The organism is Vibrio sp. 10N.261.51.F12 (assembly GCF_041471725.1).
In the GTDB taxonomy this organism is placed as follows: Bacteria; Pseudomonadota; Gammaproteobacteria; order Enterobacterales; family Vibrionaceae; genus Vibrio.
On record NZ_JBFROV010000014.1, the window covers coordinates 255,615 to 313,285 of the forward strand.

At 44.7% G+C, this 57,671-nt stretch carries 54 protein-coding genes; 26 read left to right on the forward strand and 28 right to left on the reverse strand.

Annotation, left to right across the window (positions count from 1 at the left end):
• Window positions 1-65: 65 nt before the first annotated feature.
• From AB4405_RS08405 to AB4405_RS08425, 5 genes are all read left to right on the forward strand, one after another.
• Window positions 66-1,268, forward strand: coding sequence for an MFS transporter (locus AB4405_RS08405; protein ID WP_372060411.1), 1,203 nt, complete (start codon window positions 66-68; stop codon window positions 1,266-1,268).
• Between the two features lie 79 nt (window positions 1,269-1,347).
• Window positions 1,348-1,911 carry a DUF1415 domain-containing protein gene (locus AB4405_RS08410; RefSeq protein ID WP_372060412.1) on the forward strand — a complete coding sequence of 188 codons (564 nt, stop codon included), beginning with the start codon at window positions 1,348-1,350 and terminating at the stop codon, window positions 1,909-1,911.
• Between the two features lie 102 nt (window positions 1,912-2,013).
• Window positions 2,014-2,145: a hypothetical protein gene (locus AB4405_RS08415; protein WP_372060413.1), complete on the forward strand. Its 132-nt coding sequence runs from the start codon at window positions 2,014-2,016 to the stop codon at window positions 2,143-2,145.
• A 210-nt stretch (window positions 2,146-2,355) separates the two neighbouring features.
• A complete protein-coding gene (locus AB4405_RS08420) occupies window positions 2,356-2,619 on the forward strand; it encodes a hypothetical protein (protein WP_372060414.1) in 264 nt (87 codons plus the stop codon).
• A 445-nt stretch (window positions 2,620-3,064) separates the two neighbouring features.
• Window positions 3,065-3,637 carry a nucleoside triphosphate pyrophosphohydrolase family protein gene (locus tag AB4405_RS08425; protein WP_102470575.1) on the forward strand — a complete coding sequence of 191 codons (573 nt, stop codon included), beginning with the start codon at window positions 3,065-3,067 and terminating at the stop codon, window positions 3,635-3,637.
• Between the two features lie 88 nt (window positions 3,638-3,725).
• Here the strand turns inward: AB4405_RS08425 and btuD are convergent, their stop codons facing one another.
• The 9 genes from btuD to AB4405_RS08470 all read right to left on the reverse strand — a co-directional run bounded on the left by btuD (window position 3,726) and on the right by AB4405_RS08470 (window position 12,083).
• A complete protein-coding gene (btuD, locus tag AB4405_RS08430) occupies window positions 3,726-4,484 on the reverse strand; it encodes a vitamin B12 ABC transporter ATP-binding protein BtuD (RefSeq protein ID WP_372060415.1) in 759 nt (252 codons plus the stop codon).
• On the reverse strand, window positions 4,468-5,466 hold the full coding sequence (btuC, locus tag AB4405_RS08435; protein WP_372060690.1) for a vitamin B12 ABC transporter permease BtuC: 999 nt from the start codon (window positions 5,464-5,466) through the stop codon (window positions 4,468-4,470). The genes btuD and btuC overlap by 17 nt, the downstream gene beginning before the upstream one ends.
• A 45-nt stretch (window positions 5,467-5,511) precedes the next feature.
• The gene (locus AB4405_RS08440) at window positions 5,512-6,540 is read right to left on the reverse strand and encodes a succinylglutamate desuccinylase (RefSeq protein WP_102470573.1); all 1,029 of its coding nucleotides are present in this window, start codon (window positions 6,538-6,540) and stop codon (window positions 5,512-5,514) included.
• A 198-nt stretch (window positions 6,541-6,738) separates the two neighbouring features.
• Window positions 6,739-8,538 carry a M3 family oligoendopeptidase gene (locus AB4405_RS08445; RefSeq protein WP_372060416.1) on the reverse strand — a complete coding sequence of 600 codons (1,800 nt, stop codon included), beginning with the start codon at window positions 8,536-8,538 and terminating at the stop codon, window positions 6,739-6,741.
• On the reverse strand, window positions 8,531-9,148 hold the full coding sequence (locus AB4405_RS08450) for a histidine phosphatase family protein (RefSeq protein ID WP_372060417.1): 618 nt from the start codon (window positions 9,146-9,148) through the stop codon (window positions 8,531-8,533). The genes AB4405_RS08445 and AB4405_RS08450 overlap by 8 nt, the downstream gene beginning before the upstream one ends.
• A 67-nt stretch (window positions 9,149-9,215) precedes the next feature.
• Complete coding sequence (cobU, locus tag AB4405_RS08455; RefSeq protein WP_372060418.1) at window positions 9,216-9,758, reverse strand: bifunctional adenosylcobinamide kinase/adenosylcobinamide-phosphate guanylyltransferase; 543 nt, start codon at window positions 9,756-9,758, stop codon at window positions 9,216-9,218.
• An 11-nt stretch (window positions 9,759-9,769) separates the two neighbouring features.
• Window positions 9,770-10,558, reverse strand: coding sequence for an adenosylcobinamide-GDP ribazoletransferase (locus AB4405_RS08460; RefSeq protein WP_372060419.1), 789 nt, complete (start codon window positions 10,556-10,558; stop codon window positions 9,770-9,772).
• Entirely contained in the window at window positions 10,555-11,583 is a 1,029-nt protein-coding gene (cobT, locus tag AB4405_RS08465) for a nicotinate-nucleotide--dimethylbenzimidazole phosphoribosyltransferase (protein WP_372060420.1), read from the reverse strand. The genes AB4405_RS08460 and cobT overlap by 4 nt, the downstream gene beginning before the upstream one ends.
• Window positions 11,584-11,798: 215 nt before the next feature.
• Window positions 11,799-12,083: a hypothetical protein gene (locus AB4405_RS08470; protein WP_372060421.1), complete on the reverse strand. Its 285-nt coding sequence runs from the start codon at window positions 12,081-12,083 to the stop codon at window positions 11,799-11,801.
• 377 nt (window positions 12,084-12,460) lie between these two features.
• Between AB4405_RS08470 and AB4405_RS08475 the strand changes: the two genes are divergently transcribed.
• The 9 genes from AB4405_RS08475 to AB4405_RS08515 all read left to right on the forward strand — a co-directional run bounded on the left by AB4405_RS08475 (window position 12,461) and on the right by AB4405_RS08515 (window position 22,690).
• A complete protein-coding gene (locus AB4405_RS08475) occupies window positions 12,461-13,345 on the forward strand; it encodes an RNA polymerase sigma factor RpoD/SigA (RefSeq protein ID WP_372060422.1) in 885 nt (294 codons plus the stop codon).
• A gap of 123 nt (window positions 13,346-13,468) precedes the next feature.
• Window positions 13,469-14,152, forward strand: coding sequence for an oxidoreductase (locus AB4405_RS08480; protein ID WP_372060423.1), 684 nt, complete (start codon window positions 13,469-13,471; stop codon window positions 14,150-14,152).
• A 159-nt stretch (window positions 14,153-14,311) separates the two neighbouring features.
• Entirely contained in the window at window positions 14,312-15,682 is a 1,371-nt protein-coding gene (locus AB4405_RS08485) for an L-cystine transporter (protein WP_372060424.1), read from the forward strand.
• Between the two features lie 248 nt (window positions 15,683-15,930).
• Entirely contained in the window at window positions 15,931-18,129 is a 2,199-nt protein-coding gene (locus AB4405_RS08490; RefSeq protein WP_372060425.1) for an FUSC family protein, read from the forward strand.
• A 10-nt stretch (window positions 18,130-18,139) separates the two neighbouring features.
• Window positions 18,140-19,753 carry an efflux transporter outer membrane subunit gene (locus AB4405_RS08495; protein ID WP_372060426.1) on the forward strand — a complete coding sequence of 538 codons (1,614 nt, stop codon included), beginning with the start codon at window positions 18,140-18,142 and terminating at the stop codon, window positions 19,751-19,753.
• Window positions 19,753-19,956, forward strand: a complete 204-nt coding sequence (locus tag AB4405_RS08500) for a DUF1656 domain-containing protein (protein WP_102470561.1) — start codon at window positions 19,753-19,755, stop codon at window positions 19,954-19,956. Before AB4405_RS08495 ends, AB4405_RS08500 begins: the two co-directional genes overlap by 1 nt.
• Before the next feature lie 5 nt (window positions 19,957-19,961).
• Window positions 19,962-20,858, forward strand: coding sequence for an efflux RND transporter periplasmic adaptor subunit (locus AB4405_RS08505; protein WP_372060427.1), 897 nt, complete (start codon window positions 19,962-19,964; stop codon window positions 20,856-20,858).
• Between the two features lie 6 nt (window positions 20,859-20,864).
• On the forward strand, window positions 20,865-21,551 hold the full coding sequence (locus tag AB4405_RS08510; RefSeq protein ID WP_372060428.1) for a potassium channel family protein: 687 nt from the start codon (window positions 20,865-20,867) through the stop codon (window positions 21,549-21,551).
• Window positions 21,552-21,553: 2 nt separating this feature from the next.
• Window positions 21,554-22,690, forward strand: coding sequence for an AI-2E family transporter (locus AB4405_RS08515; RefSeq protein WP_372060429.1), 1,137 nt, complete (start codon window positions 21,554-21,556; stop codon window positions 22,688-22,690).
• Window positions 22,691-22,790: 100 nt separating this feature from the next.
• Here the strand turns inward: AB4405_RS08515 and AB4405_RS08520 are convergent, their stop codons facing one another.
• From AB4405_RS08520 to AB4405_RS08565, 10 genes are all read right to left on the reverse strand, one after another.
• Complete coding sequence (locus AB4405_RS08520; RefSeq protein WP_372060430.1) at window positions 22,791-23,405, reverse strand: LysE family translocator; 615 nt, start codon at window positions 23,403-23,405, stop codon at window positions 22,791-22,793.
• Window positions 23,406-23,513: 108 nt separating this feature from the next.
• A complete protein-coding gene (locus AB4405_RS08525) occupies window positions 23,514-24,428 on the reverse strand; it encodes a LysR family transcriptional regulator (RefSeq protein ID WP_372060431.1) in 915 nt (304 codons plus the stop codon).
• Window positions 24,429-24,671: 243 nt separating this feature from the next.
• Window positions 24,672-25,154 (reverse strand): response regulator, encoded by a 483-nt coding sequence (locus AB4405_RS08530; protein ID WP_372060432.1) that lies wholly within the window; start codon window positions 25,152-25,154, stop codon window positions 24,672-24,674.
• On the reverse strand, window positions 25,141-26,466 hold the full coding sequence (locus tag AB4405_RS08535; RefSeq protein WP_372060433.1) for an ATP-binding protein: 1,326 nt from the start codon (window positions 26,464-26,466) through the stop codon (window positions 25,141-25,143). The genes AB4405_RS08530 and AB4405_RS08535 overlap by 14 nt, the downstream gene beginning before the upstream one ends.
• Before the next feature lie 5 nt (window positions 26,467-26,471).
• Complete coding sequence (locus tag AB4405_RS08540; protein WP_372060434.1) at window positions 26,472-27,890, reverse strand: DASS family sodium-coupled anion symporter; 1,419 nt, start codon at window positions 27,888-27,890, stop codon at window positions 26,472-26,474.
• A 300-nt stretch (window positions 27,891-28,190) separates the two neighbouring features.
• Window positions 28,191-28,664 carry a DUF2947 domain-containing protein gene (locus AB4405_RS08545; protein ID WP_102470552.1) on the reverse strand — a complete coding sequence of 158 codons (474 nt, stop codon included), beginning with the start codon at window positions 28,662-28,664 and terminating at the stop codon, window positions 28,191-28,193.
• Between the two features lie 8 nt (window positions 28,665-28,672).
• Window positions 28,673-29,260: an HD domain-containing protein gene (locus AB4405_RS08550; RefSeq protein WP_372060435.1), complete on the reverse strand. Its 588-nt coding sequence runs from the start codon at window positions 29,258-29,260 to the stop codon at window positions 28,673-28,675.
• Window positions 29,260-29,838 carry a ribosomal protein S5-alanine N-acetyltransferase gene (gene rimJ / locus AB4405_RS08555; RefSeq protein ID WP_372060436.1) on the reverse strand — a complete coding sequence of 193 codons (579 nt, stop codon included), beginning with the start codon at window positions 29,836-29,838 and terminating at the stop codon, window positions 29,260-29,262. Before rimJ ends, AB4405_RS08550 begins: the two co-directional genes overlap by 1 nt.
• 127 nt (window positions 29,839-29,965) lie before the next feature.
• Window positions 29,966-31,507, reverse strand: coding sequence for a transcriptional regulator TyrR (tyrR, locus tag AB4405_RS08560; protein ID WP_372060437.1), 1,542 nt, complete (start codon window positions 31,505-31,507; stop codon window positions 29,966-29,968).
• Window positions 31,508-31,622: 115 nt separating this feature from the next.
• Window positions 31,623-31,958 carry an STAS domain-containing protein gene (locus tag AB4405_RS08565; RefSeq protein ID WP_372060438.1) on the reverse strand — a complete coding sequence of 112 codons (336 nt, stop codon included), beginning with the start codon at window positions 31,956-31,958 and terminating at the stop codon, window positions 31,623-31,625.
• Between the two features lie 239 nt (window positions 31,959-32,197).
• On the opposite strand from AB4405_RS08565, the gene AB4405_RS08570 reads away from it, so the two are divergent.
• Complete coding sequence (locus AB4405_RS08570; RefSeq protein ID WP_372060439.1) at window positions 32,198-33,067, forward strand: DMT family transporter; 870 nt, start codon at window positions 32,198-32,200, stop codon at window positions 33,065-33,067.
• Between the two features lie 393 nt (window positions 33,068-33,460).
• Entirely contained in the window at window positions 33,461-35,173 is a 1,713-nt protein-coding gene (locus AB4405_RS08575; protein ID WP_372060440.1) for an alkaline phosphatase family protein, read from the forward strand.
• A gap of 116 nt (window positions 35,174-35,289) precedes the next feature.
• Here the strand turns inward: AB4405_RS08575 and glpD are convergent, their stop codons facing one another.
• Window positions 35,290-36,819, reverse strand: a complete 1,530-nt coding sequence (glpD, locus tag AB4405_RS08580; protein WP_372060441.1) for a glycerol-3-phosphate dehydrogenase — start codon at window positions 36,817-36,819, stop codon at window positions 35,290-35,292.
• A gap of 330 nt (window positions 36,820-37,149) precedes the next feature.
• Between glpD and glpK the strand changes: the two genes are divergently transcribed.
• Window positions 37,150-38,643 carry a glycerol kinase GlpK gene (gene glpK, locus AB4405_RS08585; RefSeq protein ID WP_372060442.1) on the forward strand — a complete coding sequence of 498 codons (1,494 nt, stop codon included), beginning with the start codon at window positions 37,150-37,152 and terminating at the stop codon, window positions 38,641-38,643.
• A gap of 388 nt (window positions 38,644-39,031) precedes the next feature.
• Here glpK and AB4405_RS08590 read toward each other — a convergent pair whose 3' ends face one another.
• Entirely contained in the window at window positions 39,032-40,864 is a 1,833-nt protein-coding gene (locus tag AB4405_RS08590; protein WP_372060443.1) for an ABC transporter ATP-binding protein, read from the reverse strand.
• Window positions 40,865-41,126: 262 nt separating this feature from the next.
• Here AB4405_RS08590 and AB4405_RS08595 point away from each other — a divergent pair, with 262 nt between their 5' ends.
• The 4 genes from AB4405_RS08595 (at window position 41,127) to AB4405_RS08610 (ending at window position 47,155) form a co-directional block, all read left to right on the forward strand.
• Entirely contained in the window at window positions 41,127-41,912 is a 786-nt protein-coding gene (locus tag AB4405_RS08595) for an ABC transporter ATP-binding protein (protein WP_372060444.1), read from the forward strand.
• Complete coding sequence (locus AB4405_RS08600) at window positions 41,903-42,865, forward strand: ABC transporter substrate-binding protein (RefSeq protein WP_372060445.1); 963 nt, start codon at window positions 41,903-41,905, stop codon at window positions 42,863-42,865. The genes AB4405_RS08595 and AB4405_RS08600 overlap by 10 nt, the downstream gene beginning before the upstream one ends.
• Entirely contained in the window at window positions 42,865-44,838 is a 1,974-nt protein-coding gene (gene fhuB / locus AB4405_RS08605) for a Fe(3+)-hydroxamate ABC transporter permease FhuB (protein WP_372060446.1), read from the forward strand. Before AB4405_RS08600 ends, fhuB begins: the two co-directional genes overlap by 1 nt.
• A 229-nt stretch (window positions 44,839-45,067) precedes the next feature.
• The gene (locus AB4405_RS08610) at window positions 45,068-47,155 is read left to right on the forward strand and encodes a TonB-dependent siderophore receptor (protein ID WP_102470540.1); all 2,088 of its coding nucleotides are present in this window, start codon (window positions 45,068-45,070) and stop codon (window positions 47,153-47,155) included.
• A 79-nt stretch (window positions 47,156-47,234) separates the two neighbouring features.
• Here AB4405_RS08610 and AB4405_RS08615 read toward each other — a convergent pair whose 3' ends face one another.
• From AB4405_RS08615 to AB4405_RS08630, 4 genes are all read right to left on the reverse strand, one after another.
• Window positions 47,235-47,999 carry a DeoR/GlpR family transcriptional regulator gene (locus AB4405_RS08615; protein WP_372060447.1) on the reverse strand — a complete coding sequence of 255 codons (765 nt, stop codon included), beginning with the start codon at window positions 47,997-47,999 and terminating at the stop codon, window positions 47,235-47,237.
• Window positions 48,000-48,044: 45 nt separating this feature from the next.
• Window positions 48,045-48,698 (reverse strand): HAD family hydrolase, encoded by a 654-nt coding sequence (locus AB4405_RS08620; protein WP_372060448.1) that lies wholly within the window; start codon window positions 48,696-48,698, stop codon window positions 48,045-48,047.
• 325 nt (window positions 48,699-49,023) lie between these two features.
• Complete coding sequence (locus AB4405_RS08625; RefSeq protein ID WP_102470537.1) at window positions 49,024-49,941, reverse strand: pseudouridine-5'-phosphate glycosidase; 918 nt, start codon at window positions 49,939-49,941, stop codon at window positions 49,024-49,026.
• The gene (locus AB4405_RS08630; RefSeq protein ID WP_372060449.1) at window positions 49,935-51,026 is read right to left on the reverse strand and encodes a PfkB family carbohydrate kinase; all 1,092 of its coding nucleotides are present in this window, start codon (window positions 51,024-51,026) and stop codon (window positions 49,935-49,937) included. Before AB4405_RS08630 ends, AB4405_RS08625 begins: the two co-directional genes overlap by 7 nt.
• Before the next feature lie 231 nt (window positions 51,027-51,257).
• Between AB4405_RS08630 and AB4405_RS08635 the strand changes: the two genes are divergently transcribed.
• From AB4405_RS08635 to AB4405_RS08655, 5 genes are all read left to right on the forward strand, one after another.
• On the forward strand, window positions 51,258-52,400 hold the full coding sequence (locus AB4405_RS08635; RefSeq protein ID WP_102470535.1) for an HD-GYP domain-containing protein: 1,143 nt from the start codon (window positions 51,258-51,260) through the stop codon (window positions 52,398-52,400).
• Window positions 52,401-52,574: 174 nt separating this feature from the next.
• The gene (locus tag AB4405_RS08640; RefSeq protein ID WP_372060450.1) at window positions 52,575-53,714 is read left to right on the forward strand and encodes an acyl-CoA desaturase; all 1,140 of its coding nucleotides are present in this window, start codon (window positions 52,575-52,577) and stop codon (window positions 53,712-53,714) included.
• A gap of 220 nt (window positions 53,715-53,934) precedes the next feature.
• Window positions 53,935-54,303 carry a hypothetical protein gene (locus tag AB4405_RS08645; protein ID WP_372060451.1) on the forward strand — a complete coding sequence of 123 codons (369 nt, stop codon included), beginning with the start codon at window positions 53,935-53,937 and terminating at the stop codon, window positions 54,301-54,303.
• A 27-nt stretch (window positions 54,304-54,330) separates the two neighbouring features.
• Window positions 54,331-54,936, forward strand: a complete 606-nt coding sequence (locus tag AB4405_RS08650; RefSeq protein WP_372060452.1) for a hypothetical protein — start codon at window positions 54,331-54,333, stop codon at window positions 54,934-54,936.
• 1 nt (window position 54,937) lies between these two features.
• Window positions 54,938-55,186: a hypothetical protein gene (locus AB4405_RS08655; RefSeq protein ID WP_372060453.1), complete on the forward strand. Its 249-nt coding sequence runs from the start codon at window positions 54,938-54,940 to the stop codon at window positions 55,184-55,186.
• 55 nt (window positions 55,187-55,241) lie between these two features.
• Here AB4405_RS08655 and AB4405_RS08660 read toward each other — a convergent pair whose 3' ends face one another.
• The 3 genes from AB4405_RS08660 to AB4405_RS08670 all read right to left on the reverse strand — a co-directional run bounded on the left by AB4405_RS08660 (window position 55,242) and on the right by AB4405_RS08670 (window position 57,654).
• Window positions 55,242-56,189, reverse strand: coding sequence for a diguanylate cyclase (locus AB4405_RS08660; RefSeq protein ID WP_372060691.1), 948 nt, complete (start codon window positions 56,187-56,189; stop codon window positions 55,242-55,244).
• Window positions 56,190-56,194: 5 nt separating this feature from the next.
• The gene (locus AB4405_RS08665) at window positions 56,195-57,157 is read right to left on the reverse strand and encodes a response regulator (RefSeq protein ID WP_372060454.1); all 963 of its coding nucleotides are present in this window, start codon (window positions 57,155-57,157) and stop codon (window positions 56,195-56,197) included.
• A 248-nt stretch (window positions 57,158-57,405) separates the two neighbouring features.
• Window positions 57,406-57,654, reverse strand: coding sequence for a DUF1289 domain-containing protein (locus AB4405_RS08670; RefSeq protein ID WP_102470531.1), 249 nt, complete (start codon window positions 57,652-57,654; stop codon window positions 57,406-57,408).
• Window positions 57,655-57,671: the final 17 nt, after the last annotated feature.

Consider the following 57,671-nt stretch of genomic DNA (forward strand, 5'->3'; position numbering starts at 1 on the left):
TTATCTGGACACAAACAGCACCGGCAACGACATAACGAATTCGAACAGGATAAGAGAGGCAAACTGTGATTGAGCGGCACTCAACGGAATATAACCGAGTCACGTGGGGCTTATCCTTAGGTTCCTTTTTAGTATTCTGTAACTTGTACCTGTTCCAACCTATTCTTCCTCAATTGGCGCAGCATTTTTCCGTATCAGAAACACAAATCAACTGGGTGTTTGCCGCCTCTACACTTGCGTTGTCCGTCTGCCTTGTTCCGTGGGCAATCAGCTCAGAAAGTATGGGCCGTCGATTTGTAATGTTAACCGGTCTATTGATGGTCCCTATCATTGGTGGGTTAATGCTGCTAACTGAAAGTCTATTATCTTTGGTAATACTGCGCGCTATGATGGGGTTCGCACTTGCCGCCTTCGCCTCGGTTGCGGTTGCCTATATGGTAGAAGAGCTTTCTAGTGAAGCTTTTGGTACCGCCATTGGTGGCTATATTGCTGCCAATTCTTTAGGTGGTATTGCGGGACGAATCGCTGGGGGGGTATTAACCGACCTATTTAACTGGCAAACAGCCGTCATTGTCATCTCTATTTTTACCTTCATTTGCGTATTGATTGTCGCTTGGTTACTGCCCCCTCAACAACACTTCAAACCAACGAAAGGATTGTTTTATCATCATAATCGGGCACTCGTTAGCCATTTATCAAACACCAAAATTTGGCTAGCAATGCTCATCGGCGGGGTCAACTTTTCGCTTTTCGTTAATCTTTACTCTGTGATGGGATTTCGCTTGGTGAGCCACCCACATAATTTGCCTATCGCGATAGCCTCATTAATATTTCTTTGTTATCTCTCCGGAACCATTTCGTCCAAGTGGAGTGGTCTATGGCGTCGCCATTTCTCACCCTTATTTGGCATGGCATTTGGTGCAACGATCAGTTTATGTGGAATGTTAGTGGCGATTATTGACACCATACCCGCTATGATTATTGGCTTATTGATGATTAGCGGTGGCGCATTCTTTACTCATACACTCGCTTACGCGTGGGTCAGCCAAAAAGCCACTACGGCAAAAGCCACGGCCACCGCCCTATATTTGGTGCATTACTATATCGGCGGCAGTTTAGGTGGTTTCTTTTTACTGTACTGCTGGCAGCACAATCAATGGTTAGGCGTCGTCGAAGGCGGCTCAGTGTTATACCTGATTCTATTCGGTCTTTGTTGGAAACTTAAATTGGTCAGTGACCGACCTCAAGTACCTCTTCATTCTGCTTAACGAAAATTATTTGGCTAGTATTAGCGAAAGATCGTCAGCGATCATATAATCGGGTTAATCATTATATCGGTAGAGTGTTATGTCGTTACGTAAAGAAGTCGTCCTCATAGAAGAACAAGTTCAGCAATGGCTAAAAGACGTGGTGATTGGGCTGAATCTATGCCCATTTGCTGCAAAGCCTGAGCGCAACAAACAAATCAAGACGTTTGTGAGCTTGGCCGACAAAGAAGAAGGTTTATTGGAAGATATACTTGGAGAGCTAATGCTGCTTGAGCAGACTGAGCCACAGGATCTTGAGACGACGCTGGTCGTCGTGCCCAATATGTTAGATGACTTCATGGACTACAACTTTTTCATTGATTGGGTAGAAGCGCTCATTAAACAGAATGGTTGGGATGGCATTTATCAAGTTGCCACGTTCCATCCCAATTATTGTTTTGGAGGCGCGGCACCAGAGGATGATGAAAACCTAACCAATCGTTCTCCTTACCCCATTTTCCACCTGATTCGTGAAGCTAGCATGGAAAGAGTGCTTAAACACTACCCAGAGCCTGATGCCATCCCAGACAATAATATCGAGCGAGTAAGCCGTCTTGACGAAGTCGAGCGTAAAAAGCTTTTCCCTTATTTATTCGCTAGTTAGAACATAAACGCGAAGACAGTAAAGTTACATTTCAATAATAGCCATTTCACTGGTTTTCGGTGAGTGATAGTTTCTAGATAATGACCTTTGGAGACTATCACCATGAAAGCTTGGATTAAATTTATTCCGCTTGTATTACTTGTTACATACGTCATCACTTACGATGTGATGGATTCAACACAACACAACACACAGCTCGTTAATGCAACTCAACAAATGACCACTTCGGAATAGCGGCCTTCACTACCCTTAATCTAAACCAACGTTTCTAACTGAGCCTTAGTCTTAATCGCAACTTAGTCTTAATCGCAACCTTTAACAGGCGACAAAGGTGATGATTAACGTCTTACAAATGTACACAAAAATCATTATTCCATATAGTGATCGGTAAACTATTTACTGCTAACATCCCTATCAACAACAGCACGTTACACTGAGGTAATTATGGGAATGTCTCTTGCCGTCTTCATCAAAAATGATGACAGCGGGATCGAGCTCGCTCGTTTTAATCAAGCAACCAAATCGGAATTATTGGAACAATGGCATGCCATCCCTAGTGCGAAAGATGTCACCAGCCATTTTCTGGTACTGCTTAGCGAGCAAGAGCATATTAACGCCAAGTTTATTGAAGATAGGCATTTAACCCAACTGCTTCACCTTTGGGGAACCTTTGATAATTTTTACCAAGAGTTGCCTGAATTTGAATAATGCCCACGACCTGTAAATGGCGTCGGTCAAATAGTGTCTCAGGCACCATTTCAAAGAATCAAAGGTAAAAAGCCACCTCTTTCGAGATGGCTTTTTGTGACGATTCGGGACCCTAATTCCAAAACGTCGTTTCCAAAAAGTACGTGTACCTTTTGAAACTGGTTACCTAATTCACCTGTCATTGAGGTGAACTAAGCCAAACCGTAAACAACCGAGCATATTCACTCTATTGTTATAATTCAAAGTTAAGTATATGAATTGCTTATTCGTTGCGCAATATTGTTTTCATCACATTAGCGCATAACAATATCACAGCCAGTAATTTATTTCACTTAGTGAAATAAATTACTGGCTCGCGAAAGTTCCTCTGTGCCTAACTTCAGCTAGCTATCAACAACGCCCTTTGATAGGATCATTTTCATTGTAATCTAACGAAAAAGAACCGATGAACTTAACTAAACTTACCCAAGAAATATTTGACCATTTATATCAAGATATCACGGAGTTTCGTACCACATTTGATCTTCCAGTGAATGCGCCGTCTTCGTTAGATGATGCGGCCGATATGTTACATAGCTCGCTAGCCATTGAAGAGATGACGGAGCTGGCGGAAGCCGATTCAAAAATCGAGCAAGCCGACGCTATTATTGATTCGGTTTACGTCTTGATGGGAAGATTGGTTCACCTTGGCAATGACAAGGTTGAGGCGAACGTTGCGATTAGTTATTTAATCGAACTTCTGCTGCATGTCGCTGCCAACCGCAACATAGACTTTATCAAGTGCTGGGACGAGATTCACTCAAGCAATATGAGTAAAGTGTGCCGCAGTGAAGCTGAATATGCAGAAACAGAAGCACACTACGCCAAGCAAGGTATTACGTTGATGTCTGTGCAAAAAGGCGCGTATGTCATTGCTAAATGTGCCGAAGATTTTATCTCAGAAGCGAAAACAATTCGTAAAGGTAAGGTTTTAAAGTCGGTGTATTATCGCCCTGCTGACTTAGCACCCATTGTTTAAGTAACTACTGCATGCATAGTTAATAAATTTGCCGTTTAAAGGGCCTTATTTGGCCCTTTACTGTCACTCATTTTTATTATTTCAACAACTACTCATCAAACAGCAAGTATTCTCGACCGTGTATCGTGACGCGCTGCGCTTGAGTGGAATAGACTTGGCCAACATTACTCGCAGTCAATACTTCGTCACTACTACCCTGTTGTACCAATACACCATTGTTCAACATCACCACATGATCGGCACGCCTTAAAGTAACGTTAAGATCATGATTCGCCACCACGACAGCCGTCCCTTGCTCCATGATCCGCGCGATCATTTCATGTAAGTACTTTTCTTGCCCTACATCTAATGGCGCTGAAGGTTCATCGAGAACAAGCAGTTTGGCGAAAGGGTTAATCGGTTTCCAGATTTGTAAGCAACATGCGGCCAGTCTGACTCGTTGCCACTCCCCTCCGGAAAGATGATGGACAGTTCGAGTGAGCATCGACGTCAAATTCAGCAATGCCGTTATTTCTGACACCGCGTGATTCACTTGCGTATTTTGCCCGTCGCAACAACTAGGAATGGACAGAGACAGATATTGGTAAACCGGCATATTAAAAGCCGGGCGTGACGACTGGTTTAGATACGCCCTCAACAGTGACAAATCCGCTAGCGACAACGACGACACCGCTTTGTCATCAATCGTGACCTGTCCCTCAGCCTCTAAGATACCCGTCAACGCAGACAAGAAGGTACTTTTCCCACTACCATTTGGCCCAATAATATGCGTCAGCTTCCCTTCCGGAATCGAAACGGATAACGGCAGTAAGCGAGTGCCCACGGATAAATTATGAACCTGTATCATGACTTTTTACCAACATCCAAATAAATACAGGCGCCCCTATGGTCGTTGTCATAACGCCCACGGGCAGTTCTGCAGAATCGAGCACGATACGAGCCAGTATGTCAGAAACCACCAACAAGGCAGCGCCTGACACCGCAGATAACGGCAATAAGTATTTGTTTTCAGTACCGAAAGCTAGGCGGAGAAGATGAGGGATCACTAGACCAACAAAACTGATCACGCCCCCCAAAGCAACCGATCCGCCCACCAGCAGTGATACAGCCAGGATTAATTGCCAACGGATACGATGTACATCCACACCAAGTTGTTGAGCGTGCACCTCGCCCACCATTAATTTGTCAAGAATGGAACCTTTGCTGCACAACCAGATCGCAACCGGGATCATAATCAGTGTCAGGCTGTGTTGATACCAACTCACACCGCCAACACTGCCCATCAACCAATACATCAGCTGACGAATACTAAGATCGTCACTAAAATAAAATGCCCAAGTAACCACAGCGCTCGATAGAATCCCCAGCGCTACGCCCACCAACAATAGCCGGGTCGTCGTTAAACGCATCGCGCGAGCCATGCCAACGAGTAGTAAGGTAAAACACAAGGCACCGCCGACACCAGCCAACATAAATGCAACAGGGGTTGCGGCGACCGGCAATACAAACAGAACCAACACCATACCTAGGCTTGCGCCCCCGGAAATCCCGAGGACACCCGGCTCTGCAAGTACGTTCCCGAGCAGCACTTGAAGTGCCGCTCCAGACAACGCAAGTGCTGCACCAATCGCGGCGGCGGCAAGCAAGCGCGGTAACCTGAGATCGTAAAGCAACCTAGATTCAAGCTTTGTTTGTGGCGAGAATGGATTAATAAGTATTTCACCTACAGAAAGGTGAAGAAAAGCGCAACCTATTAAGACGATGCTCATCGCTGCAATAAGCGTACGCCAACGTCTTTGGTTTTGATTCAGTAACTGATTGAATTTCATATGAGGGAGAATAACAGTGGCGTTAAAATACGCCACTGTTTTTTGCTAATCGTAGACCAGTTGGTCATCCTCGTAGCGAATGGCTACTTTTACCACCATGAGTGCAGCACGCTGGCCGACCTCGACTCGACGGTTTGGAAAAACAATCGCCTCATGATCATTTTTTGCCATTAATGGCTTATCGCCATCATGCCCAAACACTTCGCCATGTTTGAATTCGGTGAAATTCTCTACCTGCTCATCAAACAAAAAATCGAAGTCTTCTTGCTGACGCACGATGGTTCGTGAGACTCGATACATGACTGGAGGTTTTGCGATATGCTCCGCGACTTCTGAAGACAGCAAGTCTCTTGTTGCGATGTCAAATGCTAACAGCTTTTCTAGATTATTCTCGCCAATCTTTGCGACACGGCCAAGCTCCATTGTCAGCGCTTGTGCTGCAAAATTCTCAGCCGAATACCAACTGAAGGTGCTTGAGGGCGCATTCGATAATAGCGTCGCATCAATGTGCGCGCTGGCGACATAATCAAATAAAGCCTTGCTGCGAACCGGGTGGCGTGTTTTAGGGCTCACCACAAATGAGTAATGGGCAGAAGCTCGAATCGCACAGTGTAGGTCTAAATGCCAACGTTGAGACTCAGGCGTGTCTTGATAAAACGCACTCACCTGTGACTTTAAATGTTTAGCAATCGCCACTTCACGGTTCATTGGATGCGAACGCTCGTCAAACAAACGATTTAAGTTTTCATCGATGTAGCGGATATGCTTATTCGTCGACTCTGGATGAGCAATGATAAAAAGACAACGAGCATTTAATTTAAGAAAACCCGACTCGATATCTTCCACCATTTTGTCTACCAGTTCCATCGGCGCTGTTTCATCGCCATGAATACCGCAAGAAATAATGATGTGCTTGCTGTGTTTATTTATCGTACTAGGTGTTACTTCCAATATTCCACGATGAGTAAGATCCATTTTTGCACCGGAATCGGTCACCATGGATTTAGCTTGAAACTCAACATGGGTTTCGAGCGTATCTTTAAGAAATGATTGGCGAAAAAACGATTTCGTCATGCGCTGCTCCCTATCTAACAGCGGTATGGTAATGAATCATTACGCAAATTTATAGGGAGCGGATCGCGTTTATAGAAGTAAATCATGTTTGAAAACAAGATTTACTTCTATTTGATGACAAATCATCCACACCACTCACCATTTATTGAACTTTGTTTCCCATTTTCACGCGAAATGTTACTTTGCATCAAAGCAGATTCACCGTGATACTTCGTTCAATAATGCTTCAAATTCATCTACTTTTTGTTCCAATCTCGCCATACTTTCTTGCCAGAACGTCGATTGAGTTAAGTCACTCCCCATATGTTTAGACACCACCTGTTCCGCCACATAAGACCCTGTATCACGCAGTAGCGCGACATAATCAGGGTAGAATGTCTCCCCTTTAGCTGGACGCTGTGCATAGACGCCTAAACTAAACAGGTAACCAAACAGATACGGGTAGTTGTAAAAACTCAATTCCGAGATGCTGAAGTGAAGTTTGCTTGCCCAAAAGTAAGGATCTTGCCCCTCCATTGAGTCTCCATACCAAGCCTGCCATGTCTCAGACATCAATTGGCATAGTTGGTCGGAATCGAGCTCTGCTTCTTCTCGAGCTTGATAAAAAGCCTTTTCAAATTCATACCGGACGGGAATATTGATGGTGAGCGCATACGCCGACGATAATTCTTCCCAGAGCATTTCGAGTTTCTGTTCCGGTGTGCTGGCATGGCTTAATAGGTAATCACGCACTATATTTTCAGCGAAGATCGAGGCGGTCTCTGCCAGTGTCATCGGATATCGAGTACGACAAAGTGGTAGGTCTCTCATTACCCAGTTATGAAAAGCATGGCCGAGCTCATGAGCCAAAGTGAGTAAATCTGAACGACTGCCACCCCAGGTCATGAAGACAAGTGGTGTCCTCGTGGCCGCGAGTTTTGTACAGTACGCGCCTAATCGGCGATTTTCTGATGGTTCCGCGTCTATCCAGCCGTTATCGACCATCGTTTGAACAAACTCGGCCATAGCAGGGTCTACGGTTAAAAAGGCAGATTTAATGACCTCAATGCCTTCAGAAAATGAGTAGACCTGTGGCTCGCTATCATTAAGCGACGGCATGGCCGCTAAATGATTCCATGGCGTCATCTTATCACTACCATGTACCCGAGCCATTAATCGGCCAGCGCGTTGTCCTATGTGTTGATTTGATTTCGCTACCGACATCATTGCATCAAGGGTTTCTCGTTGAATACGATTCTCCCTCAAGCTGGAATCTAAGAAATGTTCGTCTTGCTGAGCCGACCGTTTCTTCGCTTCATTCAAGCGCCATCCCGCTAGGGCATTCAAAATTGCGGCAAACGAGGTAGCGTTTTGTTTCATCGCCGTTTGAATGCCTTCCCAAGCCGCCTGTTGTTTTGAAAATTCGCTGCCGTATAAAAGACTAGCAGCCTGTGAAAAGCCAACTGTTTCAGGACCTTGTTCGGTGATCATTGTGATCTGCAAAGCACCAGTAACATTATCGTACAGGCGCCCCCATGCATCTCTTCCATCGACTTGCATTGCAGAAAGTAATTGCTCTTCTGGAATGCTCAATTGCGTCTGCGCTTTGCGTTGAAGCAATTCTATCTGGAAACCTTGTCCTGCCACACTTGGGTCTTCGTGCTCAAGTACCTGTTCGATAAAATCAGTGTTCGCTAGTGCCAACGTATTTTCATACGGCGTAAACGCTTGATCTAACTGCGAGCTAAGTTGCGCAATTCGACCAATCAATTGTTTCGCTTGCGTATTTGAAGCATTGGTGGACGCGTAACAAGTTGCAAGTGTGTTTACTGTCGCAAGAAGTGTGCTGGCTGCCGACTTAGTTTGAATAGCATTTTGCATGGCTGTCACTTGCGCACGCTCGTCTTGATGACGGTTAAGCAGTTCTATCGTACGTTGGATTAATTCAATGTCCTGCTCAACTTTTGAATCAGAAAGATCACGATAAGCAATGGTCAGATCCCAAATAGGTTTATTCATCAGTCGGTCCTTTTATTGACGCGCCAATCGTTTTAACGAGAATATGTTCTGGCATGTCTGGGTTAATTTGAATATGAGTCAGTGAGCCATTTTGAATTGACAAGGTCGAATACCATTTTGCATTCGTCCAATCGATAGCAAGAAGATGCGCAAGTATCATCCGTATGACACCGCCATGGGTGACCACTAAGGTATCGACGCTTTGTGCGGCCAACACTTTCCAATATTGAACAATACGGGCATGGAAGTCAGTCAGGGATTCGGCGTTAGGCAGTCTATGCTGCGAAGGCGATGACCAAAAAGGCTCAACCGCTAACCATTCCTGTTCTGTCATCGACTTAAATGGAACGCCGTCTATATCTCCAAAGTGCATCTCACGCATCACAGGATGAATGGTTAAGGGGCAATGATGTAAATGAGCATATTGTTCGGCGAGCTTTTGACAGCGAATAAGTGGAGAGGTCTGTACCTCTTTAATGCCCGTTAATGCGGATTGCAATTGCGTCAGTAGCTGGCGATTCTCTGTCACGGAAACTGGAATATCAGTATGTCCGTAGAGTGCAGCATCCCCATTAACTTTCCCATGCCTAAGCAGATAGATATTAATCATCAATTCTTTCACTTAATGGTTCACGACTTACGGACCTAACAACAATACCCAAGCAATGAGCGAAGCGTTAATCAGCCCCTGATTTCAAGACTAAAGGTAAACCAGCGGCAACAAAGACCACCCGTTGCGAAACAGCGGCAATGATTTGATTCATTCTTCCCGCATTGTCAACAAACAAGCGTGTTACCTCCCCCATAGGCACCACCCCCATGCCCACTTCATTAGAGACAAGGATGACGTGTGCGGAACACTGTTGCAACGCAAACGCTAGGGCCTCAATCTCTTCTTGAAGGCTTTGATTTGAGCACGCCTTCCCTTGATAATAAATCACGTTGTTGAGCCACAGTGTTAGGCAGTCGATCAATACAACGTCGTCCTCATCAAACCTCAATAATTGCAGGGCTAAACTGGTTGGGCATTCCCACTCCTTCCAACCCTCACCGCGTTGTGCTTGATGGTGCTCAATTCGACTCACCATTTCATCATCAAGTGCTTCAGAGGTTGCCACGTAATGCATCGATTTCTCAGGTGTGGTGAGTTCATGTACTCGATTCTCAGCAAATCGAGACTTTCCTGAACGCGCTCCACCTAAAACAAGCTCTATTGGCATTATCAGTACGCCTATTGTCCAATTAGAATCAGAAGTGCTAGGTAAATCAACAGTTCCATAATTTGCTGAGCAGCCCCTAAGCAATCTCCGGTATAGCCACCGATTCGACTCAGAAGCCAACGTTTAAATGTGATATGGAATGCGATAGCAATAACGATCAGCCAAAATGTAAACTCCAGACTGATAAAACACGCAGGCAATAACCCACAAACCGACAAAAAAATCAGCTCGCTAGGGTGTTGTGTATTCGCAAGGGGCTTACTTTTGCTGCCTTCGGGGTCCGATACATAGGGCATTGTCGAGATGAATGACGCCGCAACCGCTCGGCTTGTGGTGTAGCCAACAATCCAAACCGCAAATAACGATACCACGCTGCTCAATTCAACTAATGCCACATACTTCAGCAATAGGCCCATCATTAATGTCGCTGCGCCATAAGTACCCAAACGACTGTCTTTCATGATGACGAGCCGCTTTTCTAGTGTCATTCCACCACCAATGCCGTCTGCCATATCGGCTAACCCATCTTCGTGGAAAGCACCCGTTAAGAGTAAACTCACAATCATTGTCGCCACAATGGCGACAGAGGTTGGCAACACCGCATTGAACGCGGAGAATACTACGGCACAAATCAAACCAAGCAGCAGTCCGACTAAGGCGAAATATCGCCCCGCTCGGTTCATTCGCTCACTTGAGTATGGCGTAGCAGCGGGGATAGGCAGGCGCGAAAAAAAACTCAAGGCCAAACAAAAAAGCTGCCATTGATAGCGCAGCCAACTCGACTTGTGTTCGTCACTCACACCGTGACTCCAGCGCTCTCGAAGCTCGCCATATGGTTATAAAACTCAACGGCGCACGCAACCAGTGGATACGCCAAAGCAGCGCCTGTACCTTCGCCTAATCTCAATGATAAATCTAATAGCGGGCGAGCTTGTAAGCGCTCAAGAACAAGCTTATGGGCACCCTCGTCAGAACGATGCGCAAAAATCATATAATCACGAGTTTCAGGTGCAATTTTTGTGGCAACGTAAGCCGCAACCGACACAATAAACCCATCGACTAAAACGGGTACTTTATTCTCTGCGGCACTGATAAAAGCACCAACCATATGGACAATTTCAAACCCGCCGACTTCACTGAGTACTTCCATCACGGATTTATCGGCGCATCGTTCGAGACCAAGTTGCACTAAATCACGCTTTCTTGCCAGTTGCGTCAACGTAATGCCAGTACCAAAACCAACACTTTGTTCAACGGGAACATGAGCAAGACTAGAAAACAACGCCGAGGCTGAACTGGTATTGCCTATACCCATTTCACCAAATATTAACAGCTCACATCCTGTTTCCACTTTACGTGTCACCAATTCACTGCCACTTGTTAAGCCCTGGGCTACCTGTTCCATAGACATCGCGGCTTGAGTTGAGAAATCGTGTGTTCCGGCGCCAACCCTGCTTCGTATGAGCACATTTGACGTTGTCTCTACCGCCTCTAGAATTCCGCAGTCAACCACGTTGAAATCCAACTGATTAGTACGGCAAAAACAATTAATTGCTGCACCACCTGCTAAAAAGTTCAGCACCATTTGGTGGGTCACTGAGCTGGGTGCAATACTCACACCTTGGTCGGCGATTCCGTGATCACCGGCGAACACAATAACAGAAGGAGAGTGGATAGTTATTCGTTCTATTAGCTTACCTATTCGATTACTTTGGATTTGAGCTAACTGAAATGCAAGCCCTTCTAGCGCCCCTAGCGCTCCAAGTGGCTTTGTTTTTTGATCAATACGATGTTGAATCTGGGCGTCGAATTTTTTATCTAGCATAAGTCCATTCTCATATAACGATTTGATTGGAGAGTGTTCGATTATCCATCTATTGCTTAAACAAAAATCGTCGTAGTGGTTTTCGTTCAGTGTACTGGTAAGTAGTAGGTAAACCAAGGAAATTGAAACGTTTTTCATTACCAAAAAGTCCTCGACTCGCGAGGACTTTTATGAATAACGAGCCGTTAGACACACGGCAAAACGTAGTGGTGCTATCAGTGTTTTTGCTGGAGTTCGCTAAACAACAGCGCCAAGCTGTCTTCTGATACTTTCGACGAGTCAACATGGCACGATTGGCATCCATCCAAAGCTCGTGAACATTGTTGCTTCATCATCACTTGGTCAAGGTTTCGAATACCCTGCTTGCTATCGATTTCAATAGACTTAAATATGTGGCAACGCTCAGTGTTCGGGGAATCAACCAAACCAACGATGGATACACCTTGCGATTTTGCGAGCGTCAATAGTTCTTCAAGCTTCTGTTGTAATTGTTTGTTCATTTTTTTGTCTACCCTAAACTGCGGCGATAAGTGTGCTCATTTCGACTAAAGTCTAATGCACTGTTTTGATGTCACAACCTTGTCTTCGCAAAATCGTATCTCTGTCAAACTTTCTGTTTGAATCTGCCAGCTGCAATAATGTTAACATTTATAAAGCCACACCATACGAATGTAAACATATTGATGCAAAAATCAATAACATGCTCACTAGTATGAAACATAAAATTCATTGCACAAATAGCATGTTTTAACAAATTAACAATTGTAATTTGTTTTAACTTTATTGTAACGTAAGGGTATGGCGTACAGCGAATGCGCCAATAAGGCGATATAAATATCCAATCAGTATAATTACAAGCAGTAGGAAGGGATTATCTATGGGTGCAGTTCAAGCTAAGGATAGCAGTTCAAAATCAAGAAATGATGATGCTCACAATATCGGCACTACTTATTTCAAAGAAGTCTCCAATCATCACTTACTGACGGCCGAAGACGAACGTCATATAGCACGTAAAGCTCGTGCAGGCGATGCGCAGGCTCGACAAAGCCTAATCAATTCCAATCTACGTTTGGTTATTCGTACCGCCAAACGTTATATGGGAAGAGGTGTTGATTTCTATGATCTCATCAATGAAGGGAACATTGGCCTGATCCAGGCTGTCGATAAATTTGACCCTGAGCTAGGCTTTCGCTTTTCGACCTATGCGGTATGGTGGATTCAGCAATCTATTGATCGCGCGATCATGAATCAAGGTAGAACCATTAGAGTCCCGGTCCACGTTACTAAACAAATACGAGAGTGCAGCAAAGCGGAACGAGAACTGCGGAAAGAAGGGAAGCACGAACCTACATCTGCAGACATCGCCACTCGGACTGGTCGCTCTCCTGAAGATGTGAGTAAGCTTTTAAAACTCACTGAGCAATCATTATCTCTCGACAATGGTTGGGATGATGATAGTGATAGCAAAGATCACTTGCAAACCATTGACGACGATGACGTCTTTGAGCTGCCAGAGCGTGAAATTGTAAGTCAAAACCTTAATAAAGCCCTGCTTCAGTTAGTGGATAGCTTACCCGAGAAACAGCGCGTTATTCTTTATCATCGTTTTGGTTTACTTGATGACACTCCGAAAACACTGGAAGAAGTGGGGATGATTGTCGGCGTCACTCGTGAGCGTGTTCGTCAGATTCAAAAAGGGGCGATGGATGTGTTAAAAGAGAAACTTCACCGACAAAATCTTACAAAAGAAGAAGTGGTCTAGTAAACACTTGCGACTCGTCGTAATGCAATTGTCTGATTGAATTGGATTAACTTAACGACAATCACAACACATAAGTAAAATGTTATCTATAGTCCTTCATAGTTTATCTTGAGGGACTTTTTTATGACGCAACATTTTAATGTCATGATTGCAGGCGCTTCTGGCTTAGTGGGAAGTAAACTTCTTGCTCTGTTAGAACAAACACAACATGTACAATCCATTACCGCATTATGCCGCTCACCTATCAACAGTGAATCAGATAAAACAAAGGTCATTCTAGATGGTGCATTAAGAATCACAGATTCGGACCAACTGCAGTGCACTCCCACCCTTGGCTTTATTTGTTTGGGCACCACGCTTAAACAAGCAGGTAGCAAAGCCGCATTAGAAAAAATCGACTATGAGCTCGTCTGTGATGTTGCGCAAACGATGAAAATGGTGGGGGTAACCCACATAGCGGTTGTATCCAGTTTAGGGGCATCGGCACGTTCGCTATCCCACTATTTAAAGTGCAAGGGTCGTGTCGAGGCACGTATTTGTGGGATGGATTTCCAACGAGTTGTATTTGCCCAACCAGGTCCACTTGCAGGAAGAGAAGCAAACCTCCGACCAGATGAGAAATTTGTTCAAACTCTGTTCAAGGTCATCAACCCAATAATGAGAGGACCATTACGTAAATTCACCCCCATCCCGGCAGAGTCTGTTGCCAAGGCGATGCTTTATAGTCTGATAAACCAAGAAAGTACAAAATGCGTCGCGTATGATTCTGCAAAAATGCGAGACATGCTCGCCGATTATAATCACTGAACGTAATAACGAGTCTTACATATAACTTATAGCACTAACTAATGACATTTATTTATTGTTAACGATTACACGAGATCGGTAACTTAGCGAACTCATATCCTGAAACCCTAGTTAAATAAGGGTTTTATAAAAGCTAGAATATAAATAAAGGACGCTTATATGTCAGTTGCTGTTATCGCATCACTCGCGGTATTTGTGGGCATACTCTTTTTCTTGTACGGACAACAACAAAAAGAAAACACTCTCTCCCGCTTAGTATTATTTGGTTTGGTGCTTGGCAGTGCGTTTGGACTTGCGCTGCAACTTGTTTTCGGTGAAGGCAGTGTCGCTATCGCAACCACGCTTGAATGGGTGAGCATTGTCGGCAGCGGCTATGTCGGCTTATTAAAAATGGTCATCATGCCCCTTGTACTCGTGTCAATGATTGCTGCTGTGGTCAAGCTCGAGAAAGGTGGTTCACTGGGCCAAATCAGTGGATTAACCATATCGGTACTGCTTGCGACAACCGCTATTTCAGCGATTATAGGCATTGCTGTCACACAGGCCTTTGGCTTGAGTGCAGAAGGCCTTGTTGAAGGCTCACGTGAAACGGCTCGAATTGCCGTACTCGAAAACCGAATTGATCGCGTCACGGACCTTAGCATTCCTCAAATGCTCATCAGCTTTATTCCAACCAATCCATTTGCTGATTTGACTGGCTCGCGTTCAACATCCATTATCGCTGTTGTCATTTTTGGTGTACTTACCGGTATCGCCGCACGTAAAGTGATGGTCGAAAAAGCGGAGCTTGAATCACCAATTCGTAACTTTGTCGAAGCGACGCAGTCAGTCGTAATGCGATTGGTCAAGATGATCATGGCACTGACGCCTTATGGTATCGCCGCTCTCATGGCAAAAGTGGTTGCAACATCAAGCGCTGGTGACATCCTAAGCCTCCTTGGATTCATTGTTGCTTCTTACGTTGCCATCTTCTTAATGTTTGTTGTGCACGGACTTCTTGTTTCTCTCGTTGGTGTGAATCCAAAGGAATATTTCCAAAAAATTTGGCCCGTACTTACCTTCGCGTTTTCCTCTCGTAGCTCAGCGGCCACTATTCCACTTAATGTTGAGGCACAAGTCACCAAGCTTAATGTTCCACCAGCGATCGCTAACTTATCAGCGTCATTTGGTGCGACGATTGGTCAAAATGGCTGTGCGGGTATTTATCCGGCCATGTTAGCCGTAATGGTAGCGCCAACTGTTGGTATAGACCCGATGGACATTAACTTCATCTTGTCGCTTATTGGTATTATCACCATCAGTTCATTTGGTATCGCAGGCGTTGGTGGCGGTGCTACATTCGCAGCTTTGATTGTTCTTCCTGCGATGGGGCTTCCAGTCACCATTGCTGCGCTGTTGATTTCTATCGAACCACTTATCGATATGGCTCGTACGGCACTCAATGTATCTGGCGCAATGACAGCCGGCACAATAACTAGCCGCTTGCTCAAGCGAAAAGAAGCAAAAGCACTGAAACAAGCGAACGCTTAACTTTATGCGCCTTCCACTAAAGCGATGCTCATGCATCGCTTTTTTTCGTTAAAAACCTCTCATAAAAAGCACTATTCGTAATAATTTTCAAATACCTAGCTAATTAGTGTCTATAATTTTCGTATTGTTAGAACAATAGTCAACGAATAACGAAATCGTGGTTATCTACCCTTGTATTTTGGTTAACCCTTTAACTCGTAAGGCCGTCATTAGCGCTGCCGATACGCTAGTCATTTGTATTATGGACGATGAATAACAACACTAAGTTTGCGACAAAAGTCGCCGTCAGTTTAACGTTAGCGTACCTTATTCCTTTTGGACTTGGGTGGCCTCAGGCATCAACAGCAGCCACTACCGTTATGCTCATCGCCTCTGTTGGCGGGCAAAGAGAATCTCTTGAGAAAGGGACACTTCGTGTTTTAGGAACCGTTGTGGGCGCGGTAATCGGGCTGCTCCTTGTCGGGTTATTCGCACAAGAACGCCTGTTATACATGCTGAGCGTATCTGTCATTGTCTCCTTCATCTTTTATTTTCGTAATGCCTACCAAAAAGATCCAACGCTGTTCATGCTCACGGGCGTCATGACCCTGATGACCTCCAATGGTGGAGATGCCACAGGAGCCTTTATCTATGGCGTTGACCGTGCTTACATGACCATTTTCGGCGTAGTGGTCTACACGCTAGTTGGCACATATCTATTCCCGAATAAAATTGAACAAAACCTTCGCGAAATGACCCAAACAACACTACAAACTCAAAGGGATTTGTTTGAATCTGTCGTGACATTATTGAACATCCACATTCACTCGGAAGTTGCACAACCCAACCACGATGACAACGTCAAACCCTCTACCGAGACCAAAGAACTAAAAACACGCATTGATAAGCAAATAGCCACATTATTTAAGGCGCAAAACGAGCTAGAACTTCGTTTTGCCAATGTGAGCAAGGAATGCAGCGAGGTTTCCGCTCACCTTCGCGAATGGAAACTTGTCTTGCACTACACGCAAAATGTCACGCAGCTCTTAGTGAGTACCGCTCACGGTCACTTTCATCATGGTAATAGCCAAGCAATGATGCGAGATTATGAGGCGTTTATTGATGATATCGACGCATTGTTTCAACGTTGTCATGACGAATGGCACATCACCGATTCTTCATACCGAGCGAGCGAGAACAAAATTGAAATTGATGCAGAGGTACTAGGCGAAGCTGAGCATCTCAGCAAAGCCACGGCATTAACCCTCGCTTTTGTCATGAATCGTCTTCAATCTCAGTTATCCAGGCTCGCTGAAACCATCAGCTGTATTGATTCAATGACCAAACAGGTCTCTTTCACTGAAAAACTTAAGCCACCGCCAAGCACGTTCGTTTGGTGGGACGCTGAGAATTTTAAAACCGCCATTAAAGTATTCATCACGTACTGGGTATCGAGTGCGATATGGATCTTCATCAATCCTCCCGGCGGATATAGCTTCGTTATTTTTTCCACTATTTTTATGTCACTGCTTTCGTTTATGCCAGTGCACCCAAAACTGTTGGGCGCATTATTTACCTTTGGTTTTGTCTTCTCAGTGCCTGCCTACATTTTTGTTCTTCCTCAGCTAGAACTAGGCGTTGAATTAGCATTGTTTCTCTTTATCTATACTTTTATTGGCTTTTACTTATTTAAAGGCCCTATTACGATTTTTTTCATGTTGGGGCTATTCACGTTAGGCATCAATAATCAAATGACCTACCATTTCGGCATTATTATGACCATTATGATGCTGTTTTATTTAATCGTTATCATGATTGTTTTTTCACACTACTTTCCTTTTTCCTCAAAAGCCGAGCACCTATTTCTTACCGTTCGCGAGCGTATGTTTCGCCATCAATATCATCTAATTGGTCGTATTCAATCTCCGACTCCTTCTTGGTTAGATAGGCTGCTCATCCCATTACACGCAAAAACAATGAATATTGCCGCAAAAAAACAAACTTTATGGGCCAGTAAAATCGATGTCCGATACTTCTCGGAGAATACCACTTTGTCACTCAATCACTACGCTTCTGCATGCCAGACCTTAGTCAATCACACCAACAACCTTTTAATGGCTCAATCAAATCTGAAAAATAACCCATTGATTACTAAGCTTAGACAGGAGCATCACGATACCGTGATACCAAAACTAATTAGGCTGCACAACACGCAGGCCGAATCAACACCCAGTGAACAAACTAAGCGACACCGTGTATTTTCTTCGCTCCACCACGAATACAGTAAAACAGAACAAGCTATTGAATCATTTTTTCAAGGATTGGATTTGGACAACTATAGCCAAGACGACATCGCAAGCTTTTACGTGTTTCTTAATTTGAAGCGCAACGTGTTTGAATCTCTGATTCAGGTGAACAACGCAAGTCAATCACTTGCGTTTGCTAACCTAAAACAGCGCCGCTTTTAGGGATAGAACAATGACCAGCTTTAATTACCGCTCACCTTTGATTCTATTCGCTACCGGCATTTTATCGGCATGCACAACGGTTGGTCCTGATTTTCAGCTCGAAAACGAATCGACGCCCCTGCCGAGTCATTGGACATCCGAGCAAACAAAACAAGACAGCCTCTCCACCGCCATTTGGTGGCAACAGTTTCAGGACCCAACGCTGAATAGCCTGGTCGCACAAGCCTCTCAGCAAAACCTTGACGTAGAAGCGGCTGGGCTGCGCATATTGCAAGCTCGCTCAGTACTCGGTATTGCCGATGGATTTCGTTATCCGCAAGTGCAAGCGGTGTCCGGAAACCTTGCGTATGCCTATCAAAACACTCATTCATTCAATAACGCGGCGCTCACCTTCGACACGGGTTGGGAGATGGACGTGTGGGGAAAATACGCACGGGGGATCGAATCGGCACAAGCAAGCTATTACGCGTCAATCGCCTCTTACAACGACATACTCGTTACCATTACCTCAGAGGTTGCGCGCAATTATATTAACTACCGTACCTTTCAAGAGCGTGTATTGCTTTCGCAACGCAATATTGAGATACAACAGCGCGTCGTAAACATCACTCGTGTTCAGTTTGAGTCAGGCAATGTAACCGAACTCGATGTGCAACAAGCACAAAACCAATTATTTACCACGATGGCCGCATTACCAAGCCTTAAGGTCGCCATGCTACAAGCCAGAAACGCGCTCGCTGTTTTACTTGGAACCTTACCAGAAGACGTCATCCCACTACTACACACTGGTATTGAAGAAAAAATTGCGCTTTACGAGCAACAATTTCAGGCCAGCGGTCGAAAAGTATCGGCCCGCGAGAGTGATGCGTTTTCAATCGTTCCGTCTGCCCCTGAATTAACACCTGATATCGACGCCAACTTGGTGCTTAGACGACCTGATTTACAAGTCGCCGAACTTCAAGCTCATGCTCAAAGTGCTCAGATTGGTGTCGCCGAAGCGGCCCTCTACCCTAGCTTTTCATTATTTGGTTCGATAGGCATTAACAGCACAACCCCAACTGGCAGTAGCTTTAGCTTTAGTGATTCACTGACCCTTATCGCAGGTCCAAGTTTTAGTTGGAACATCTTCCAATACGGACGGATCAAAAACAACGTTCGCTTTGAGGATGCACGCTTCCAAGAAACCATCACCAACTACAACAAAAAAGTACTGCTCGCCGTTCAAGAAGTGACTAACGCACTGGAAGCCTATGAACTATACCAAGAGCAGCAAGCCTTGCGACTCCAATCGGTTGATTCTTCGATTCGAGCCTTTAACATTTCTATGACTCAATATGAAAATGGGCAGATCTCATTCGAGCGATTGTTAAGTTCATTAGAAAAAATGACACGAAGCGAAGACAGTTACGCGCAGATAAAAGGCAATGTTTCAAATCAGGTCGTTGCGTTGTACAAAGCGCTTGGTGGGGGTTGGCAAGTTCGTTCAGGTAAGGCGTTTGTCGCCCCTAATTTAGTTGAAAAAATGAAACAACGTACTGACTGGAGTGATCAATTGTCTGAAGAAGCAATCACAATGCCTTCCATAAGCAGTGACAAGCAGGCAACACCACAGGAGCAACCCTAATGCCCCATGAACTCGCTTGGGGGGATATCTACTTCTCCCCACTCCTATTAGTGTTGGTTATTGCACTCTGTGCAACTTGGATCACAGTGATTATTTTGAATAAGACAAAACTGGCGCGTTTTGTTGTCTTCCCATCGCTGACATTTTTAGCCTTACTCGTGGTGTATGTCGTTGCTATTGATAGCTTTTATTTAAGGTTCTAGGTCATATGAAAAAACTAATTGTCGTAATAATTAACCTTGTTGTAATCGGTGTTGCGGTTTGGTTTGGCTATCACAAATATCAAGAATACTTTCATAATCCATGGACACGAGACGGACAGGTTCGAGCTAACGTTATCAAAGTCGCGCCACGAGTATCTGGACCAATCATTCACGTGGCAGTAAAAGACAATCAAATGGTGTCTCAAAATGACCTGTTGTTTGAGATTGACCCAGAACCCTACATAGTGACACTGTCACAAGCTGAGATCGCCTTAGAGCGAGCAATTGTCAGTGCCAAGGGTAAAAAAATTGAATATGACCGACTGCTTGATATTCGCAAGAAAGACAAAGGTGCCGTTTCGCACAAAGACTTAACGCGCCGAGAGATTGCTTATGAGGAATCGCTGTTACAAATCAAGGCGTCTAAAGAGAACATTCGTTCTGCGGCACTCAATCTTAGCTACACCAAAGTCTATGCAAGCGTAGATGGTCTCATTTCCAATTTGGATATTCGCGACGGTACTCAAGCGGTGGCCAATCAACCCCTTATCGCTCTTATCGATCAAAACAGTTTTTGGGTGTTTGGCTTTTTCAGAGAAAACCAACTTAGTCGTATCAAGCCTGGCAGCGAAGCAAAGGTCACGTTAATGTCTCACCCCGATCAGCCGATTCCTGCCACCGTAGATTCTATCGGCTGGGGAATTGCGCCGACTGACGGGACCGTCGGCTATAACCTACTACCTAACGTAAACCCTGTATTTCAGTGGATTCGTCTTGCGCAGCGCATCCCCGTTCGAATAACGCTACATGAACTACCGGAAGGCGTCGCACTGCGGTTTGGATTAAGTGCTTCGGTGATGGTGACGCAACACGAAGACGATAAAAGCGAACCAATGGAATAAGGCGTAATGATGAAATGGAAAGCTGGGCAACAGATTAAGAAAATCGATGACAACAATAATTTTTTCTACCTGACACTATCATTGGTGGCGTTACTGGTCAGTGCGTCACTTGCAGAAGTAGTCGGTCGTGGCATCATTGAGCATATTCTCCAAGCCTTTATCATTTGGACGTTTATTGTCTGCTTAGCCAGTTTAAGGTTTGATCGTAAATGGTTCCACCTTCTATCATTATTGATGGGGGTATGGATTGTGGTTCTTGTTGTTAAAAGTGTATTTGAAATACCAGAAATGGATGTGGCGATGTTAGCGCTAACGTTTACTTTTTTCTTTACCACATTCCAAAGCACTGCCAAGCAGGTATTATTCAAGGGAGAGGTGAATACCAATAAAGTTATCGGCTCTGTCGCATTATTTCTTCTACTCGGCCTAATGTGGGCTATCGTTTATTTATTGATTCTAGAATTTTCACCGGCTGCATTTACCGGCATGGAAAGAATATCTTGGGGAGAAAACTTTTCCAATGCAGCCTATTTTAGTTTTATTACGTTAACAACCTTGGGCTATGGCGACATCAGTCCAGTCACACCGTTAGCAAAGGTTATCGTATATTTGGAGGCTATCACGGGCGTATTTTATATGGCCATTGTGGTATCAAGTTTAGTTAGTGCCAATATCGAGCACAGGGAACATTAAAGATGGATAAACAAATAGAACAACGTCACAGCAAGGTTTTTATCAACAACATGGTGGAATCTGCCATTCGTATTGGATTGTTAATTCTGTTGATTAACTTTACCTATGGCATCATTAAACCTTTCATCATTCCAGTACTGTGGGGAGCCATCATCGCAGTGGCATTGTTGCCCTTGACGAAAAAGCTAGAACGAACCTACGGGGGCAAACGAGGACTAGCCGCCACGACCGTTACCCTGATAGGAATCAGCGTATTGGTTATTCCTTTTGCCTTAGTATCCGGGTCGCTCTATGAAGGCGTTGCCCATTCAACGGAAATCATTCAAAGTGGCAATATAAAAATACCCGGCCCGACCGACAGAATCGCAGAGATACCCGTAATCGGTGACAAGCTTTACACTGTTTGGAATCTATTTGCGACAAATCTGGAAAAAGGTATCCAGCAGTTCCTTCCTGAGATTAAAAGCTTTTTAGGTACTATCGCTTCTATTTTAGGTGGCGCACTCACCAGCTTAATCATGTTCATCATTTCTTTAGCTATTGCGGGTGGGTTTATGGCGCACGCAGAAAAAATCTCCGGTGCTCTTGAAACTGTTGCAGTCAGGGCGGTCGGGAAAAAAGCTGAACAATGGGCCAACTTAATGGCCGCAACCATTCGAAGTGTCTTACTCGGCGTAGTCGGTGTCGCATTCATTCAAGCCGTTATTATTGGCGCCGCAATGTTCGTGTTTAAGGTGCCTGCCGCTGGTTTACTTACGTTAGCCACGCTGATTCTATGTATCGCACAGCTCCCTGCTTTGCTTATTGTTGCTCCGGTTATTTTTTACGTCTATTCAACCGGAGATGGCACAAGTACGACCCTATTTACTATCTGGGCATTAGCAGGCGGATTATCTGATAACTTCCTCAAGCCTATGCTAATGGGTCGCGGTGTCGACGTCCCTATGCCGGTCATTTTGATCGGGGCAATCGGCGGCATGTTGTTTGCCGGTATCATTGGTTTGTTCTTAGGTGCGATTATCCTAGCGATTTGGTATGAACTGTTTTTGTTCTGGTTAAACTATGAAAGCGAAACCGAAGAAGCGACAACTGAAGTCATAGCGAATAAAAGTGAGACTGTACCCGATAAACCACAGTAAATAATTAGCTTTTGATCCACAAAAAGACCGCGCTAACATTCATCTGTTAGCGCGGTCTTTTTCTAAACCGTAATAAACATTGCCGTAACTGTCCGCACAATCAAAGCGTTACCACTACTCTAATGGCCAGCAGTATTAGGATAACGCCAGACAACCTATCGATTAGCACCGCTTTTGTGCGGATATGCTCAACAACCCGAGCACTCGACAACACTAGCGTAATCAATGTGTACCACAAACCATCAACAATAAGTGGTGTCGCTACAATGATGAGCTGGTTGCTTAATACATTACCCAAAGCAACAAACTGACTAAATAAGGCGATGAAGAACAAAGCGATCTTAGGGTTTAAAATCGAAATTAAAAAACCCTCTCGAGCTGACTGCAGAAGTGTCGTTCGCTCTCCAGATTCTAGCTTTGCGGCCACTCCGCCCTTTGAACGTAACGCATTCACACCCAAGTACGCTAAATACGCTGCCCCAGCTAAACTGATCGCCTTAAACAACATTGGACTTTGTTGTAAAACGACAGATAAGCCAACCAAGCTAATAATCGCGTAAATACCAATACCACACGCATGTGCCCACGCAGTGACGATGCCATTGAGACGTCCACCTGCTAATGAGTGTTTAGCCACGATGGCTAAACTAGGGCCAGGCGACATTGCCCCTAACAAACATACGGTAAAAAGTGATAGCCAAACGGTTAATGTCATTGAAGTTTCTCCCTATTTGAGCTTAATCTTGCAACAGACAGGGTATGAAGGGAAATCAAATATAATCATTCGGCTCATGATTTGAAATCATGATGAATATCGATGTGGTTATCGAATGGAATATTCAGATAAACGCAGCGCGGCTCGCATCTCTTCCCTTACCCATTTATGAGCAGGATCGTTATCGTACTTAGGATGCCACATTAGCCAGTATTGATGTGTTTGAGTAGTAAACGGTAGTGGTTTATAAACCAGTGGCCAATGCTTAGCGAGATTGACCGCGATATGTTCAGGCACCACCATCAAGTGTTCACTGGAGACTAATCTATTCACGGCAGCAGAGAAAAACGGAACTTTTAATGTGACATGCCTAGCGTAACCTTGCGCCTTCAACGCCAATTCTGTATCGGAATCTTTATCGCCGCCTCCTGTCACTTTTATATGAGAGAAGTGAGTTAACTCTGAGACTGTAACCTCATCCTTTTTCGCCAATGGGTGGGCCGTTTTCATTAAACAAACGGAGGAATCAGAGCCAATGTGCATACTCGATACCCCTACTGGTTTCTCAGGGTACATAGACGACGCGATATGGATGCCTGTTTCATGAAGTTTGTCGAGGAGTTCAGGTTGCCACAGGCGATATGCCATATCTAACTGTGGCGCTAAATCGCTAAGGTGCGCGGCGATATCAGGCAATACGTACTGGGCCACATAATCGCTCGATGCCAGGACCAGTTCTCCCTGCCAATCTTTGGGATCAAACGGCTTGTCATCTAATAGGTGCTCAAATTCTGATAGCAATGAATCCAGTTTTTCTTTCAACACAATGGCTCTTGGTGTTGCAATTAACTGGTTTCCTTGGCGGACTAATAATGGATCGCCACACAACTCACGTAGCTGAGCAAGTTGTCGACTTACCGCTGACTGAGTAATATGTAACCTTTTTGCCGTTCGACTGACGTGGCATTCTTCAATTAAGACATGCAAGGATCGTAGTAAATTTAGGTTAATATTATTGAGCACACAATCCTCGACTGGCTTGAGTTAGCACTAGACATTGGGACGCCAGTATTTCACAAATCAAGGCGAGTAACGAGTGTGCGCTCACTTTAACGTTAACCATCATTCATTTCGGTGCTCGGATACGAATCTACTCACTAACATACGCTATTGGGCGGCGGGCTTTTAAACCCGTGTACAGTGGCAGGTCGTAGACACCTGAAGCGCCTAGGCACAAGTAGCAAAGCTGGCTATCTTTACTTAGGATTAGAACGACGAGCTAAGTCGCTTCAAGACTTCTTTTTGATCAAGTTCCTCATGATAAGGTTGATATTCAAGTCCACTATCAAAAATAAATTGAGTCACTAGCGTCCGTACACACTCCGTCAGTATGTCTGCATTCCAAGGCTTTTCAAAATAGTTGCTTATCCCGGCAGTATTAATGGCGGTAATGGTATCTGAATGGGTTGCCTGTCCCGTCAACAATACTTTTTTTGTCCACTTAAATCGGCTATCGTTAGAAAGCGTAGTGAGCAGCTCAACCCCGGTCATTCCAGGCATTACGTGGTCCGAGATGATTACCGCAACACGTTCACCATCTGCGTCCAAGTCATCCAATAAATCCAGCACCTCAGCACCAGATTCACAATCTTCGATATTAAGCCAATGAGACAAGCGCTCAAGGTCCTGAACCACAGCGCTCAACACTTCTCGCTGGTCATCCACACAAATAATATTAAGCTTCTCCATTTGCTTCTCCTACTGGTAGTTTCACTCGGAAAATAGTTTGTTCTTGGCTACTTTTCACCACGACCGTACCACCATTTTCACTCACTATACGTTTAACAATCGACAGCCCAAGTCCTAAGCCAAAGCTGAGGCCCCCTTTCTTGGTGGTAAAATTAGGCTGAAATATTTTACGTCGAATAGACTCATCAATTTCCGGACCATTATTAGAAATAGTGACCAAAATGCGCTGATTTACCCATCGTGTTTGAATTTCTATTTCTGGTTTAGGGGTAGCGCACATCGCATCACAAGCATTTTTAATGATGTTGCTCCAGATCTGTACATATTCTGTCGAAGCCCCTTTGATAAGAGGCAGTGTTGCCGGACGAAGACGCACTGAAACAAGGCGCAGGTCACTTTGTAATAGTGACAATGCCTTGTTTACCGTGTCATTGATATCAATCAACTCGTCTTGTTCGTTATCCGTTCGCCCCAGTTGTTTGACCGACTTCACGATACCGACGGTATGCCTCGCCGCCAATCTAAGGTCATGAAGGTCTCGCCCAAGCTCCCAATATTTAATAGCTTGCTTTGGTTCCTTGAGCCAAGTTTGAGGTACATCTGCGGAGCCCAGAGCCTTGGAAAGACGCTTCGCTACCGTGCGGTCCAATTTGTACTTGGACTCGATCGTCTTGGCTATTTTTCGTGCATCACTTGAAGATGTGGACTGGCCTTGCATCAGACCAATATCAAAATACTGGCTTGAATCAGGGTGTGCCTCTTCAAGCAATTGAACTAGCTCGCTCTGCAAACGCTCAGTTTTGCTGCTTACCACCCCGATTGCATTATTAAGCTCATGCGCAATACCTGCAGCAAGCTGACCAAGCGTGGTCATCTGTTCAGCAGTATGCAGCCGTTGCAGTACTTTTTCTTTAGCCAAGGCCTCTTGCGTTGCTCGGCGCTGACGACGAGAAAGCTCATTAACAATGACTGGCATAAATTGCGAGTTAAGTGGACCTAATGTTTCTGGGCTTATTGCTGCTGTATGCCGGTCTACCCATGCCAGTTTCACGTCGGTTCTCGCTTTAACCGTCGAAGAGGCAGTCCATGTACCCGAGAAAAAGCTGTGCACACCAATAAAAGCACCTTGTGACGCAGTAAACAGCTTTGTCAGATTGCCATCTTCTTCTCGCTCAAAGAACCCTTCTAGCTCGCCGCTTTGCACGTAGTACAGCCGGTCATTCAATCCATTTTGGCGCAACACAATATCGCCCGTTTTTAGACTGATTTGCCTTTTGGGATTCGAGAAATAATGTTCAATCAGTTCATTCATATCCGTTATCCGATATGACCAACAGCGTGCAGTAACCACACCAAAACAAAGCTCAGTAACACACCTACCACCCCTAAGATGACGCCAACCTTGGCCATCTGATTACTCTGCACGTTACCCGTTGCGTGAGCGAGAGCGTTTGGCGGCGTACTAATTGGTAATGACATCCCTAAGGATGCAGCGAAGGTCACAACAAGAATAAGTGTAATCTCACCGCCCAGTGGGGCAAGCGAAGCCATTGAAGCACCCAGTGCTGCCATGATTGGCATGAGTAGGTTCGCTGTGGCGGTATGGGACATAAAGTTGGCCATCACAAGACACAGCATCGCCGCACCGAATAGCACCACATAAGGCGAATAGGCGTCAAACGGGATGCTATGCACCACCAGTTTTGCCAATCCTGTTTTGTCGAGCGCAAGTCCAAGTGCAATACCACCAGAAACCAACCATAAGACATCCCAAGAGATTCGTTTGAGATCCTCTTTATTGATGATGCCCGTTAGCGAGAATACAGCAACAGGGATCAGTGCGACGGTGTAAGAGTTCATGCCATGCGCAGACCCCATTAGCCACAAAATAATGGTGCCAGCGAATGTGACATAAACCATGATCGCTTTGGGTGTTTTTAAGAATTTCCCCTTAATGGCTAGCTCGATTTTTTTCTGCTCTGCCCCATACAGCCAGTTAATCAATACCCATGCTAATGCCATCATCACCACGACAAACGGAACGCCAAAGGCCATCCACTCACCAAAGCTAATGTAATTCTCACCCACCAAATATTTAAGTGCGATGGCGTTAGGTGGCGTGCCTATCGGGGTACCAATACCACCGATATTTGCCGCGACAGGTATGCACAATGCAAACGCAATACGCCCCGGGTCTTTGGGCCCAAATAAGGCAATCACTGGCGTCAAAATAGACAACATCATCGCCGTAGTCGCGGTATTAGACATGAACATTGAGAAAATGCCCGTGATGAGCATCAACCCCAACATCACGTACTTGGGATCACTCCCAAACGGTTTCAATAGTACTCTGGCCAAGTTGACATCTAGTCGATATTTCGTCGCGGCCATCGCAAGAAAAAAACCACCCAGAAATAGCATAATGATAGGACTGGCGAACGTCGCCATGATTTCTTCATACTTCAGAAGCGTACCAAAATGCGTCTGTCCTTCTGAAGCACGAAACCAGTACATGCCTTTGTTGGACAGCATGAGTAACTCCAACACAATAATCACAACTGAGGTAGCGTAAATCGGTATCGGCTCGAAGACCCAACAAAGTGCCGCTAACAAAAAAATAGCAATCACACGTTGTTGAATAATGGTCAATCCTTCGAAGGGGAACGCAGAAAGGGGTAAAAGCAATACGATCAGAGGAATTAAGATCGGAATAATATATTTGAGATAGTGGCGCATAACATGGCTCGTCCTGAGAGTTATATGACAAAAATGGTGTCCGGCCACTAGTATCACGTTGTTATGCAAATATTTACTTAGCGTAAGATCAAAGACTTGAGCATTAAAATGAGTTTCTTCGTAGGAATGTGAATGCCATCTACTCTGGATACAAAAAAGCCTGCATCGCTGCAGGCTTAATATTGATGCTACGTCTCGACAGCATAGTGTTGAGCGGTAGCATCGAACTGGACTATAAAATCACGATGGACGATGAGATCACACAGAGCTCTAGTATCGAGCTCAACTCCAACATCAAATTTAGCTACGGTGACCCAGTTTCACGGTGCCTTTGGTCGAAAACCACAACGCTTCTGAGCGACGACGTCCCAATAAAATCGGGCCATCATCGTAGAACAAAAAATTCTTCCAATACTTTTTGAATATCGACCATTTTGTTTCAATCACATTGTATTTTTCGTAACAAAAATAGACAGTAACGTCATCTTGCCAGTCTATAAACTCAGCGACGGCTTCTGGTAACGCATTGTCATCGGCTTCCCATGCTTTCATCCAATCAACATTATCTTGCCAATTACTGTCCTTCGTTGGCCAGTCTTGAGAGGACATGCGTTCGGCATCCGGACTTTGTCCACTCACATTTTCTTTCCAAAACTGCGCTGAACGTGCTTGGGTCATCGGTTTGATGAGAGGCCAATCACTTTCCGGCACTGGCATCGATTGATGAGTGAAAATCCATTTTCTTTGGTATTCATCCAAAGTCGTGTACGACATTCAGTCTCCTAATGTTTTAACCAGCCGTTCTCTACGGCTTCTTCTATAAGCGATTGTGCTTTATCCCACAGCACTTGTGAACCTTTTTCTATTTTTTGGTTCACCTTCATGACTTGCGCTTTGGTTACCTCGTTTTCCAGCCAACTTTGTCCTTGGTTGTGATAATTGAGTAACATCGGAATAAGACGATCGAGCGCTTTCGCAAACTGAGCTTCGGCGCTTTCTGCTGCTTCAAACTCTTGCCAGAGGGAAAACAACTCATCACCTTGGTCGCTCGGCAACATCCCAAATAATCGTTCAGCCGCAGCCCACTCTTTTTGTTCTTGCTCTAATAGAGCAACATCATCATAGACAAAGGTGTCACCGGCATCAATCTCGACTAAGTCGTGCAGCAATAACATTTTGACGACGACGTTAATATCAACAGGTTCATTTGCGTGCTCTTCTAGCAACAAAGCCATCATCGCAACGTGCCAGCTATGCTCTGCACTATTTTCAAATCGCCCTCCTGCACTTTTAATACGCGTACGACGTAACACGTTTTTGAGTTGGTCGAGCTCCATCAACAACGCCAGTTGCTTCTCCAAACGTACCATTAGCGCGATCTCCAATTGGGATTAATTAATGCCGTTTGGATATGGTCCTGCCAGCGGTCATCAATTAATAAATAGTCTTTGGCATACCCTTCTTTTTTAAACCCCATCGCATCAAGCACAGCGGCGCTTTTCATATTATGAGGCATGTAACTTGCGGAGATACGGTGCATATTTTGGACATCAAACATATAAGGAAGCACCATCGACAGCGCCCCTCTCATATAACCTTGCCCTTGAGCATCTTCGGCCAATGAATAACCTAGATTACACGAATGCAGTGGGAATCTAACGAGATTACTCAACGACACTGTACCTTTCATTTCTTTTGTATCTGTATCGAAAATAAGGCAATAGTACGCAAGACCTAAGCGGTGCAATTCATCCAACTTAACGAGCTTCGCCGCCCACGTATCTGCTTGATAAAATGCCTCGTCTCGCTTTGGTTCCCAAGGCTTTAAAAAAGCTTTGTTTTTTTGAAAATATTCGGAGATCGTGTAGGCGTCTGAGGGTGTTGAAGTGCGTACTAATACATTCTCGTTGCGGCGATACAAAGCAATGGCCGAACTCTTATCTTCCATCGTAATTCCTTGAAGTTTTCTTCCTTTAAGGCAGAAGTGGCGGTTGATAGGTACCACCACTACATCCCTGATAACGCGTGTCGACTTACGATCCTGAAGGCAAATCTATTTGGTAAATCATCGAGTCTTAGTTTTTTCGAATGTTATAATCACGCAACTTATTGGCAATAGAGGTGTGAGAGACGTTCAAACGCTTCGCCAATTTTCGGCTCGATGGAAAAGACTGATACAGTTTTTCTAAGATACGGGACTCATACTCTTTCATCATATCGTCCAACGACCCATCAAGATTTAGGCTAACGCCACTCGAGGCGACCGATTCCAATTTGGGAAGTTGAAAGTCTTCAATTTTTAATTCCGTACCACTAAATTGCGTCAAAGCACGCAGCACCGTATTGTCGAGCTGCCTCATGTTGCCAGGCCATGGGTAATTACCCAACTCTTTAACCAATACCTCATTGCATTCTGGTTTTACTATCCCAAGCTTTTGGCTGTGCTTAGCAATAAAGAGCTCCATCAGGGGCGCAATATCGCTTGCTCGTTCACGCAACGGGGGAATACTCAGTGTTAAGACATTCAAGCGATAATACAAATCTTCCCTGAAAGCACCTTGTTCAGCAAGGTCTGCTAAATTATGCCGTGTAGACGCAATAATACGCACGTCGACATGCACTTCATGCTCCTCTCCTACTCGCCTGAAGGTACCATCTTGCAAGAATCGCAGTAGTTTGATCTGCAAGTGCGGGCTCATTTCTCCGATTTCATCAAGTAAAACGGTACCGCCGTTCGCTTGTTCAAAAATGCCTTTATGACCATGCTCATGGTTAAAAGACCCGGGCGCATGCCCAAACAATTCTGTCTCTGCAACATCATCAGGCATTGAGGCACAGCTGAGTACTAAAAACGGATATGACGCTCGATTGGAGCGGCTATGACAAGCCTTCGCGAGCATTTCTTTACCGGTACCAGTATCACCTTCAATTAATAATGGTTGGTCAAGCATCGACAGTTTCTTTGCCTGGCTAAGCAGGGCTTTATGTCGATTAGATACCCCGACAAAGTGTTCAAACCCGAGTATATTGCTGTCTAATAGTGAGTCTGAGATCCTAACGGCGTTACTTGGCTGAATACTCATTACCGCACTGGCCAAAACCGTTTCATTTGATTCCCCTGTAATATAGACAGGCAAAATCTCCATGACATAATCCATCCCATCAACGACAATCGACTCTTTCTGGCGACAAATCTCTCCCTCAATCCATTTGGTAAATTGAAAGCTAGGGAGTAGATGAGAGATATGCTGGGCGATGGCTTCGTCTTCACTTTTGCCAAGCAGCTTAAGTGCCGCGTGATTGGCCATATCAACGGCGCCTTTCAAATTAATAGAAAGCACAGGATAAGGCAGGTTAGTGACCAGCGACACCAACTCAGTGTTGTGTCTTTCGCTCGGCATAAACTGGATTTTACGAACATCTTTGACCCCTGAAATTCGACGAATTTCAGCCATTAAGTCTCGAAAAGTATCAAAATCTATATCTGGACAATTGAGATAAATAATCCCCGAGGTGTCAATTTCAATCCCACGTAAATCAATACTTCTGGACGCTAGTATGTCCAATAATTCACGAGTCAATCCGAGCCTATCTTCACAAAAGACTTCTAAGCGCACTGGGTGTTCCTACTAAAGTGTCACGAAAAGTTGACAGCCAGTTTGTATGACAACCAGGGTCTCGTCAACAAAAACAACGATATACTCAAACAACACGACTCTTTTTTGTTCAAATCTAACTGTTCATCTTAATCAGTGCTTGATCAATATTAGGATAAACACGAACCAGTTGGTCGACTTTAGTAATTTTGATCAATTGAAGGACCGGAGGGTTGTCGCTGACTATAGCCAATTCACTGAAATAATGTGTTTTGTGTAATGCCATGAGCGTCCCAAGCGCGCTACTATCCATAAAGACAACATTGGTTAAATCAATGAGTAGCTTTGTAGTAATGGTCTGTTCAAGTTGATTGAGGTATTGACGAAAATGAGGAATCATTCTGGCATCAAATCGATTCGCTTGTACTTCTATTACCGTTAGTGATTCATTGCTATACAGCAAAAATGCCATTCCTTATGCTCCTATCGCGCCCTTTGACCTTCATTGGTAGAGTATAACCACTAACAAACAAATGCACACTGTTGCATTTGTTTTTGATACATACTGCATATCAAAAGTGTACGGGTATCATAACCGACACCTAATGGAAACAAGCCTCTTAATATTCAAATATTTAGTGTCGAAGCAAATTATGATGGAGTCTATTCAATAATTAGCGCAAAATAAAAGAAAACTCAGACTCCCCCATTATGACACACCGTTTTCGCGCCGAATTTATCTTGATATTTACCACTCTTTTAGCCGGTGCTGGGTGGGTATTCTCTAAAGAAGCCATTCAGGGCCTACCACCGTTTGGGTTTATTGGTTTTAGATTCTTATTCGCGTCGCTCATTCTTTTTCCTTTTTGCCTAAAAGTACTACGAGCAACCAATCGCAAAGACTGCTTAAACGCCATGGGAGTGGGCGGGGCTTTGGCCTTTTCCATTTTCTGTTGGATTCACGCTATTTCTATCAGCGATACGCTTGGAGAAGGCGCATTTATCATGAGTCTCTCTATGTTATTCGTACCATTGGTAGCATGGGGATTATTCGGTAGTAAACCAGCGCGTGCATTTTGGCTGTCACTGCCCATCGCTATCATTGGCTTATTTCTTCTTTCTTGGAATGGGGGATGGCATGTACAAGCGAGCCAGTTCTGGTTTTTAACGGCCGCCGTTAGCCTCGCCGTGCACTTCAATCTAAATAGTAAATACTCGGCGCGATTGTCTCCAATGCTACTGACGACACTACAACTATTTTCGGCGGGGTGTTTGGGTATCATCTTATCTTTTTTCGTGGAAACATGGCCAGAAACGGTATCGACGGGAACATGGACATGGTTTGGACTGAGTGTTTTATTGGCCACCAGCTTGCGCTATTTAATGCAAACGACCGGCCAGAAATTTGCGCAGCCAACCAATGCTGCATTATTGATGTTACTGGAACCTATCTGGACACTTATCCTCAGCATTATCATTTACGCCGAGCCCATGCCGTTCAATAAGATTTTAGGGTGCACTGTTTTACTCAGCTCTCTGATTTTTTATCGCATAAACTCAATGAAGACTGCCGCACCGTAATCTTGCTAACGCGGCATATTCATCTGGCTATGTGCCGCTTAGCCATCGCCTATTACACGCTCTAACCTTTGCAACCTCTCACCGCCTTCACATCTTATATCGATACGTTGTTCTTTTTCTGCTGCGTTGCATTTCGTTTACCCCTTTCACAGTAGGATCTATCCCCACATTAGCCTTGTAATACTTCCAATAGAATAGTGCATATTCCGAAAAAGAAAGTGACCCTCGCTAAAATGGAACATACCTTAACTCACTGACAATTCATGAGAGACGATAAAGATTACTCAATCTCTGTCATTAAAACTCATCTACACTCTTTCGTATAGTGACGGCACCATTTCAACATTAGGCTATAAAAATCCTGATGAAAACCATCCGGTTAAAGGAATAAATATGAATACCAATCGACGTTTGTTATCGCTCGCAAAAAAGACGGTTATCGTCGCGACGACTTCGCTTATTAGTACCACTTTGTATGCCACTCCCACGCCTAAACTAGTCGTGCAAATTACCGTTGATGGGCTGCGTGCCGATTTGCTAGAGCGTTTTAAAGATAACTTTGGTGACGGTGGATTCCGTTACTTGATGGATGAAGGCGTTTACTACACCAACGCCAATTATCAGCACGCAAACACTGAGACGATTGTTGGCCACGTATCGCTTGCGACAGGTGCTCCCCCTTCTGTCCACGGTATGGTGGGAAATGTCTGGTTTGATCGCTCACTCAGCCGCTTGGTTTACAACGTTGAAGACCCAAACTATGCCATGCTAGCCAAAGGTGTAGGTGTCAACAAAGCGACTGAAATAGACCCAACGCAAAAAACGGCCAAAGGAGACGGACGCTCGCCTGAGCCCATTCTGTCTACCACATTTGGTGACGAGCTCATTATATCAAATAACGGCGAATCTCAAGTTTACTCCGTGTCAGTGAAGGATCGTGGTGCTATCTCTCTCGCTGGCCATGCAGGAAAAGCTTTTTGGTTTTCCAAAGCGCAATCTGAGTTCGTGACCAGTAACTATTATTATGATGAAACGCCTCAATGGGTCACCAAATGGAACCGTCAGTCACTCGCGGCTCAATACTCAGGTAAAAAGTGGCAGTTATCCTTGGATAAAGACGCCTATTCCATCATAGAAGGTAATCCAGATCATAAGGTCGATCTCGCGGGCTTTCAAAGGACCTTCCCTCACCCTTATGGCCCCGCGTCATTCAAATATTATTCGACCATGCTAACCGTCAGCCCGGCTGGCGATGAAATCACCGCCAACTTTGCTAAAACATTACTTAATGAAAAACAACTTGGACAAGGCAAAGCCACCGACTTCTTGGCCGTTAGCTTCTCCTCTAACGACTACGTCATTCATTTATATGGCCCATCAAGCCTGGAAGCCGAAGACAACCTAATACGCCTAGATCGTACTTTGGCTGATATGTTCAAAACCATCGACACGTCCATTGGCTTAGATAACACACTGATAGTGCTATCGGCTGATCACGGCGTGCCAGAAGCGTCACCTACGGTGAACCAGCTAGGTCTAAGGCAACCCTTTTATTTTCAAAAAGACGCGTTGTGGCAGTCCGGACTTGAAGCAAGGTTAACCGAAGAATTTGGACTCACTAAAGACGTGATTAAGCTTTATGCTCAGCCTTATGTGTATTTAGACCATGAGTTGATTGCTGACAAAAAGCTAGATCTTGCCCGAGTACAAAAAGCCGTCGCCGAGGAGATCAGTAAGATTAAAGGGATATCCAGCGCCGTAACCAGTGACGATATTGCAAATAACCGTGTCGCGGATACACGTGTTAATCAATTAATCAGGAACAATTACCATCCCGAGCGTTCAGGCGATGTCTACTTGGTTTTCGCACCCCGAACTTACATCAATGATATGGACGGCCTGACGATTGCGTCTACCCATGGCTCACCATGGCGATTTGATACCCATGTACCGGTTATCTTTGCTGGAAACCAATTGCAAGCACAAACCGTCAATCGATCTATTACACCGTATGATGTGGCCCCTACTCTGTCGAGTTATTTAGGTATTAACGCGCCTTCCGGAGCCACGGGGGAGGCGTTAATTGAAGTCGTAGACAAGAACTAGAAGTCTTTACCGTTTCGTCAATACATCGTTGATACAACAAAAATGCCGCTCAGATTCAGAGCGGCATTTTTACGAATTTATATCGTCATCCCATTATTTGTTGGTACGTTTACCTTCTAGCTAACCGATTTCAGTGACGTCTCGCGCTGCTTAAGCGTTGCTGCATTGAGATAATCTGCTAGTATCGCCATTTGTGTTTCATCCAGTTCCAGCCAAAGCTTACTTCGACGCCACAACACATCTTCCGCGGTGACGGCCCATTCGGCGTTCATCAAATAGTCCACTTCGACCTGATACAAACCTGCGCCAAAATCTTGCCCCAAGTCTTCAGTCGATTGCTTGTTCTCGAGCAGGCTGTAGACCTTAGTTCCGTATGCTTGAATCCATCGCTTTGCTACGCTAGCTTGCAGCCAAGAGTAATCATTAAGTACTTCACTTAGCAAACTCTCTCGATTTGAGAAATTTCCACCGGGCAGTGCTGCAGTGCGTGTCCATTCTGGTCCCATCTGTGGGAAAAATGGGGCAAGCTTATCGACAGCGGCTTGACCTAGCTTACGATAAGTGGTCAGTTTTCCACCAAAAATCGACAATAGCGGTGCATCATTGAGTTGGTCATCCAACTCAATCGTGTAGTCACGAGTCACCGCTTGCGGGTCGTCAGATTCGTCATCACACAAAGGTCTAACGCCCGACCACGTCGTTATAACATCAGCGGGTGAAATACTCTTTATAAAATGTTGATTGACAACATCACACAAATAGTCAATTTCGTCATCATCAATACTCACTTCACTCGGGTTACCTTGGTACTCGACATCCGTTGTGCCTACCAACGAATAATTGTCCATATAAGGAATAACAAACACAATGCGCTGGTCTTCATTTTGTAAGATGAACGCATTGTTTCCGTCATGCATACGCGGTACAACAATATGGCTGCCTTTTACCAATCGAATCCCACGTGGAGATGTCATCTCAAGCTGGCTATCAAAAAAACGATCAACCCAAGGACCCGCTGCATTCACCAGTGCCTTACTGCGTACTGAAGTGACCTCTCCGGATAGGGTATTCTCAACATCAATCAGCCATTCATCCGAATTTCTTTGCGCCTTAATGCATTTCGCTCTGGTGTGGATATCGGCCCCTTTTTCCTTGGCCAACTTGGCGTTGCTCACGACAAGGCGCGCATCATCAACGGCGCAATCTGAGTATTCAAACCCTACCTTCATTTCGGGTTTAAGTGGGCTGTGTTGATCAACAAACTTCACCCCATGACTCCCTGCTAACGACACACGTTTACCCAAAGTATCATAGAGAAATAACCCGGCTCGAATCATCCACGCCGGGCGTAAATGGGGACGATGTGGCAATTGAAAGCGCATTGGGGATACGAGATGCGGTGCGTTTTTCAATAACACTTCTCTCTCGGCTAACGCTTCTGAGACCAAACGAAACTCATAATGCTCCAAATAACGCAGACCACCATGTATTAACTTACTGCTTGCCGATGAGGTTGCTGATGCTAAATCATTCATTTCATAGAGTGCGACCTTTAACCCACGACCCGCGGCATCAGCAGCGACTGCAACCCCGTTGATTCCACCACCAATAACCACTAAATCGTACGTTTTTTCCGAGACGCTCATATTTCCTTACCCTATTATTCAGTCGCAAACCGCGCGTTAATGTTCGTTTTAGTTACTATAATATTCGCAAACGAAAAGATCGAGTAATTTGTGCACTTTTATTGGTGTTAATTTTTTGTTGCCATTTACGAGAATTCATTAATACTTAGGAGGTAAAGCCAATGTTTTGAGAGTTTGATACAAGTAAGTCATCGATAGATCTAATAACATACACAACATAAATCACCCATATGGTCGAATACGAACATTGCCGGGTAACATAACTAGAAATTTAGCTGAACACGATGCTCATCAGTTTAGTTACAGAGATAAACTAAGAACGGAAACGGAATGAACAACCACAAAAAAGTCGTCGTCGCTTTAGACCAAGGAACCACCAGCTCACGTGCCATTATTTTCGACCACGATGCGAATACGGTTTGCTCTGCACAAAGAGAGTTTACGCAAATTTATCCAAACCCCGGCTGGGTAGAGCATGACCCAATGGAAATATGGGCAACCCAACGCTCATCGTTAACCGAGGTACTCGCTCAAGCCGATATAGCCAATGAAGACGTCGCCGCTATTGGTATTACCAATCAGCGCGAAACCACGATTGTTTGGGATAAAGAAAGCGGCCAACCTATTTACAACGCTATCGTCTGGCAATGTCGACGCACCGCGAGTTTTTGTGACCAATTAAAACAAGAAGGCCATGAACCTTATATTCAGAAAACCACTGGGCTAGTTGTCGACGCTTATTTTTCCGGTTCGAAGATCGCTTGGATCCTTGACAATGTGGAAGGTGCGCGAGAAAAAGCAGACAATGGTGAGCTACTTTTTGGTACCGTCGACACCTGGCTCATTTGGAAGCTTACTCACGGTAAGTCGCACGTCACTGATGTAAGCAATGCGTCGCGTACTATGCTATTTAACATCCATACTCTTGAGTGGGATGAAGCCCTTCTTAAGCTCTTTAATATTCCAAAAACTATGTTACCAGACGTGAAATCAAGCAGTGAAGTGTATGGTTATGCGCATATTGGTGGTGGTTCTGAAGATATCCCAATTAGTGGCATCGCTGGCGATCAACAGGCTGCCTTGTTTGGCCAACAATGCTTTAAAAAAGGAATGGTCAAGAATACCTACGGTACCGGATGCTTCCTATTAATGAATACCGGCGATAAGCCCATCACTTCGAAGCATGGTTTACTGACCACTATTGGGTACCAGATCGACGGCAAGGTAACCTATGCCTTGGAAGGAAGTGTCTTCATGGGAGGTGCTACGATTCAATGGCTACGTGATGAACTGGGCCTCATTCGTGACGCTCAGGATACCCAATACTTCGCCGAAAAAGTAGATGATTCAAATGGTGTGTATTTGGTTCCAGCCTTCGTTGGGCTTGGCGCGCCATACTGGGACCCACACGCAAGAGGCACGTTAACGGGGCTTACTCGTGGCACCAACCGTAACCATATTATTCGTGCCGCACTAGAGTCGATTGCCTATCAAAGCCGCGATGTGTTGTTAGCTATGGAAGAGGATTCCGGCATCAAATTAGCACAGATCCGAGTCGACGGTGGGGCTGTAGCCAACGATTTCTTGATGCAATTCCAAGCCGATATTATGGGTACGAAGGTAGTAAGGCCTTTAGTTCGCGAATCAACCGCACTCGGCGCAGCAATGTTAGCGGGTCTCGCCAGTGGTTTTTGGCAAAACCAAGATGAACTCGCCGATAAAAAAGAAATTGAGCGTGTCTTTCGGCCAAACATGAAGAGAGAACAGCGAGAAGATTGGTATAGCGGATGGTTAGAGGCAATCAGACGAACACAAACGTCGTAACGGCAAAACGACACATGCAGAAAGTAACAAAGTTTACGCATTGAAAAATAAGCGGTTATATCAGTTGTAAATAATCCGTGATATTACAAAAAACACGGACGAAAATGCAAACAAAAAAGCCTTGCTGCGTAAAGCAGCAAGGCAACATCAATACGATGTATAAAGTTGGATTTTCATTTAGCTGAAAGTGGACTACCAGCTAAATAAGCGCTAATTAGAGCACATCAGAGAAGCGTTAAAAATCAGATATTATTATCAATAAGTGTAAACTCTTATTGATTTTATGAATAATTGTTTCCAAACATTTGCACAGTTCAACAATTAACCATTCTCGCTTTTCCTTCTTCAACTTAGAAAAGTTGTCCTAACAGGGCTCTCACATCATGAACTAAAAGGACTCACCCAAAAACCCGCCAGTTTGATGAGACCAAAGTTGGGCATAAACACCGTTTAATGCCAGCAGCTCTTGATGGGTTCCTTGCTCCACGATATCGCCCTTATCCATAACGATAAGACGATCCATTGCCGCAATAGTTGACAGCCTGTGAGCAATAGCGATGACGGTTTTACCGTCCATCAATGACGTAAGGTTTTCTTGAATTGCCGACTCTACCTCTGAATCAAGCGCTGATGTAGCTTCGTCCATCACCAAAATCGGGGCATTTTTTAATAATACTCGCGCAATGGCAATTCGCTGACGCTGACCACCTGATAATTTCACCCCTCGCTCTCCAACCTCGACGTCATAACCTGTATTGCCACTTTCATCGACCAGTTCCTGAATAAACTCATGGGCATGAGCCTGCCTTGCCGCTAGTATCATTGCTTGTTCAGATGCGTCCGGATCGCCATAAAGTATATTTTCTCTAATCGAACGATGCAGCAACGATGTATCTTGGGTTATCATTCCAATCTTATGTCGCAACGATTCTTGTTGTACGGAGGATATGTTCTGACCATCAATGATAATCGCGCCGCTGTTTAAGTCATAGAAGCGAAGCAGTAGATTGACCAACGTTGATTTGCCTGCTCCAGACCGTCCCACTACCCCAACCTTTTCACCAGGCTTGAGCGTCAGATTTAACCCCTCAATGACAGGCTTTCCATCGCTATAGCGAAAGTTAATGTTTTGAAACTCAATTTCACCGGAAGTCACCACCAAAGGTGCGGCATTGGGGCAATCTTGAACCTCAATATCATTTGCGATGGTATTCATCCCATCGCTTGCCGTACCTATCTGTTCAAATAGCGAACTGACCTCCCACATGATCCATTTCGACATCCCCTGCACACGTAAAGCAATACTAACGGCAATCGCAATGACACCCACACTGACTAAATCATCTAACCATAGCGTTATCGATAATAACGTAATCGAGAATAGCAACATGTAGTTAATTGCATCGACGCTAAATAGCAATTTGGTGATCATACGCATTTGGTTATAGACAGCTTGCAACAGCTGTTTCATGCTATTTTTAGCGTAGTTCACTTCGTTCTTTGAATGAGCAAACAATTTTACTGTCGTGATGTTCGTATAGCTATCGACGATTCGTCCCGTCATCACCGACTGAGCATCCGCCTGAGTCGCTGCAATGGTTTTAAGCTTTGGAATAAAAAACAACTGGATACACACATACAATACTAACCACACCAAAATAGGTACCATCAATACCTTATCAGCACCACCCATCATCAAGATCATGGACACAAAATACACCGAGATGTAGACCATGACATCGATGAGTTTCATCACCGTTTCTCGCACAGCTATTGCGCTCTGCATCATTTTTGTCGCGACGCGACCTGAAAAATCACGCTGGAAAAAGCCAATGCTTTGCTTAAGCAAATATCGGTGCATCTGCCAACGTACTGCCATGGGGTAATTTCCCAAAAGGCTTTGGTGCATGATCATTGAGTGACAAAAAGACAACAACGGCATAACGACGACGATCAACGCCGCCATACCAAGCAATGTCATTCCTTGCTCTTGCCAAAACATATCTTTATTTTGTTGCCCAAGTATATCGACCAAAGAGCCTAAATACTTCAGCAACGTCACTTCAGCTATCGCGACACTGGCACTCAAAATAGCCAGCATAATTAAGGGGGTTTCGAACCCTTTGGTGTAGTATTTACAAAAACCAAGCAAGTCGCCTGGGGGCTTTTCACCCCCCTCTTTAGGGAATGGTTGGGTAAATGACTCAAAACGACGAAACATAAATGCCCTCAAATAACGGCTTTTCTGATAGGTAACCATTGCAAAAACGACTAATAATAATTATCATTTGCAGAATTAGAAGGGCGGGATTGTAACAGATGTTTGATTTCGTGAAAGACCCTTTGGGGATTAATCTTTCTAGTATCAAGGATATCAATCTCAATGTGCATACCTTGATTTAAACCACTACCTATTCACTATTAAACGGATGTCGATAACTCAGTTAGTTTACACATCCGCCCCTAGCAACTAAGACCCATACATGTATAACCTTTCAGATATTGCAATGATCAGAGGTGGCAGAACCATACTCTCGATAGATTCATTGACCATTCCCACTTCCGAATTGACGGTTGTCTTAGGTCACAATGGTTCTGGTAAATCCACCTTAGTCAGCTTACTTGCCGGGCAACAAGGCCCAGATAAAGGCGTTGTCACGTTAAACGGAGAGCCCCTGACCAAGCGTTCCTCACGTTCACTAGCAAAAGAAGTGGCATTTTTGCCGCAAAAACTACCCACCTCGGCAGGTCTTACTGTACGGGAGTTAGTTCGACTTGGTCGCTATCCATGGCGTGGCGCTTTTGCCCGCTGGACCCCTGAAGATGAGGCAATCATTGAAGACGCGATATCAAAAACCGGTATGCAAGACTATCGCAATACATTAGCTGACTCCTTGTCTGGTGGAGAGCGTCAGCGAGGTTGGGTCTCGATGTTACTGGCCCAAAGATCACCGATTCTAATCCTCGATGAGCCCACCTCTGCCCTTGATGTTCATCACCAATATCAACTCATGGCTTTGCTAGCCGAGCTCAATCGAACACAATCGGTAGGCATTATTGTTATCTTACACGATATTAATTTGGCCCTTCGCTACGCGACACATATCGTAGCACTCAAGCAAGGTCAAATTGCCTTTGATGGCCCAGTAGAAGTTATGCTTGATGAAGACCGACTCTCAGAACTTTATCATTCTCCGATTAAGCTTATCGACCACCCTCATCCGTCACAAGACACCCGCATAAATAAGGTAGCCGTAGTATGCGCATAACACCGCACTTATCTTTTCTTTGTCGCATGCTATTAATAGGTAGCGTATTCCTATCCCCCCTCAGTTTCGCAACGGCCGATCTAGAAAATTTGGCAACCAGTAATAACGCAGTCACCATTCAAGATGCTCGAGGGCCGATTACGTTTGAATCCATTCCTCAGCGTGTCGTTGTGCTCAACTGGGACCTATTAGAACAAGTCATTGAGCTCGATATTACACCTGTCGGCGCGCCAAACCTTCCCGGTTACCGTGACTGGGTAGTACACCCAGCGGCACCTTCAAGCATTGTTGATATCGGTAGCCGAGCCGAACCCAACATGGAACAGATTGCCATATTAAAACCTGATGTGATCATCGCAGCATCGCCACAAAAAGACCTCATCGATTCCCTAAGTCAAATTGCCCCTGTGGTGTATTTACCCAATTTTGATGGTCATAAAAACGACGCCCAACAAGCGATTGATAACTTTAACACCCTGGCGGTTTTACTAGGAAAAACGGCGCTAGCAGCGAAGAAACTTACTCAGATGGAGCAAGCATTCACCACGCTCAAAGATAAACTAGCAACCGCCTATCCGGAGCTTCCTAAGGTATTACCCATCCGGTTTTCCAACCCAACTTCTGTGTTTATGTTCACTGAAAACTCCACAACGGAATACGTACTCAACAAATTGGGTCTAGAAAATCCACTTCCTAAACCTGCCGCGCCGTGGGGAATCACACAACAACGATTCCAAGCTTTGCAACATGTTACCGATGGCTACGTGTTATATATCCTGCCCTTTCCTCAAGAAGAAAAACTGAAGAGTAGTGTATTATGGAAAGCGATGCCGTTTGTTCGTAAGGGACACGTTAACGCCATGGAGCCGGTATGGAGCTACGGTGGTGCGATGTCACTCTTGTACACCGCAAACGCAGTAACCGATAGTCTGCTACAAGTGGCACCTCAATAATGATTCGAGCCCATTCTTTAGTCTATCTGTGTGTCCTGCTCTGCCTCTGCATCATGAGTCTACAAATAGATTCTTCGTTATCATTCTCCCAGCAATGGCAGTTGAGCTTCAACATCGATTCGGCCGAAAGCTTTGCCGATTTCAATTATGCCTACGCTCAGCTTCCGAGAATGCTTCTGACACTGCTGGTGGGTGGTATGCTCGGTTTAGTTGGTAGCTTGATGCAACAACTGACTCAAAACCCACTTACCTCGCCATTGACACTCGGCACCTCATCGGGTGCCTGGTTAGCATTGATCATCGTAAGTGTCTGGTTTAACGACTGGATAGCCGACTACACTGCTATCGCTGCGATGTTTGGTGCCATTTGTGCTTTTGTTCTTATTGTCGCCATTACTGGGGTCTCTAATATGATGGGGCTTCCGCTTGTGGTATCAGGCATGGTAGTGAACATTCTATTAGGCGCTATCGCCACCGCAATAATCCTTCTCAATGAACAATATGCTCAGAATGTGTTTATGTGGGGTGCTGGCGATCTTGCACAAAATGGCTGGGACTGGTTTGATTGGCTTTGGCCACGCCTCATCCCTGCTCTAATCATTTTACTGTTTGCTCCTCGAATTCTGACATTACTTCGTTTGGGCAATGACGGCGCGGCGGCTCGTGGTCTCAACACTATCCCAGCATTTATTTTCATGATGGTTGTCGGGATTTGGCTTGTATCTGCGTCTATCACTGCCGTTGGCGTGATTGGTTTTATTGGTCTACTCACGCCGAATATTGCACGAAGCTTGGGCGCAAGAACTCCGCGAGAAGAGCTCATTCATAGCCTTTATCTTGGCGCGGCGTTACTGCTTGTCACAGATATGATCTCTATGTCTCTGACCAGCGTATTTGGTGAAGTCATCCCTAGCGGTGTGACTACCGCCGCCATTGGTGCTCCCGCTCTAGTTTGGTTTAGTCGCAGGCAGATGAAAGCTCAAGATAGGATGACTATCAGTATTGGCTCCTATCGTTCACAAATGTCTAAACCATACCTCGGTTTCTTTATAATGGCCGCAATCACCGGTGTCTTATTGACTGTGTGTGTTCAACTCAGCAATGAGGCTTGGTATTGGGGAGTGCCGAGCGAATATCAATGGCACTTGCGCTGGCCTCGCCTAGTGACCTCACTGTTTTCTGGTATTGGTCTTGCTATCGCAGGTACCTTATTACAGAGACTTATTTACAACCCGCTTGCTAGCCCTGACATATTAGGGGTGTCCTCCGGTGCAACATTCGCACTGGTGTTCTCTAGCTTATTTTTAAGTCAATCAGTGCTAGGGGCACAATGGGGCGTGGCGCTATTTGGCAGTCTATCCGTGTTGATCGTGCTATTGCTACTCGGTAAGAAGCATCAATTTGCGCCATCGAGCCTCATATTGACGGGTATCGCCATTACCGCTTTACTCGAAGCAATGGTGCAATTTTGCCTCGCTCGTGGCACGACGGATAGCTATGAAATATTATTATGGTTGTCCGGTTCAACCTATCGTGTCACCGACACTCAAGCATCATCGCTAGCGTTAGGTGTCATAGTATTGAGCATTATCTCTGTTAGCTTATCGCGCTGGCTCAGCTTAATTTCTATCGGACGAGATTTTACTAAAGGACGCGGGTTATCGGTTAACGGTGCATCACTGGTTTTATTGAGTATTGTTGCATTGATGTGCGCCTTAGTGACCTCAACCATGGGCCCAGTTTCGTTTGTTGGCTTAGTCGCTCCGCATATGGCAATGCTTATCGGTGCACAAAAACCTCATCAGCAGCTGTTCGTCAGTTGTTTAATAGGTGGCACACTCATGATCTGGGCCGATTGGATAGGCCAAGTTGCACTGTTTCCGACTCAGATCGCAGCAGGGACGTTGGTGGCGATTCTTGGCGGTAGCTACTTCCTTATCTTAATGCTCGTCAGTCGAATCAAGCGTTCTTAACTCAAATCTATGAGAGAGGGAGTGTGACTCCCTCTTACTCCCTGTTACTCTCTTTTTCATCTAACCCTCAATAAAATACTCAACTCATTGATTATAAAAACTATTCACCAGCACTAGCCCAGCGCAAGCGATCATTCGTGAAATCTATGTTTTCACTTCCATATTATAAAAATATCATTAGAATGCGTACGCAAATAACTATTATTATCATTATCAGTGGTGTTTTTATATGAGCTCTCTACATTCTATTTCGCGCGCGGTGAGATCCGCATTGATGATCGGAACCCTTCCCGCCCTTTCCGCGATATCCATTCAGGCACATGCACAAGAAGATGCAGCCCAAATGGATACGATTACCGTTACCGCACAAGCACTAAAAACTGATGCGCCAGCTCAAGAGGTTCCGCGCTCGGTCTCCATCATTTCAGAGCAAGACTTACAAGCTAAAGCCCCACAAAAACTTGATGAAGCACTCCGTTATACACCTGGCGTCACGTCACAGCCCTATGGTGCCGATAACGATACGGATTGGTTTAAAGTGCGTGGTTTTGATGCTGCGACATACTTGGATGGCAACCGACTATTTAGAGACGGATACTACACATGGTTAGTTGAACCCTATGGCCTACAGCAAGTTGAAGTGGTGAAAGGGCCCGCCGCTATATTATACGGAGAAGCGCCTCCAGGTGGCGTCGTCAATGCAGTTCAAAAGAAACCAACGTTCACACCACAAGGTGAAGTGCGCTTGGAAGTTGGTAATAAAGATCATCAATCGATTGCATTTGATGTCTCCGATCACGCCAATGAACAAGGCACTGTGCGTTATCGTTTAGTTGGCATGATGAAAAGCCGTGATGGTGAGCTTAACGATACAGAAAACGAGCGCTTCTATCTTGCGCCAAGTGTCGAGATCGATATCTCAGAGCGCACGATGCTTACTTTAATGGGGACTTATCTTAAAGATGATGGCACACCGACTAACGGCTTCTTCCCTGCAGCAGGTAGCTTATTGCCTTCCGACAATGGTAAAATTGATCCATCGACCAACCTAGGTGAACCGGGTTACGATACCTATCAGCGCGAGCAATTTTCCGTTGGTTATCGTCTAGAGCATGACTACAATAGTGTTTGGTCACTGGCTCAAAACTTAAATTTCGGTCAAAACGACCTGCTCCTCCGCAGTGTTTATGCCTTTCCAAACTCTGATCCAAGCGCCACTGAGCTTGCGCGCGGTGTCGTATTTCGTGACGGTACTAACCAAAGTATTACCTTTGATAACAATGCGGTCGGAAATTGGTACAGCGATAACGCCGAGCATACGCTGCTGCTTGGGCTAGACCTACAGCACCATAATACTAAAGGTGAAGAACAAGACAATTATGCCTTTGATTCCATTAATCCTTGGGATCCAGAATATGGCAACTATACCCCTTTAGATTCGGCGGACAACATCGATCGAGAAATAAACAAGTCCCAGGCGAGCTTATACTCTCAATATCAAATCACTTTAGATTCACAGTGGATCGCGCTAGTTGGTGCACGTTACGATTGGGTAAACACTGAAAACACCAGTCAAAAAGCCAATCAAAACGAGTCACGCAATGATGGTCAACTATCGTTTAACACTGGGTTAATGTACCTTGCATCCAACGGTCTTTCACCTTACGCCAATTACTCTCAATCCTTTGAGGTATTGAGCACAATTGATCCATCAACTGGCAAACTGTACAAACCACTAGAGGGTGAACAATTTGAGGTTGGGGTTAAATACGAACCACAATTTTTTGATGGTTACATGAATCTAGCGTTGTTCGATATTACTCAGACCAATGCCTTAGTTACCAACCCTGCTACCTGGGCTCAGACCCAAACCGGTGAAGTGACCTCAAAGGGCGCTGAATTTGAAATGGTTGGAAAGGTAACGGATGCATTAAAAGTCACGGCTGGCTACACCTATACCGATGCTCAAACTGACGACACCAACGATCAAGGCACGATGCAAGCCCCATTGATTCCAAAACACGCAGCATCAGCATGGGTAAACTATGATGCCTCTTTCGCCGGTATTTATGGCTTAAATGTTGGAACAGGAGTCCGTTACATTGGTGAGTCTAAAGACAACCCAAAAAGCAGCGACCTAACCGTGCCTAGTGCAACGCTTTGGGATGCGGTAGTTTCTTACGATATCAACACACAATGGCAAGCACAGCTCAATGTAAATAATATTTTAGATAAAGAATACGTGTCAGGTTGTGATTATTATTGCTATTACGGTGAGTCTCGAACGGCGGTACTAAGCGCGAATTACCGCTGGTAAATACAACGAGCGAATACAGCTATTAACCTTTTTAAGGTCACTATTTTTAAAGCCCTCGAATTGAAATGAGGGCTTTTTATTACGGCAAGCAAACGATAAGATCTACGTCGCTCTGATCCATAATGTCAATTAACTCTTGTGGCGGCTTCTCATCAGTATAAAACGCATCGACTTGAGAAATGTGCCCAAGGTTTACCATTGCACCACGGTTAAACTTAGTACTATCCGCTGCCAGCAGTGTTTGACCTGAACACTCCATAATCGCTTGCGCTATTCGCACCTCAGAAAAATCAAAATCTAATAAACTACCATCTTCATGGATACCAGAGATCCCAAGGATGCCAAAATCTAAACGAAACTGCTCAATAAACTCCTTCGCTGCCTCACCGATAATTCCGCCATCTTTGTTTCGAATCTGACCACCCGCAACGATAACGGTGAAGTCATCCTTGGCGCGAAGAATATTGGCTACATTAAGGTTATTGGTGACGACTTTGAGGTCTTTATGACTCAATAAAGCAATGGCGACGGCTTCCGTCGTGGTGCCGATGTCGATAAATAGCGACGAGCCGTTAGGGATGCGCCTTACAAGTGCGTTCGCGATACGTGTTTTCTCTTCCTGGTAGTGCACTTTTCTCGTTGAATAGGCTTCGTTTTCAGTGCTTGAATGAAGCGATGCACCACCGTGATGACGTGTCACTAACCCTTGCTTGGCTAAGTCATTCAGATCGCGACGGATAGTCTGAGGACTAACCTTAAACTGCTCTACAAATTCTTCGGTATTAACAAAACCACTTTGTGTCAGCATCGCAAGAATTTCACGATGACGCTGCGTTTGCTTCAAAATATCACTCCGCTTTGTATCCAAGATCTACAAGTATAACAGGAATCATCGCTTTGATAATTCCTGATAGACGGAGAATAGAGAGTCATGGGTAATGGGGCTTAGTTGGCGAACCTCGTCACAAGGCGTAACTAAATCAAGGATTTGATACGTATTCATAGCAGCGGCCATCGCAGATTTCACGCCGTTGTTGGAATCCTCAAAGGCCAAACAAAACTCAGGTATGACGCCTAGCCGTTTGGCTGCCAACAGATAGATTTCTGGGTCTGGTTTACCATTAGTCACCTCGCACCCTGTTGTTATGTTGGCGAAATACTTGTCTAAACCCGCCAGTTTCAATTTAACTTCAGCCACCTCTCGCTGGGTTGACGTCGCGACCGCCATGGGGATATTTTTAGACGCCAACCAATCAAGTAACTCAATAGCGCCCTTTTTAATCGGGATCGCTTTATGGAGTACAACGGCATCGTAATTTTTTCGCCACTCTTGATGTATCAATTCGTAATCAATCACATCTTTGTAGCCTTCCGTTAGTCGAGTTCGAATCGTCTTGGCATTGCAACCAATGATAGACAGGTAAAGCTCTTCAAAAAACGGCACGCCTAGCGTCTGGCAGGCTTCATTGAATACTTGTTTACACACATTTTCGGTATCGAGTAACAAACCATCCATGTCAAAGATCGCAGCTTTAAAAGTCATACAGGTCACTTAGTTAATTAAAAACACGTTAGTATAGAGGCGATAGCATTCTGCCTGAACTGACCTGTTAATGCTATATTCTGATGGCGCGGGACCATATCGAGTCCCCCGTAGAGCTGCGAGAAATTGCAGGATTGATTGATGTTTAAGGCGCAAAGTCGACGTTATTATCAATCATGGTAACGGTAAGGTGATACGTGAAACTATAAATGGCGGGATGATATTATCGATGATAGGCGTCGAAAAACAAAAAGACCAACCCCTTAAAAAAGACGTTGGTCGATCTAAAGTACCAAATTTTCATATCCCAAGCGTATCGACGAGATTAATTCTCGCAATAGGCCTTAGCGATAGCCGCACCCAACTTGGCATTGTTGAGCACTAACTGAATGTTGGAGTCTAAGCTATTTCCACCCGTAAGTTCACAGACTCGGGCTAATAAAAACGGCGTTGACTCCTTACCCGATATACCTTGCTCTTCGGCTTCCGCTAACGCCTGCTCTATCACCGAGTTGATACGTTCAACGGGCATAGCAAACTGCTCTGGAATGGGGTTGGCGACAACGGCACCGCCCGTCAGGTCCATTTCCCACTTTACTTTCAATGCCAGAGCGATCTCTTGCGCACTATCAAGTCGGTAATCAATGCCATGTTCACTTTCTCGGGTGTAAAACGCTGGCAAGCTACTTGTTTGGTAACCAATAATTGGCACACCTTGTGTTTCCAAATATTCACGTGTTAGCGCCAAATCCAGTATTGATTTTGCCCCAGCACAAACCACCGCGACATTCGTGTTCGCAAGCTCTTGTAGGTCAGCAGAAATATCAAACGTTTCTTGTGCTCCACGATGAACACCGCCGATGCCTCCCGTTGCGAAGACTTTAATACCCGCCATTTCAGCTAGAATCATCGTCGCAGCAACCGTTGTGGCACCATCTTTTTTGCTTGCTACCATGAATGGGATATCACGACGGCTCACTTTGGTCACCGATGTCCCAGCTTTTCCTAGATGAGTAATCTCCGCTTCACTTAACCCGACTTTTAAACGACCTTCGATAATGGCGATGGTGGCAGGTATTGCGCCCGCGTCTCGAATCGTTTTTTCAACAATCAGTGCGGTTTCTACATTTCTCGGGTACGGCATACCATGTGAGATGATGGTCGATTCTAACGCCACAACAGGTTGGTTAGTGGCTAATGCTTGTGCTACTTCAGGTAAAATATCGAGGTATTGGTCTAACATGTCGATTCCTTTATTAGGCGTGTCACCGCCTTTTCTGACATTATTGAATTAATTGTTGAGCTTGACTGCAATGCCAACCTAGCGGCACCCAGAGCAAAATCTATGCTTTGAGGCCAATCCCAACCCTGAATAAATCCGTGTGCGATTCCCCCCATCAGCGCATCCCCCGCTCCGGTTACATTGATAACCTCAGCTTCAACGGCAGATATAAGCATCGAATGGTCTTCACAACTCGCAAATGCCCCCTGCTGTCCAAGGCTAATCAACAGTCTCTTTACACCTTGGTGGTGCAACTTGTTAGCAAGTTCAGGTAAAAAATCAAGACTTGGGAGCGAGTAATCAGCGAGAAGCTCGGCCTCCGCTAAATTGGGTTTGAGTGTATGGATGTGATTGAGATAAGGCGCTATTTTATTGGCCTTCACTGTCGATACTGGGTCGACAAAAATGGCCTTGTCCGAATGTGCGTGGAATATGTAATCGAGGGCACTATCACTCAGATTAGCATCAAGAACAATCGCTGATGCAAAATTCAGCACATTAGCGCGCTTCGCCATTTGCGCTCCGGTTAGCTCGTCAATCAACGACATATCATTTAGCGCGAGTTGCAACTCCCCGCTAGGGTCATGAATAGACAAATAGGTACTGGTCGCCTTTCCAGTCACGGTCAATAGATGATCGATACCCATACCAGCGTCTCGACATGAAACCTTTAACTGTTCACCCCAAGAATCATCACCTATGGCGCCAATAAACTGTACGTGGCTTCCTAGGCGGCTCATGTTGTCGGCAATATTTCGAGCAACACCTCCCGCACTTGACGTCAAAGCACCTGGGTTAGAGTCACCGATAACAAGCTCGGCATTTGAGCGACCACATAAATCCATATTGGCGCCCCCTACAACTGCGGCATAACGATCGGGGGCAATCACATACCCTTTGCCCTGAATAAACCCCTTACGAGTGAGGTTCATAATGTGGCCAGCCACGGCACTTCGGCTTAATCCTAGCTGCTGCGCCAATTTTTCTTGAGCAATCATGGGGTCTTGCTTAATCAACGCTAATACTTGTTGCTCACGATCCGTCATAAACATTTGTCCGTACAGTCAAACAATTGTTTGCAACAATAACGCCTACATTTTGAACACGCAATCGTTTTCACTCGGCATTTCTTAGACTTGATACCGGGATCACAGGCTAAAAACACAGCTAAGTATTCATATACTTACATACTCGATTGTGGGGCTGATCACTTGAAATAAGTGCACATTGCTGACTACTATTTAAACAACCATATACAAACTATTGATAAGAAACATATGGACTATATTAATTGTATCGCGACTACAAACCGTGCTCTCAGCTGTCGAAAAGGGATTGACGAACTGTTCAACTCTCTTAAACAAGAATACCCACACCTTTCACGGCTGTGCGTCACCGTAACCAATTCAGCTTATCTTGAAAATTTTCATGTTATTGATTCCCAACACACCACCGATCGGTATGATGTCGCCTCCATGGCATCATCTTCTTGTCTCTCTCTTATGCAAATTATTGAGTGTGAGGAAATTAGAGTCGTTTCCGATCTTGCAGACCTACGTGATAACACGCGAACTCAACTATTAAGATCTTTGGGCCACAATAGTAGTTTGACGATGGGGATTAAACTTGCCAACGGCGAAGGCGCACTGCTATTTTTCAATTCAACTCAAGTCGGTTATTTTGAAAAAGGCGCGCTTCATGCCGACCTTTTATTTGTTAAAGAAGTCATCTATAGCCTTTTATGCCATGACAAAAACAAACATCAAATGCTATTACAAGCACTTAAACTGGCTCTAAACATTAGCCATAAACGTGACCCAGAAACCGCCGATCATTTACAAAGAATGAGCTTATATAGCAAGCTTATTGCCGAACTCTTAGCGAAAACCCTTCCCATTGACCATCGGTTCATACAATGGATTGAGCTTTATGCACCGTTTCACGATATAGGGAAATACCGCATTCCCGATGATGTCTTATTTAGTACCGAACGCTTTAATACCACGCAACGAGCCATCATGAATAAACATGTCCAATATGGTGTTGATATCATCGATGATGTGTTAAAAACCATCAACATTGTGAACAGCAGTAGTGATGAAATACAGTTTCTTAAAAACATCATTTATTGTCATCATGAACGATTTGATGGCTGCGGTTACCCTTCCAATCTCACACGGCATGCGATTCCTCTTGAGGCTCGTATCGTCAGTATTGCCGATGTTTTTGATGCCCTACTAAGCAAGCGAAGTTACAAACACGCATGGCCTATCCACGACACCAAAACCTACATTGAAAACCAATCTGGTAAAGCGTTTGACCCTACTATTGTCGACATACTCATTGACCACTTTGCGCTCTTTGAAGACATTTATAATCAACATCCGCCCGAAATAAGTCGAATCAAATGCTCCGCCTAAAGTACACATTAGTTTTGTAGAACGTCCTTCATGTCCAAGTACTTTAACGCTTTGTAACATCTCTTTCTCAATATTTGAGCAAAACCGAACAGACCCATTTGACTTACACGTGTACGCTGATATTCTAGCGTACATGCGTAAGCTTAACTAAAATTCAACTCGGCGATGGACACTATGAGTACGACAAAAAAACCACCAATTATATGGCTAAATGTCTCTATTTTTCTTGGCACGTTCTTAATGGCAACCCTTGGCGTAACATGGTACGGCTTCTCTGTCGGGTACACGATGCATCACTGGATTTGGCTTGCACTTAGCTTCGTCTTTTGTGGCATGTCAATCACGGCGGGGTATCACCGACTTTGGTCACATAAAACCTATGATGCTCATCCAGTGATGCGTTACATCTTCGCAATCGGCGGAGCATTTGCGCTACAAAACAGTATTCTTCACTGGTCATCTGATCATCGAGTCCACCATAAGCACGTGGATAACAATGACAAAGATCCTTATTCAGCCAAACGCGGTTTTTGGTATTCGCACATTGGCTGGATGCTCAGGGAATACCAAGCTTCTCGCTACACGGATTACAAAAACTGCCGTGACTTGCAAAGAGATCCTGTCGTCATGTGGCAGCACAAACACTATGTCGTACTGGCGCTCATCATGAACATTGCCTTTCCTATTGGCTTGGGGTTGTTATACGGTGATGTCATTGGGTTTGCTTTGGTGGTTGGTGCTCTGCGGTTAGTGTTAAGCCACCACACGACGTTTTTTATTAACTCTCTCGCACACGTATGGGGCACTCAACCTTACACAGATAAAAATACCGCAAGGGATAACGGCATTCTTGCGTTTCTAACGTTTGGAGAGGGATACCACAATTTTCATCACATCTTCGAGCACGATTACCGAAATGGCATCCGCTGGTGGCAGTTCGACCCAACCAAATGGCTAATCAAGAGTTGCTCATGGCTAGGATTGACGTCAAATTTAAAACGTGTTTCTGCGTTTAAAATTGAAAAAGCACGTTTATCAAGAACCTTGCAACTGACCAAATACAAAGTCACTGCGCTGCCGGACTCAGAGCGACTGCTTGAGCAGATTGAACATGAATTTCAACAGTTGGTCTCTAAGCTGAAAGAATATGACGAACTCAAAAAACAATGCATTAAAGACGCGAAGCTAAACGTCAAAGAAAAATATGAGCAAGCATTGCTGACGATACAATTAGAGCAACTAGAAGACCACCTTAGGTTGAAAAAACAACAATGGTTCATGTTAATCAATAACCCACAACAAGCACTCTCATAACTCGATAGGCAGGTGTGCGACTGTCGCACCTGCCAGCCTCTTATATAAGATATTATTATCAGAATTTCACTTCACTTCACTTCACTTCACTTCACTTCACTTCAGGCCAATAAAGGTAATTTCACCAACATAGTCAACTAAGTTGACGCCGAGTGAACACTCAACTAATACGCCTTTCTAATACACTATTACGATCAACCTCTAGATAGTGCACCGCTCAATGCAACGACGTTTTTTGTGGCTTTCAAGTCAAGCTTCCATGGGGATTGTACAATGGATCGGAGTGGCCATTATTCTTGCACCACTGGTTTTACAGCGGACGAATAGCGGGCTGCTTGTTGGACAAATCATGCTCATATTAGGCCTGAGCGGATTAACGGCGCCAATACTTGGTGCCATCGCAGACCGCTACTCAATACATCGTCAGCTTCATCTCAGTGCTATGCTTTGTCACAGCCTCGCTTTGTTCATTTTGATATTCATTGACCATACGCATTGGCATTACTGGTTTGTCGCGGGATTAATTGGAATCGGAAGTAATCTGTTACTTATCCTCAACCCTACACTCGTATTGCGTCTTAATCCCTAATCGGCTGACCGTGCACGCGCTTTACGATTGTTGTTTCAGTTCCAAATGGCCGGGGTGGTTATCTCTGGTGTCATCGTGGGTGTTTTTCATCTTCTGGCGTTGTCCACAACATTACAGCTCACGGCATTGTTGCTGCTTGATTTGATTTTAATTGTCCTAACTGTTTTGTTTCCACCGCAACGAATAACGCTGCATAGTGTTGAAATCAATCACCACGCTTCAGCTCACCCAAAATCAAAACGAATGTGGTTCGGTTTCGTCTTGTGCGTTTTAGCTTCAATGTTTGTTGGATCGAATATGGTTGAAATGGGGCCAGTAATTATCAAACAAGCTTTTCATGTAGATCTAGCGAATTCCTCCCTTGGAATGGCAGTGGCAGCCTTGATCACCTTAATTGCTTTGGCGCCCGCAGGTCGCTGGATGGAGAAGCATGGGAGTCCTACTCTGTGGTTAAGTACCGTGTTCATCAACGCACTTGTCGGCGTGAGTATATGGCTAATGTTTGGACACGACATTAAAGCATTTCTGCCACTGTCTTTGGTTCTCATTTCTATCGTTAATGGTGCTTGGAATGATATATCTATCGCGGCTCTTGCCGATGAGTTGAGCCCTTATCGCGGCTCTTGCCGATGAGTTGAGCCCTTATCGCCCAGCAACAAGCCAAGGTTATATGGCGGCAGCAGTATCGGTAGGGTTTTCCATCGGAACCTATATTGTAGGATATTTACTTGATCGTCAGAATATTCAAGGCGTGATGGCATTTTTGGCAATAAGTGGCAGTACATTAATGATTGCCGCCACTTTGCTGATCGCTGCATATCGTCATAACAAAGCACCGGACCGTTCGAACAACAAGGCGTTATCGTATAATGCTCGATCATAAAAACACGGCTGTTCATAGAGCTACTGACGATCAAGCGAGGGAGAAAGATTTCACGTTAGTCTGCAATATGTGTACAGTTTCGACCCGCTTCTTTTGATTGATACAACGCTTTATCTGCTCTTTTCAACCAGTCGATGTGGTCATTGTCTTTGGGCATAATCTCAGCAATGCCTAAGCTGATGGTATATTGCAGGGTATCGTTGCCATTCACCACGCTCAAAGCCTCAATACGTTTTCTCAGGCGTTCAGCAAAATAAAAAGCCTGATCCGCTGATGTGTCGACAAGTAATACGGCAAACTCCTCTCCTCCGTACCGCCCACACACATCGCTACCTCTGGCCGCTTTACGTAATTGCTTAGCCGTTTCCTTAATCACCTCGTCGCCAAAAGAGTGCCCAAAATGATCATTCACTCGCTTGAAGTAGTCGATATCGAACATAACCAGCGTCGATTTGGTTCCCTTGGTCTTTGTATCGTCATACACCTCGACGAGTTGAGACTCCCAATAGGTTCGATTGAATAATCCTGTTAACCCATCCACTCGTCCGAATTCGGTTAGCTTTTCATTCGAGCGTTTAAGGTGCATCTGACTCTTCGCGATATCTGATACGTCTTGCAACATGATAGCAAAGTGCGTGATGTCTCCCGTCGGCGACTTAAGCGGCGTTATAACCATGTTTTGATACATGTTTAATAAGCCTTGGGAAATAGGAGAGAAGTTTTTGAACTCAAAAATTATCGGTCGATCTGTCCAGTTTGAAAAACCACGAGTGCGCATTTTTTCTGTCGACATGAGTTTGGTTTTAAGCCATTTCTCAGGTAAATTTGGACAATACTCAAATAAGCTTTTACCCATGATTTGATCGGCGTTAATGCCACTATAATTTTGCATGAAACTATTCCACGCGCAGACATTATAATGCTTATCCACAACGATAAGGCCTGCATCAAGTGTATCAATAAGCTGCATTGTCCAGTGAAAATCGGACAACTCTACCGTCATTGTCGTCAATGCAAGATCTCCATTTGTCGATGAATAATATCGACAGATTCCCTATCAAACATAAACAAAACGGAGCAGTTTAAATCTAATGTTTCAGCGTCGTAGGTATATTCAGTCGTAAAAATATGTTCACTGCCACTCATCATTGAGTTCTGGGGCGTAAAATGTTCAATACGCAGTGGCTCGCGTAAAGAAAACTCCATTCCCAACTGCTCCGACATCGACACAAGAAACGAAGACACAAGCACGTTAGATAGATTAACCACAAGTTCGTCTCGTGTGCACTCTCCTTGGTCAAAGCCAAAGCGTAAACCCACTTGATTGATATCTGTCCCTGTTATACAAACCAAGGCCTCACCATGCATACCTCCTCCTACAAACCGCTGGGCCACGGTATAGTTGCCCTTTCGACTCAGGTTATCTTCAACCATCATGGTAACCTCTCCAAAAGAGAGTTCACCGACGGTTGGCACTGGCAGTTGGATAAACTCTTTTAACTGTTGTGCAATAATGGCAGCGCCCGATCCCAATGCTATATTTGCCGTTTCACGAAAGCGCTCAACACTTTGCTCACGAGAAAACCGTTGTTTGGATTTTTGAGGCACACGAAATTTGAGGCCCAAATCGTGGAACAATGGCTCTGCAACCGCTTGTTTGAGTGGTTTTTCTATAAAGGCATAAGCACCGAGGGCATAACAGCGTTGTTGGGCTTTGTGTTGAATATCACCAGATATCACTACGGTATGTGTGGTTATTGATTCACCTTGCATGATAGACAGTACTTCAAATCCATCCATCTTTGGCATTGTTAAATCCAAAAACATAAGATCAATACTATCTTTCCTAAGAATATCAAGAGCTTGATATCCATCTTCGGCAAATACAATATCGCTATTCATTGGGGCTGTAATGCTTCTCGCTAGGCTCTTTCGAGCAACGGAAGAATCATCACAAATGAGTATCCGCATGAATCCATTCACATTTTACATAGTTAGTTACAACTATATAAACAGAATTCTAACTCACTGGCTAGTGAATTAATGAACTAAGATCACAGTTCATGTTGTTCATCACGCTTATAAAAGTCGCTAGAACTTCTTCTATTCATTGGTATAAAAGACAAAAAACATCAGCAGTAGAGGTGCTAGGAGCCGAGTTCAGTTATACCGAGGAGCGAACAATAAGACGATAGGCATACGCCTATTGGAAAAGAGGATTAAAACAAGTCTTGCTGGGGAGTATTCGTTGCAATGACCAAACCCTCAGATGGTCGCCCTTGCGCGAGTTTCCTTCGATAACGTTGGCGACAGAGTTTAATAATATGTAACTGTTGCGCAGGCGTGAATGAAAGCCAATTAAAACGTTCTTCACGTTTTCTCATGCAACCTTGGCAGTAGCCTTTTCCATCGACAGTACAGACCCCAACGCAAGGGCTTGGGACGTTGAAAAATTCCAGTTGTTCCATTACCACCCTCCCTGCTA

What these genes read in the sequence shown, in the direction of transcription:
- glpK (WP_372060442.1), top strand. Translation starts at nt 37,150, where the DNA reads ATGAACAACCACAAAAAAGTCGTCGTCGCTTTAGACCAAGGAACCACC.
- AB4405_RS08495 (WP_372060426.1), top strand. Translation starts at nt 18,140, where the DNA reads ATGACCAGCTTTAATTACCGCTCACCTTTGATTCTATTCGCTACCGGC.
- AB4405_RS08595 (WP_372060444.1), top strand. Translation starts at nt 41,127, where the DNA reads ATGTATAACCTTTCAGATATTGCAATGATCAGAGGTGGCAGAACCATA.
- AB4405_RS08505 (WP_372060427.1), top strand. Translation starts at nt 19,962, where the DNA reads ATGAAAAAACTAATTGTCGTAATAATTAACCTTGTTGTAATCGGTGTT.
- AB4405_RS08670 (WP_102470531.1), bottom strand. Translation starts at nt 57,654, where the DNA reads ATGGAACAACTGGAATTTTTCAACGTCCCAAGCCCTTGCGTTGGGGTC.
- AB4405_RS08530 (WP_372060432.1), bottom strand. Translation starts at nt 25,154, where the DNA reads ATGGAGAAGCTTAATATTATTTGTGTGGATGACCAGCGAGAAGTGTTG.
- AB4405_RS08420 (WP_372060414.1), top strand. Translation starts at nt 2,356, where the DNA reads ATGGGAATGTCTCTTGCCGTCTTCATCAAAAATGATGACAGCGGGATC.
- AB4405_RS08640 (WP_372060450.1), top strand. Translation starts at nt 52,575, where the DNA reads ATGAGTACGACAAAAAAACCACCAATTATATGGCTAAATGTCTCTATT.
- AB4405_RS08485 (WP_372060424.1), top strand. Translation starts at nt 14,312, where the DNA reads ATGTCAGTTGCTGTTATCGCATCACTCGCGGTATTTGTGGGCATACTC.
- AB4405_RS08550 (WP_372060435.1), bottom strand. Translation starts at nt 29,260, where the DNA reads ATGGTACGTTTGGAGAAGCAACTGGCGTTGTTGATGGAGCTCGACCAA.
- AB4405_RS08480 (WP_372060423.1), top strand. Translation starts at nt 13,469, where the DNA reads ATGACGCAACATTTTAATGTCATGATTGCAGGCGCTTCTGGCTTAGTG.
- AB4405_RS08440 (WP_102470573.1), bottom strand. Translation starts at nt 6,540, where the DNA reads ATGACGAAATCGTTTTTTCGCCAATCATTTCTTAAAGATACGCTCGAA.
- AB4405_RS08570 (WP_372060439.1), top strand. Translation starts at nt 32,198, where the DNA reads ATGACACACCGTTTTCGCGCCGAATTTATCTTGATATTTACCACTCTT.
- AB4405_RS08415 (WP_372060413.1), top strand. Translation starts at nt 2,014, where the DNA reads ATGAAAGCTTGGATTAAATTTATTCCGCTTGTATTACTTGTTACATAC.
- AB4405_RS08565 (WP_372060438.1), bottom strand. Translation starts at nt 31,958, where the DNA reads ATGGCATTTTTGCTGTATAGCAATGAATCACTAACGGTAATAGAAGTA.
- AB4405_RS08425 (WP_102470575.1), top strand. Translation starts at nt 3,065, where the DNA reads ATGAACTTAACTAAACTTACCCAAGAAATATTTGACCATTTATATCAA.
- glpD (WP_372060441.1), bottom strand. Translation starts at nt 36,819, where the DNA reads ATGAGCGTCTCGGAAAAAACGTACGATTTAGTGGTTATTGGTGGTGGA.
- AB4405_RS08470 (WP_372060421.1), bottom strand. Translation starts at nt 12,083, where the DNA reads ATGAACAAACAATTACAACAGAAGCTTGAAGAACTATTGACGCTCGCA.
- AB4405_RS08645 (WP_372060451.1), top strand. Translation starts at nt 53,935, where the DNA reads ATGCAACGACGTTTTTTGTGGCTTTCAAGTCAAGCTTCCATGGGGATT.
- AB4405_RS08535 (WP_372060433.1), bottom strand. Translation starts at nt 26,466, where the DNA reads ATGAATGAACTGATTGAACATTATTTCTCGAATCCCAAAAGGCAAATC.
- rimJ (WP_372060436.1), bottom strand. Translation starts at nt 29,838, where the DNA reads ATGGAAGATAAGAGTTCGGCCATTGCTTTGTATCGCCGCAACGAGAAT.
- btuD (WP_372060415.1), bottom strand. Translation starts at nt 4,484, where the DNA reads ATGATACAGGTTCATAATTTATCCGTGGGCACTCGCTTACTGCCGTTA.
- fhuB (WP_372060446.1), top strand. Translation starts at nt 42,865, where the DNA reads ATGATTCGAGCCCATTCTTTAGTCTATCTGTGTGTCCTGCTCTGCCTC.
- AB4405_RS08410 (WP_372060412.1), top strand. Translation starts at nt 1,348, where the DNA reads ATGTCGTTACGTAAAGAAGTCGTCCTCATAGAAGAACAAGTTCAGCAA.
- AB4405_RS08540 (WP_372060434.1), bottom strand. Translation starts at nt 27,890, where the DNA reads ATGCGCCACTATCTCAAATATATTATTCCGATCTTAATTCCTCTGATC.
- AB4405_RS08635 (WP_102470535.1), top strand. Translation starts at nt 51,258, where the DNA reads ATGGACTATATTAATTGTATCGCGACTACAAACCGTGCTCTCAGCTGT.
- btuC (WP_372060690.1), bottom strand. Translation starts at nt 5,466, where the DNA reads ATGAAATTCAATCAGTTACTGAATCAAAACCAAAGACGTTGGCGTACG.
- AB4405_RS08545 (WP_102470552.1), bottom strand. Translation starts at nt 28,664, where the DNA reads ATGTCGTACACGACTTTGGATGAATACCAAAGAAAATGGATTTTCACT.
- AB4405_RS08510 (WP_372060428.1), top strand. Translation starts at nt 20,865, where the DNA reads ATGATGAAATGGAAAGCTGGGCAACAGATTAAGAAAATCGATGACAAC.
- cobU (WP_372060418.1), bottom strand. Translation starts at nt 9,758, where the DNA reads ATGCCAATAGAGCTTGTTTTAGGTGGAGCGCGTTCAGGAAAGTCTCGA.
- AB4405_RS08445 (WP_372060416.1), bottom strand. Translation starts at nt 8,538, where the DNA reads ATGAATAAACCTATTTGGGATCTGACCATTGCTTATCGTGATCTTTCT.
- cobT (WP_372060420.1), bottom strand. Translation starts at nt 11,583, where the DNA reads ATGCTAGATAAAAAATTCGACGCCCAGATTCAACATCGTATTGATCAA.
- AB4405_RS08600 (WP_372060445.1), top strand. Translation starts at nt 41,903, where the DNA reads ATGCGCATAACACCGCACTTATCTTTTCTTTGTCGCATGCTATTAATA.
- AB4405_RS08500 (WP_102470561.1), top strand. Translation starts at nt 19,753, where the DNA reads ATGCCCCATGAACTCGCTTGGGGGGATATCTACTTCTCCCCACTCCTA.
- AB4405_RS08490 (WP_372060425.1), top strand. Translation starts at nt 15,931, where the DNA reads ATGAATAACAACACTAAGTTTGCGACAAAAGTCGCCGTCAGTTTAACG.
- AB4405_RS08660 (WP_372060691.1), bottom strand. Translation starts at nt 56,189, where the DNA reads ATGACGGTAGAGTTGTCCGATTTTCACTGGACAATGCAGCTTATTGAT.
- AB4405_RS08520 (WP_372060430.1), bottom strand. Translation starts at nt 23,405, where the DNA reads ATGACATTAACCGTTTGGCTATCACTTTTTACCGTATGTTTGTTAGGG.
- AB4405_RS08665 (WP_372060454.1), bottom strand. Translation starts at nt 57,157, where the DNA reads ATGCGGATACTCATTTGTGATGATTCTTCCGTTGCTCGAAAGAGCCTA.
- AB4405_RS08625 (WP_102470537.1), bottom strand. Translation starts at nt 49,941, where the DNA reads ATGTTAGACCAATACCTCGATATTTTACCTGAAGTAGCACAAGCATTA.
- AB4405_RS08630 (WP_372060449.1), bottom strand. Translation starts at nt 51,026, where the DNA reads ATGACGGATCGTGAGCAACAAGTATTAGCGTTGATTAAGCAAGACCCC.
- AB4405_RS08450 (WP_372060417.1), bottom strand. Translation starts at nt 9,148, where the DNA reads ATGATTAATATCTATCTGCTTAGGCATGGGAAAGTTAATGGGGATGCT.
- AB4405_RS08515 (WP_372060429.1), top strand. Translation starts at nt 21,554, where the DNA reads ATGGATAAACAAATAGAACAACGTCACAGCAAGGTTTTTATCAACAAC.
- AB4405_RS08475 (WP_372060422.1), top strand. Translation starts at nt 12,461, where the DNA reads ATGGGTGCAGTTCAAGCTAAGGATAGCAGTTCAAAATCAAGAAATGAT.
- AB4405_RS08575 (WP_372060440.1), top strand. Translation starts at nt 33,461, where the DNA reads ATGAATACCAATCGACGTTTGTTATCGCTCGCAAAAAAGACGGTTATC.
- AB4405_RS08620 (WP_372060448.1), bottom strand. Translation starts at nt 48,698, where the DNA reads ATGACTTTTAAAGCTGCGATCTTTGACATGGATGGTTTGTTACTCGAT.
- AB4405_RS08610 (WP_102470540.1), top strand. Translation starts at nt 45,068, where the DNA reads ATGAGCTCTCTACATTCTATTTCGCGCGCGGTGAGATCCGCATTGATG.
- AB4405_RS08590 (WP_372060443.1), bottom strand. Translation starts at nt 40,864, where the DNA reads ATGTTTCGTCGTTTTGAGTCATTTACCCAACCATTCCCTAAAGAGGGG.